The following is a 47,543-nucleotide window of genomic DNA, read 5'->3' as shown; positions in this document are numbered from 1 at the left end:
ATTAAGCGTTTAATGTACTTCGGTACCCGCTCTGTATGTACAGTTTGTCCAATACGTTCACAGTGTCTTCCTCCTAAAACACCTGCAAAACGTCTTTGGCGTTGGGAACATGAATCACTCATAGAGGCTCACCGTACAAAGATGCAGACACACAAAGCAAAAACTATGATTAAACAGCGTGCCGCTTTGGCAGAACACCCATTTGGTACAATCAAACAAAAGCTAGGATGGAGCCATTTTCTAGTACGTGGCAAAACAAAGGTTGCGGGAGAGAATGCTTTAATTATGCTCACCTATAATTTTAGACGATTGTTGAATCTAATTGGTATTACACTGTTTCAAAAGCTGGTAAAAGCCAGTAAAAGTGGCAATATTGAGGATATAAAACAAGAAATAGTAGAGTACATTGCAGTTCTACACTTTTTTAAAGCTTTATTTCGTCAAAAAATGTGTTTATACATCTGGATATTGAAAAAACTTTCTTAGTCTTGATTCTTTTACTTATATAAGGTTAGTTCTTTCACAGTCTCTCTTATATTTGGAGCAGTTTTTACTAATTGTAAGCTTGTTCCAAATAGAGTTGAATTGTTGAACATTCTCCAAAAAGTACAGGTTGTTGAACTTGTTATTTTTTACTTTACTAGTATCAATATTTATTTGACATTCTATTTAATATTTATAATGATTACTATTGTATACTCCCCTTTAAACAAGGACGTTCAGTATAAACCCCACTATCAATTTTTATTGGCTATGACAATTTTTGACCTCCATAGCTAGACCTTACTTAAGGGACATTATGTCTTTTTAATATTGATATTCACTACAAAAAGGACATTTTATCTTTAAGGATAATAGTATAAAAGTTAGTATTTTTCTTAATACATTATATTTTGTAATGAAAACCATTATAAAAGGTACACTTTTTATGTCTTTTAATAATGTATATAAATATTAATTAGGATAAAATGTTCCTTCAATAAATAGTTAGGTTTCAATAGAATAAAATATGAGGACCATGCATGAATGAACTAGAAGTCGAAAAATTAGAAAGAAAAGAATGGGATATTATTAGAAAGTATCTAGAATCATCAGATAATACTCAACAATTTTATTATGCATTGTGGTCCAACTATGATGATAATCAAAAGCCGTTAAAATGGTTAATTTCTAATCCAAATACAGAACTAGCCACCATTCTAGCCATTTATTACAATCTAGAGCCAAGCTACTACACAAAATATAGATCATTAGATGAAGTAACGAAAAGTGAATTAGGGCACTTTAACTTTCTTCGGAAAATAGAAGAAAACGTAGATAATAAGTTTTACAAAAACAGCACAATTTGTTTTTCCCCCTCTGAATGGGAAGAGAAGTTTGATGATGAAGCTCCTCGACCAATCCCCCTATTTATGAGAGAGGAAGTTAAAGGAAAAACTACCATTTCTTGCGATTACCCAGAAGGGTATGACGAAGGACTGCCTCTTGCAGTTTATAGTGAAATTTGGAATTTATATCAATAATAACCTAACAAGTCGCTCAAATCAGAGCGGGGAAAAGCGCTCCGCCCCTTTCGCTTAGGTGTTCAACAACCTCTTACATTTGGAACACGAAGCACTGATATTAGTTTTCCATGTTCCATAAAGTGTTCAAGAAGTAGAAAAGGTAAAGTTCCACAAACCTTAAGAAGATATGGAACAAAGATTACTGGCATATATTTTTATTTTTTAAAGAAGTAATTACACTAATTAGATGAGCTAACCTTCTTCCTCGTCTATCTAGTTTCCAAACAACTAAAGTATCTCCTTCTTTTAAAAATTCAATATTATACTTATTTACAAACACTAAATAGAGCGGTAAGATTTATTATATGTTCTTAATTTTAAATTGATCTTATCAATTTCCTCATTATTATTAGAAGTAAATTTTTCTGAAATAAAATAAGTTTCTTTTAATGCAATATCAAAAAAGCTAAATTTCTCATCTTTATTTTTTATCAAGTTAATGATTTTCTGTATATTATATTTATCTACATAGTCATTTAAAACTGATTCTGTAAAAATAGTAACATTCTCTTTTAATTTAAAATGTATTGATTCTGTAATAAGAAAAAAACAAATTGCAATAATGATTTTTTGTGCATCTTCTTTTTTAAATTTTAAAATATCATAAATTATCTTATTTAACAAGATTGTTAGAAAATCATCTGTTCTATGATATTGATAAGTATCTGATATACTTGTGTTATTTTTATCATCTCTTAAAATCATTGTAAAATTTTGTGTATTAGGATTAATAGTTCTAAAATAATTCTTTTCTAATATATGCAAAATGTTATAGAAATTTGTATGAAATGGGTCTTCTAACCAGAGGTTTTTAACAATGACAATATTATATAATGTAACCATTATTGAATCTGAATTATTACTATTTGTAGCTGGTTCTGAAAATATGAAATCACTTTTTGGGTTAAATAGAAGAAGTTTACTTAAATCAATTTGCAAATTATCTATTTTGTTTTCTTTTTGTTTAATTTCTAAATCTCGATAAGTTCCTGCACACAGTTGGTTATACATTACTGTAGAAAAATTGAGAGCACGTGATCTACTTGCATATCCTTCTACTGCATCCTTAATAACAGTTTTATTTGTTTCAAGTACTTCTTGATATTTGGAATAAATTACATAGATAATAATTAGAAGTGTAAAAATTATTGTAACTAAAATAAGAATAATATTCATAATTATAACACTCCATTTTTTTCAAGAATCTTTATTAAAGAATCAGGTGTGAATATAAACTCATTTTCGATTGTTGTTTTAAATGAATAACCTATTAAAGACATATTATAAAGTTTATAAATAGCACGCGCTTCAGATCTTGTAATATAAGTATTTTTAGTATCTTTAATATCTTTAATATCTTTTACTCTTAAACTTTTTGTGCTATTAAATTTTGCTGTATCTAAATATTTGTTTTGATTATTATCAAAATCAAACATATTTACTTCTTCAATAAAATGAACAGTATCAGATATTCTTGAAGTTAATATCACATCTTTTATTAAAATTAATAGATTTCTAATCTCTTTTTTCTTTGTACTTACATTATCTTCACTAATTTGAAGTAGAAAAACTTCTTTATCCAAGTTTAGTGCCACTATATGCATTTTTAAATCATTATCAAACATTATTACTTTATTATTTAACATTTTAGTTCTCCTCTGAATTTATATTTAGTTCTAAATCTTTCCAAATTTTATATATTGTTGAATATGAAACTTGAAGCTTATGATATTTCATCAAATAGTTTGATATCTCTCTAAAACTCATTCTTTCTTTCTCTTTCAACCTTTTTACAATTGACCAATATTGAATAACTCTTTCTCGTTTTTCTTTTTTAGTTAATTCTCTAGCTCGTATCTTTGATGTATTAAGACCTACAATATCAATCTCTTTTAAGATTGTATCAATTGCAAGAATTAAAGAAACAAAAGTTAAAACTTCTTTATCAATATCTTTGTATTTATTCCTTAAGGTATAAAATATAGATATTTGTTGTACAAGAATTTTCAATTTTGTATCTATATCAACTTTTGTAAATAGTCTCAGTTTCTGATTTTGCATTTTAATTGTCATTTTTGTCAATTTTTCACAATTAATTTGATTTTGTTTCAATTTATATATTTCTCCTTTCTTTTGATTAATTTACAACTTTTATAGTATTTACCAAATGCTCTGCGACCCCTTGAACAGGGAATAGATAACTAGCTCTTTTTCCATTTGAGCTTCTAATGTATGGCGGGATATTTAGTGATTGTAATATCCTTCTGTCAATGCTTTGTGTTGATATTTTCAGCACTTCAGATAATTCATTTTTTGTTAATGTAAAGCCGTATTTAAAGTAAAGTAAAACAATATATTTATCTAGAACGCTCTGTATTTCAGATAAAGGTTTAGTTAGTTCTAACTGTTCTTTATTAAGCTTTTTAATATCAAATTTAATATTCTCTCCTTTTGTATATTGATGTAATTAATCGATTAATTAATGAAATTGTAGAATATTATATATGCAGAATATTGCGTATATAATTTGCTATCAAGAATTATTATTATTTAATCTATATTTTTATCTACAGAAAAGAATTTTAAAAGATATGTTAAAGAATTATTTTAATTGTTTAAAAAGATTTGATTTAATGATATTATTCATTATAAAAAAGGAGTATTAAAAGATGAAATTAAATAACAAATATTTAAATCTAAAAAAAATATTAGAAATTTATAATGATAGATATGCAAGAAGAGAAGAACTAGAATATGAACTTGATCTTTCAAAAGATCAAGTTGGTAGAATAATTACTTTATTAAAAAATATGGAAATATTTGAAAAAGGTAATAATAAAATAAGCGAAAACTTATATAATAAAAGTATTTTTAATACAAAAGAATTTAATATTGCACTATTAGCATCTTTAGCATATGTAGAAGAAGATAAATCAAAAGAAATTATTAAATACTTTTTTAAAGATACAACAAAGAATTTAACTTTTGCAATAACAAATAACTATTCACGAAACTTTCAAGAGAATCTTATTAAACTTATAGACGAACGTAAATATAAATTTTTTGCAAGTATTATAAAAGATAATAATAATGCTTTAAAAACCTGTTGTAAGGTTTCATTTATTGAATCAGAAAGAAGTGAAAATATCATACCATTAGAATTTTTTATATTTGAAGATAGTTGGTTTATTTGTGCATATTTTGTAAAAAATAAAAAAATTGATATCATCGACACAAAAAATATAGAAGATGTTACTCTTGTAAAATATGATTTCTCTGATTATATTAATATATCTGATATTGAAAAATGTATTAAACGTTATATTTCTGAAAAAAATATAATGACTGAAGAACTAGTACTTTTACGATTAAATCCCATTACACTAAGTTTATTAGTTGAATTTGATTTAGTTTCAAGCTACGAAATATTTGAAGATAGAAATAATGATAAATTATTTTTATTAAATATAAATAGATTTAATGATGAATTATCGAAAATTAATATTGATAACTTAATATCAAATATTGATACTCCTGAAGATTTAGTTGAGAATAAAAGAATAGTTTTTTATGAAGAAGATACAAAAAATTATATTATTAAAACAAAATTAAGCAAATCAAAATTGAAGTTTATTTTAAATTCTTTTAATAATATTCAACAAATAAAGTAATTTATATGATTAAAAGAATAGTTACACTAGAAGAGCTTGAAAAATTTGAAAATAGTTTAGATGTTTCATATTGGAGAGAATTATATAAAAGTATAAGAGAAAATTTTGAAATATATAAAAAAATTATTAGAGAGCCTAAAAATATAAAATTGAGTTTAGGATATTCAAAAGATATAACAAATATTTATTATCAGAAAAACGAAATTAAAATTAATAAACATTTTATTACATATATTGTTTATTATTTATATGAAAACTCTAAAAGAAGAGATAGTTTAATTTTTAAAAGTGTTAATGAAAAACTGTATAATAACACACTAAATTTGATGATAGGTTTTATAATTGAATTTATAATTTTACATGAATTATTTCATGCTAAAGGAAATCATTTAATAATAAAAAATAAGTTCAGAGAAAAAAATATTGAATTTGAAGAAGCTAAAAAGGCAGTTGATTTATTGTTTAGAAATTCTTTTAAATTATGCAGTAAAAAACATTCTCTAATTGAAACAAATATTGAATTAGATGCTGATAAAAAGGCAATTGAACTTTTGTTAGAAAAATATCTAAGACTTAGTTACAAGAACGATACTCTTATTGAAAAGTATATTTATGCAATATTACATCTTACTAATATTTTTAAATATTTAGGAAATAATAATGATAATATTAAAGTTAGACAGGTATTCTTAATGGCTTCAATTGTTGATTTAAAAAGAAAGATTCCTTCTTGTACTAATATATCAATTGAAGAACTTGAAAATATTAAAGATATCTGTGTTATTAAATTTAATTATAAATATAAAGATCTTTACGATTTTAAATATAAAGATCTTGAATTGAATCATGAATCAGTTAAAGAATTTTTTGCCTTCAGAAGAGAATATCACGATGATTTGAATAATAATTCTTGTATATAATACTGAAATTAATAGATAAGAAATAGCTTCTTCAAAATTTATAATATGCTGATTAATTACATTTTGTAGTTTTTTAGAGACTATTATATGTTATTTGATATTTGTCATAAACTTTATACTCAATAATGAATAAGTTTATCAAGTCATATTATAAATTTTATAGATTTAATTTGTTTATGATCTAGTAAGATGGATGTTTTCAGTCCTATTATATTTATTTAATCATATGTTCTATATTCAATTGTATAATCCTAATACCATTTCTTTTCCACTGTCAGGTGCTAACTTTGCATATCTCAATGTCATTGTTATATCCTTATGATTCATTAATTTTTGAATAGTATAAATAGGAGTTCCTTTGATTGCTAAATGACTTGCAAAAGTATGTCTTAGTGTATGGGTAACCACTCTATTTTTTCTGTCATCCTTTTCGAGGCCTATATTAAAATGTTTATTGTATATTTTTGTAAGTCTTTGTTGTATACCTTGTTGTCCTTTTTCTATAATTTTATCATTAGCATGAATATTTTTAATTCGATTTGCTAATAAGTTTTTAAGATCATCATTATAAAAACCCAAATATGTTGAATTGTTCTTATGGTCTTTTAGTTGAACTGTATTTGTATCAAGTTGAACATCTTTTTTTTTAATAGACATAATAGTACCCATTCTTCCTCCTGTTTGTAATGCAAGTTGTGTAAAAAGATTTAGATGATCGATATTTTCTACTTCTTTTAAAAGTATTGTAATTTCATCTAATGTGAGATATTTTTCTCTTTTGTTATCAACATTAACTCTTTTAATACTTTTATCAACTGGATTATTATTTTTAAATAAGTCTTTTTGTATTGCTATATTATAAATGGCACCAATAATTTGTACTAGTGCATTTACTGTACGTTGTGCAAGGGATTCATTTTTTATCTTTTGAAGTTCTTTAATCTGATCTGAAGTTATGTCATCTACAGAATACTTACCTAAAAATGGTTGTATGTGTATTTGATAAGTTCTTTTTATTTTTTGAATGTCTTTGACCTCTAACTCTTTCTCCTTAAAATATATTTCTGCAAAATCATCAAGTATTATGGTCTTTTTCTTTTTCTTTTTTGCAATTACAGGAGGTTCTTCTCCTAATCTTAATTTCATAAGTATTTCATTTCTTATTTGTTTACAATAATTTATTCTTATTCCTTGTGAGTATTTTCCTATTGTTTTTAATTTATCTTTTTCATCATTTCTATATCTAATAAGATAAATTTTATCTATTTCTTTGCCATTATCGTTTATAATGCGTTTATAAAAAATACCTTCTTCATTTGTAGGGATTCTTTTTGATTGTATTTTATAATTTGTCATTGTTTTAGTCCTTGAATAGTCCTTATGATTTGAGAAATATTGCTAAATATTGATGATTGATTATACAATGTAAAATCATAAGAATCCCTTTAAAATCATGTGTTGATGGTTATTGTAGAATACTTATAAATAAATACTAAAGGTTAGCAATGGGATTAGGTGTAGGAATCGTAGGATTACCAAATATAGGAAAGTCGACAACGTTTAATGCGTTAACAAAAGCACAAAATGCAGAGGCACAAAATTATCCATTTTGTACTATTGAACCAAATAAAGCAGTTGTTCCAGTACCTGATAAAAGATTAGATGCATTAGCTAAGATTGTTAATCCAGATAAAATACAACATTCGACAATAGATTTTGTTGATATTGCAGGTTTAGTAAAAGGCGCATCAAAAGGTGAGGGCTTAGGAAATCAATTTTTATCTAATATTAGAGAAGTTGAAGTTATTTTACATATGGTAAGATGTTTTGAAGATGAAAATATTGTTCATGTTGAAGGAGATATTGATCCTTTAAGAGATATAGAAATTATAGAAACAGAATTAATCTATGCAGATATTTCACAAGTTGAAAAGAAATGTGAAAAACTTAAAAAAGAATCTAAATTTGATAAAATTGCAGCTGCTAAATTACCTATTGCACAAGCATTATTGGCGCATTTAGAAGATTTAAAGCCAGCTAGTTCATTTGAAGATAGAGATGATGAAAATTTTATTGACTTAGATAGAGAATTAAGATTATTATCAAATAAAAATATTATTTATGGAACAAATGTTGATGAAGATTCATTAGCTGATGGTGGAAATAAATATGTAGATTTAGTAAAAAAACATGCAAGTGCAATAAATGCTGATGTAATTGTATTATGTGCAAAAATTGAAGAAGAGTTAGTTGGGTTAGATGATGATGAGGCTCAAGAGTTTTTAACTGACCTTGGAGTAGAAGAATCAGGATTAGAACAAATTATTCATCATGCTTTTGATAAATTAGGTCTACAATCGTACTTTACAGCAGGTAAAGTTGAGGTAAGAGCTTGGACTATTAAAAAAGAGACAAAAGCACCACAAGCAGCAGCTGTAATTCATAATGATTTCGAAAAAGGTTTTATTAAAGCAGAAGTTATAGCATATGAAGATTTTGTTTCTCTAGGTGGAGAAGCTAAAGCAAAAGAAGCTGGTAAGTTAAGATTAGAAGGTAAAGATTATGTTGTTAGAGATGGTGATATTATGCACTTTAGATTTAATACATAAATTCTAGCTTTAACTTTAAATAATTTATTATCTATTGATAAATATTTAGTTATAATTAAAAAATAACAACAATTATAGGAGTCACATGTCTGCTAATATATTAGAGAAGATTGAGTCTTTACCTCCTTTACCTAAAACTATTATAGAAATTGAAGAGTTTAGGAAAAAGTTTGATAAAGAAACTTTTGAATTATTACAAATAATTGAAAAAGATGCATTAATTATTTCAACTTTACTTAAAATATCAAATTCAGCAATGTTTGGATTTAGATCAAAAGTTGAAACACCAAGTCGTGCTATTGGCTTGTTAGGAATTAATTTTACAATTTCTATTGCAATTGGTGGGACTGTTCAAAATCTTTTAAATACTAATCTAGAGCCATATAGTATTTCTAGTGATGATTTTATGAGAGCTTCAAATCTTTCTTCAACACTTGTAAGTTTATGGCTATCGCATGTTGATGTTGATTTAAAGAATGAACTCTTACTTCCTGTTTTATTACAAGAAACAGGAAAGTTTATTTTAGCAGATATAATTACTAGTGAAAAAAAGACTGAAGAATTTAAGACATTAATTTCTTCAGGTTCATCTTTTTGTGTTGCAGAAAAAGAAATAGTAGGTCTTACTACTTCTGAAATTACAGCAAAAATATTTAGACATTGGAAATTAAGTGAAAATTTAGTTGAGTTAATTGAATTTGTTGATGATATTTCAAAATGTTCTAATGATATTAAACAAAAAGCTCAAATTCTTGATGTAATTAAAACAGCCTGTGATATATCTAATCCATTAAGTGATGATAATACTGAAAAAGCTATTGTTAAAGCTACAAAATATGGTTTAGATGTAAAAGCTTTAGAAAAAGCGATTGAAAAATTACAAGATAGATTATTAGACGAATAATAAAGTCTAATAGTTTATTTTATAATCCTTGTAAAATTATATCCCACAAATACTCAACTTCTTCATCTGTTAAGTTTATTAACTTTTTCTCTTCAAATAACTCTTTAATCTTTTTTAATTCGAATACCTTAGAATAAGTACATTTAGCATGAACAGGTAAAAAACCTCTAACTAAAGATATATTTTCTAAGATTTTATTTTCACATATTAAGCATTCATAATTAGTGTGAAGTCTTCCTTCATATTCTAAAATTGATATGTATGATTCACATATAGCTCTTAGAGCATTTTGTTTAATCATAATATGAACTAAATTATCAAGATTATAGAAATAAAAAGCATCAATTTCTTCTAATTCTTTTAAGTGAGGATAAAACTGTTTTACAAATCTTTGCCAACAATACATCTTTTCATAGTCTAAAATCCATTGAAATCCAAGTTGTATTACATCTTTAAGCCGAGGTATGGTTGATCTAGTATCTTCTAATTCAAAATCTATTTTATAGCCTATATTTATATTTGAGTGCCTTGCACCATAGAACCTATAAGTAGTTAAAATAGATGTTTCTGTGAGTATTGATACTATTAGATCATCGTCTTTTACAGGTTTTATATCTATTATATAACCTTGCATAAAAAGTTTTAGTCCTCTTTTCTCATCTCATTTATTTCTTCCATAATTTCTTTAGCTTCTTCTTCATCTATTTCACCTGCATCTAGGTCTTTTAACATATCATTAAAATCTTCTCTCATTTCTTGCATTGAAGCTAGCTCTTCTTTTGTTCTTTCATCTTCTTTTTTTGAAGCAATAATTTCGAATAGTTCATCAATATAATCTTCTATTTCAATTAATACATCATTTTTTAGTAAAGAGGCTAATTCATCTTGAATAGTCATAAATATCCTTATTTAATTTTTAGCAATTATATCTAAAAAGAACTAGCCTTTTGCTTCAATAAAACCAAATAAATTTTATGATATAATTTATAAAATAATTATGTAAGGAAGTTATATGGCAGAATTTAATAATGTTTCTATCGCAAAAGCTGCAAGTGTTCTTTTTGAAGGGAATATTACAAGTAGAAGTATTGAATTTGATGATGGTTCTAGAAAAACATTAGGTATTATGTTACCAGGTGAATATGAATTAAATACAGTTCACAAAGAGATTATGGATATTCAAAGAGGTGAATTAGAAGTACTTTTACCTGCTCAAGAATGGGTTTTATATAAAGGACCTGCAACATTTGAAGTTCCTGCAAATTCTAAATTTAAATTAAGAGTTCATACTTTAGTTGACTATTGTTGTTCTTTTGTAAAAATTAGATAAATTAATTTAACTTTGTTATAAGACAATACGAATTACTTCGTATTGCTTTATTCTCTAATATAAAAGGTTTTCTTTTATATCTTCAAATTTTAATACTTTTTTCCCAAAATGACTTTTAGAAAAATCTTCTGCTTCTTTTTTTGTTCTAAATGGAATTAATTCTTCTCCCATTGGTCCATAGATATTTGAACCTAATACATAAAAAGCACTCTTTGCATCAATAGCATTTAAAGTATAATAATCAGTTACAAGCATCTTTGAAATATCCTCTACTTTATGATTATGTTTAAATTTTGATGGATTAAAATAAAACTTCATCATATCTTTTACCCCATCAAAGTAGTGTGAGTGTTTTTGTTCTACATCTATTTGTGCTACCCACTTTGGATATTTTGCTACAAACATTCCACATACTGGACATTTAGCATCTTTTGGTACTTTTATCATTTTATTTTTATTTGCTGCTAATATTGGATCATATAAATAAATAGCTACTGCTTGTTGCATATTGGGTTTTAATTTTTTACATAATTTATTGTCGATTATATATTGTTTACTTTCTCCAACGGAATTAAACTCAGGAAGTTTATCTTGTTTACATATTGAGGAATAGATTTTTTTACCCTTTTTTGCCATTGTAACTCTTTTTTTACTAACTGTTGCAGTATCCTTAGATAATGAATCCTTTGCAATTTTTAATGTTTCTTCAAAAGTATGTATTTCTCCACCAAAGTTTTTTTGAAAAGATAAAGCATCTTCTTTTTTATCAAATGCATATTTACTAACAGGACTCATTGTTCCTTTTTTAGAAGAGCCAAGTACATAAGTAGCCGTATTAGCAGAAATGAATTTTAAAGTATTTGTATCAACTACTTCAATTTTTTTAATCTTATTTTCATGATCATTATGTATTTGTGCTTGACAATGAATTGAACAATATTGTTCTTTATGTCCATTTTTAAATGTTGTTGCATGATTTGTTTTATAAAATTTTGTTAAGTGCATTCCACATACGTTACAAAACTGCTTACTTGAATCATTTTTAACTAATGTTGCCTCTGAAGGTTTTACTGATTGGAACATTTTATTTTCTTGAGCATTAAGTACAGATAGACTTAAAAGCATAAAAGTAAATAAAGTTAGAAATTTTTTTAACATGATATTTCCTTTTTTAATTGTATTAGTTGAAGTATATAAAAAAGTAGTTAATTATGTGTTAATATGAGAGATAAAAAAAGGGGCAAAGAAATTAATCTTTGCCCCTTTTTTATTAAAGATATGAAAAGCTTACGCTTCTACAGATACTTCAACAGGAGTTGACTCCCAGATACCGTGTTTAGTACAGTAACCATGAGCTACTAAGTTTAATTTTTTTCCAGTTGGAATAATTGTAAAAGTAGTAGTATTATGAGCTTTAACATTTCCTAATGTTCCTGGAACATAACTAGCACATGCTAATTTAGTTTCACCATTAAATAATGTAATTGATTCAATATAGTGATCAAAATCATCTGGATGAGTATATTCATTACCCATTTTAACAGTCACTTCAAATGGCTCACCTTGTTTTGCAGTTGCAGCACAGTGAATAAATGGTGAATGTCTATCAATTAAATCTTTTTTCGCTTCTCTTTCAACAGTATCAATATCAACGTATTTGTTAATTTTTGGCATATTTTCTCCTAAGTTTTAAAATAAGCCATATTATACAATAATTTTTCTAAAAGTAAATAGGATAAAATATATCCTATATCAAAAATTATCATTTGAGAATGAACATGTGTATATTTTGCTCATATTTGGTATAATTCCGAATGAATAAAGAAGAGTATTTTATAAAACAATTTTCAAATAGTAAATTTATAGGTGATGATGGTGCAGTTGTAGGCTCTCATGTGTATTCTATGGATGCATTTTTTGAAAACATCCACTTTAAAACGAAATGGTTTACTTTAAAACAAATAGCATATAAATCAATGATAGTTAATATTTCTGATGCAATAGCTATGAATGCAATTCCTAAGTATGCATTACTTAGTGTTGCAATTCCAGTGACTTACTCTAAAAAAGAGTTAAAAGAGTTATCAAGTGGCTTTAAAAAAGCTGCAAAAGAGTTTGGTATTGAAATAATTGGTGGAGATACGATATCAAATAATAAACTTGATATTTCAATTACAATTATTTCTAAGACCAAAAGTCCAATACTTCGTTCAACTGCAAAAAAAGATGATTTATTTTGTTACACAGGAACTCTTGGAACTTGTAAAAAAGATTTAGAAAAATTGTTTAAAGGTAAAAAGATAAGTAAAAATTCTAAGTTTATTAAACCAAAGTTAAATCCTGAGTTTTTTTATGAAAGTTCAAAATATGTAACTTCAGCACTTGATATCTCAGATGGACTTTTTTTTGAGTTAGAAAGAGTTTCAAAAGCAAGTAATATTGGTTTTGATTTTTTTAAACATATAAGTGAAGATATTGGAAGCTCAGGCGAAGAATATGAAATACTTTTTTCTTTTAACAAAAAGCATTTAAAAAAAATTGAAAAAATTGCTAAAAAACATAAAGTAAAATTAAATATATTTGCAAAAGCAGTAAAAGGCAAATACGAAGCAAAAGTTAAAAATCACCATTTTTAAAATATAAAAAATATAAAAAATCTAAGGAAATATATTGAAGCAATTACAAAGGTATTTAAACCACTCAAAAATAGATGTACTATTTAAACAAAACAAAGATGATTTTGTTGTAACTGAAGTACCATTATACGAATTCTCAGGTGAGGGTGAACATCTTATTTTAAAAATAAGAAAAAAAGATTTAGCAACTTGGGATGCTTTAGAAATAATAGCAAAATATGTAGGTTGTAAAAGCAGAGATATTGGATATGCAGGATTAAAAGATAAAAATGCAATGACAGTTCAAACTATATCTATTCATAAGCAATATGAAGAAAAGTTAAAAACATTTAATCATCCTAATATAAAAATTTTAGAAACTACCTATCATAATAATAAAATTAAAGTAGGACACTTAAAAGGGAATAAATTCTTTGTTAGATTAAAAAGAGTAAATGTTTTAGATTCAAGAAAAATTGAAGCAGCTTTAGGAAGTATTGTAACTTTAGGTATGCCCAATTATTTTGGATTCCAAAGATTTGGAATTGAAGGTGACAATTATAAAAAAGGTAAAGCTATAATAGAAGGTACTTTAAAGGAAAAAAGAAGAAATCTTAAGCAAATGTATATAAATGCTTATCAATCATATCTTTTTAATAATTGGCTTTCAAAAAGAATTGAAATCTCAAAATTAGTTGATGCTTTTGAACCAAAAGAAATATACGAAAAATTAAATTTACCTCTTGATGTTGTTAAAAGAATGAAAAAACAGAAACATCCATTAAAAATAATGACGGGTGATTTATTATCTCATTATCCTTTTGGTAAAATATTTACTATAGAAGATTTAGAAACAGAATCTGATAAATTCTATGATAGAGATAGAGTACCTACTGGTCTTTTATCAGGAAAGAGAGTTAAAAACTCTATTGACTTAGCTTATGAGATTGAAAAAGAGTATGAAGCACCTACAGGTGAAGATGGAGCAAGAAGATTTGCATGGATTTTTCCTGAAGATGTTGAAAGTAATTATAAAGAAGATAAAAACTGGATGGAACTAAAATTTACACTTCCAAAAGGTTGTTATGCTACTGAATTAATTGCAGAAATAATTCATTAAATAATTACTAATAATTTATAAAAATATCTTTTAGTTAAGTTTAAATAAGTTAAACTATAGAATATTTTACTTGTAAAAGGATATCTATGAAGTATGAAGAGTTAATAGTTGAATTATGTGATGTGATTAAAGAATCAGAAAATAATGCTTTATCTATATATAATAACTTGGAAATTATAAATGATAAAGTAAACTCTTTGTCAATTTTAGATCATGAAAAAGAGAAAATAAACTCTAAAGTTTCTGAATCTTTAGGTTTATTACAACATCAAGATTTATATAGACAAAAAATCGAAAGAGTTGTAAACTTTGTATGTGAGCATAATAACATTGATAAAACTCAATATGGATTTGCGCCTAGTGCTAAAAATATTGATTCTTCAGATGAGATTATAGATGAAGATGAACTAGAAGCTCTTATTAAACAAATGCAATCATAATTGTTTTATTTACAGAAAATAAAAGAAGTTAAAACCTCTTTTATTTACTTATTTCTTACACGCATCTTTTTTAACATCATTTAAATTTTCAAATATCTTAAGAGCATTTATTTCTACTTCTTTAGCTTTTTGATTTAAACTATTATTGCTTTCTTTATTTGCATTTGCATCAACTAATGATTGTAAGTTTTCATGAAACTGAGTATTTAATTTATCAATTGTATTCATAATTTCCATATCTATTTTTTTCCCAGAGTTGATATGCGAATCTGACCATATTTTTAAACTTGTATTTTCTTTTACTTTCCATGAATTATAAGTTCCAAGTTGTGCATAAACTTCATCTTTAGTATCTAAAATATCAACTTTTATTTGAGCTGTATCATAAACTAAATCTACATCACAAACTTTATCAAGAGTATCTTGAATAAATGAAGCTCTTGATGCTGCTGTTACAAGTGAATTTGACATGTCAGAAATATTACTTGCCATATTAGAAATTTCATTTGCTACTTGTGCATTTTTTTGTGTTGCTTGATCCAAAGTGTTAACTGCATCATTAATTTGAATAATTCCTCTTTCTTGCTCTTTAGATGCTGTAGCTACTTCTTCAATTATACTTATTGTATTAGTAATATTTTCATTTAACTCAGTATATCCATCAATCATCTCTCCTGAAATGACTTTACCTTGTTCTGCTTTTGATGATGCAGCTTCTACAATATTTTTAATCTCTTTAGCAGCTTCTGCTGATCTATTAGCAAGGTTTCGAACTTCAGCTGCAACAACTGCAAAACCTTTCCCTGCTTCACCTGCAGTTGCAGCTTCAACAGCCGCATTAAGTGAAAGAATATTTGTTTGGAATGCTATTTGATCAATTACTTCAATTGCTTCATTAATAGAAGATACTTGTACGTTTATTTCATCCATAGACTCAGCAGTTCTATTAGCAAGCTCTTGACCAGATTTTGCTGAACTTGTAACATTTTGAGCTAAGGTAGACATTTTAAAAGATGACTGTGTATTTGCAGAAATAATAGATGTAATTTCTTCTAAAGCAGCCGCTGTTTCTTCTAAAGATGCCGCTTGTTGATTTGATGAAACAGATAAATCATTTGATGCACTTGATAAAATAGCAGTATTTTTATTTAAAGAATCACCTGTATTCATAATCATTGCTAGAATTTCTGAAGTATTATTTCCAACAAGTTTTATTCCCGCTGTTAAAGAACCTAAATCTCCATAAATTCCATCATCATTGATTTTATAATCAAATTTTGATTCAGAATATTTTCTAAGTGTTTGATTAATATTATCTAAAGTTGTTTTTGTATTTTTAATCATTTCATTTAATTTATTTTTCAAATCTTCAACATGTGGATTTGATGCTGTTTGTTCTACTTGATAAACAAAGAAACCATTTCCCGTTTTTTCTAAAATATCACTAGCTTCTTCAATTACAATCTCATCTTTTTTAAGACCAGCTCTTACTTTATCCATATATGAATTAAATAGTTTTGATACTTCCCCAATCTCATCTTGAGATTCTACTTGCAAAGAAATAGAAGGGTCATTTGATTCTAAAAGGTTTTCAAAACCATTTTTTAATTTACCAATAGGATTAGTAGCTTTTTTCACAATAAAAAAGATTAATGTAATAGTTAACAATCCCAATACAGCAGAAATTATTGAAATATATACAACTAGTTCTGCTATTTGGCTATCGGCTTCATCTAATGAGAATGTTAAGTCCATTACTCCAATTACATCACCTTCTTTTTGATTCGCATGACACATTAAACAATCAGGAGTTGCAATCATTGGTTTAATCATTCGAAGACTATGTCCGGTTGAATCATTTGCTTCTAAAAGAGCAGACTCTTTATTGCTAAATGCTTTTAAAGTATTTGGATCTTCAGTAAAAGTAGAATTTGATGGATATAGTTCCATAAGTGCTTTACTTTTTGCAACATGTAAGCTTTTTACACCTTTAATACTTCTAGCATCATCTTCAGCTTTTTCAATTTGGTCTGGATCACCTGTGTTCATTGCATTTCTAAGACTTTGAAACATTGCTGCATTTAACATTTCAAGATTTTCTTTTGTTTTGTTTATTGAATCTTCTGAAACTTTAGAAGTAGTTAATATTACAATGGAAATACTACTAATAGTCATTAAAAAAAATAGCGCAAATATAATTTTGTTACTAATTTTTTTTGTTATTAACTCTAACATAATACAAGCCTTTTAGTTTAAGTTCAATTATTATATAATGATATATGTTTATAGTATATTAAATGTAATAATGAATTGAATAAAGAGTAGAATTAAATGATAGTAGGCCTTATAGGTAAAATAACAAAAAAAGAACCAACATTATTAAACTTAAATGTTAATGGAATTATTTACGAAATTTTTGTTTCTTTAAATTGTAGTTCAAAAATTATTAGTGATGATGTAACTTTAGAAATAACTCATATTATTAGAGAAGAATCCCAAACTTTATATGGCTTTTTAGATTCAAATGAAAAAAAGCTTTTTGACACAGTTATTAAAATAAATGGAGTAGGTCCAAAAGTTGCCCTTGCAATTTGTTCAACTTTCACACCTTCTTCTTTTGCTCAAATCGTAAATGAAAATGATGTATCAATGCTAAAAAGAGTTCCGGGAATTGGTCCTAAAGGTGCAAGTCGTATTCTAGTAGAGCTTTCAGGTTCAATTATAGATTTAAATGTCGAAGAAGAAGGTAGTTCAAATAACTCTTCTTTATTAGAAGCTTCTCTTGCTTTAGAATCTTTAGGATTTAAAAAAGATGTTTTAGCTAAAATACTAAAAACTTGTGTTTCTACAACTACAAGTGATTTAGTAAAAGAAGCGTTGAAAAAATTACAAAAATAGAATTAAGGGAAGTTAATGAAAATAGCTATAGTTTTTGGTGGAGTTAGTTTTGAACACGAGATTTCAATTGTAAGTGCAATTGCTATGAAAGATGTTTTAAGTGATGAGTTAGTTTATATATTTTTAGATGAAAACAGAGAGTTCTACCATATTCCAACAAATACAATTAAATCAAAATTATTTAGCTCAGGTGAGTATAAAAAATGTGATAAAGTTGATATTTGCAAAAATGGCTTTTCAAAAAAAGCTGGATTTTTAGGAAAAGACAAACCATTAGATTTTGATGTAGTTTTAAACCTTTCACATGGTGGAGATGGGGAAGATGGAATTTTATCTTCTGTATTAGAATTTTTTAATATTCCTTTTATCGCTCCAAGAACTGAAGCTTGCGTTGTAAGTTCTAATAAATTCCTTACAAAAGGTTATGCTTCTTCTGTTAATGTAAAAACACTTGATTACAAGTATTACACAAAAGGTGATACTGTTGTTGTAGATACTTTTCCTGTAATTGTAAAACCTGTTCGTCTTGGTTCTTCAATTGGAGTAGCAATTGTGAAAACACAAGAAGAACTAGAGTACTCACTTGATGTTGCATATGAATTTGATAATGCAATTATAATTGAGCCTTTTATATCTGGTGTTAAAGAATATAATTTAGCAGGAACAAAAGTAAATGGAGAGTTTAAATTTTCTATTATCGAAGAACCTCAAAAAGCAGAGTTTTTAGATTTTGATAAAAAGTATTTAGATTTTTCAAGAACTTCAACTGCGCTAGAAGTTGATTTAGGTGTAGAATTAAATGCAAAAGTTAAAGAATCTTTTGAGAGAATTTATAACAATTTATTTGAAGGTTCAATCATTAGATGTGATTTCTTTATTGTTGATAATGAAGTATATTTAAATGAAATAAATTCAATCCCAGGATCAATGGCAAACTATTTATTTGCAGATTTTAATACATTATTTAAAAGTGTTGCCACAACATTACCAAGGAAAAAACATATACCTGTTACTTATGAATATGTAAATAAAATTCATGCAAGTAAGGGAAAATAAATTTGGCCTCTAAAAGTTTAATAGTTGATAATAAAACATTTGATATTTCTTACGAAATAGTTAATGCATCAAGTAAAAAAGATATTATCTTTTTACATGGATGGGGTTCAAATAAAGACATTATGAAAAATGTCTTTTCTCCTTTTTTTAAAGACTTTAGACATATTTATATTGATTTACCAGGGTTTGGTAAAAGTGCAAATGAATATGAACTTAAAACTGAAGACTACGTAAAAATTACAGAAGAGTTTTTAATTCTTCTAAATTCATCAAAAGATATAATAGCAGGACATTCATACGGTGGAAAAGTTGCCACACTTTTAAATCCAAAAAACTTAGTTCTTTTAAGTTCTGCTGGAATACTAGAAGAAAAATCTTTTGATGTAAAATTTAAAATAACAATTGCAAAGTTTTTTAATGCTTTAGGTTTAAAAAAATTTACTAAAATATTTAGAAGTGCAGATGTTAACACTATGAATGAAGGTATGTATGCTACTTTTAAAAATGTTGTAAATGAAGACTTTACTAAGAACTTTAAAAACTATAAAAATAATGCTTTGATATTTTGGGGACAAAAAGATACTGCAACTTCTTTAGAATCAGGGAAAAAAATTGCATCTTTAATTAATTCATCAACTTTTATATCTTATGATGGAGATCATTTCTTCTTTGTAAAAAATGCAAAAGATATAGCTAAGAGAGTAGAAAATGGAATACTTTAATTTATTTACACAAATTTTATTAATAATGAGTTTAGGTTATTACCTAATTACAAACTTACAGTGGTATAACTATAGATTAGATAGAGTTGTATTAAAACATCATAAATGGCAATGGCATATTACATATTTTATTACGCCAATTGTTTTATTTTATTTAATACCTGATTTATATTATTCAATATATTTTTATGCTCTATTTATGACAAGTTTTATAATTTGGAATAAAAAACTAGACCGTCCAGTAGTTTTAACTTCAAGAGTTAAAAGGTTTTTAGCAATACTATTATTTGCAACTTTTGGAATTTCAGCTTTATGTTTAGCAAGTCCATCTTGTAATAATACTTTTGTTTTTATCCCACTAATTATTGCATATGCTGGATCTTTTGTTTTAGAAAAAATACTTTTTATATCTTATAAACACAAAGGTAAACAAAGAGTTCATAGTATTGCAGGTTTAAAAATTATTGCAATTACTGCTTCATATGGAAAAACATCTATAAAAAACTATTTACATCATGTTTTAAAGAAAAAGTATAAAACATATAAAACTCCAAGATCTGTTAATACAATAGGTGGAATAGTTTTAGATGTAAATAGAGATATTCCTTTAGATACTCAAATATATATTGCAGAAGCAGGGGCTAGAGAAAAAGGTGATATTGAAGAAATAGCATTGTTTTTAGAACCACAAATATGTGTAATAGGAAGTGTTGGAGAACAGCATATAGAATACTTTAAAACTTTAGACAATATTATTCATACTAAAATGGAATTATTAAAATCACCTAGAATGCAAAAAGGTTTTGTTCATGAGAGTGTTCCTATTAAGGATTATGAAACTATTACAAAATTTCCAAATAATTTGCATATTACAAAAAGTTCTTTAGATGGTATTTGGTTTGATGTTGAGATAAATGGAAATATAGAACATTTCCATGCTCCAATTCTTGGAAGTTTTAATGCTATAAACTTAACTGCTGTTATTTTAGTAGCACATGAATTAGGTATGAGTTTAGATGAAATAAAATTAGCTCTAAAAAGCTTACCTCAAGTTGAGCATAGATTACAACTTATAAAAGCTGGTGGAAAAGTTATTGTTGATGATTCTTTTAATGGAAACCTAGAAGGTATGCTAGAAGCACTAAATATCTGTTCAACGTATGAAGGTAGAAAAGTTATAATAACTCCTGGACTTGTTGAATCTACAGATGAAGCAAATATTTTACTAGCAAAAGAGATAAATGAAAAGTTTGATTATGTAATTTTAACTGGAAGTTTAAATACACAATTGTTAAGTGCACATATAGATTCTCAAAAAGTATTTATTTTGAAAGATAAATCTTTAATGGAAACAACATTAGCTGAGCAAACAAGAGTAGGTGACCTAATTCTTTTTGCAAATGATGCACCAAACTTTATATAGGATATAAAATGGAACATTTATATGCACCTTGGAGATATGAATATGTAAGTGAAGAAAAAATTGAAGGATGCATTTTTTGTCATATTTCTAAAAATTTAGATGAGGATAAGTTACAAGTTCTTTTTCATGATAAACACTGTTATGTGGTTATGAATAAATTTCCTTATTCTCCTGGCCATATGATGGTAATTCCACACTATCACACAGACAAAATAGAAGACTTACCTGATGAAGTTTGGATGCAGCTTAGTATTCGAGTAAGGCAAGGTGTAAAACTTCTAAAAGATGTAATGAATTGTGAAGGTGTAAATATTGGTATGAATCTTGGAAAAGCTGCAGGTGCAGGGATAGAACAGCATGTTCATTATCATATGCTTCCTAGATGGTTAGGTGACACAAACTTTATAAGTTCAATTGCAGGAACGAGAGTATATCCTGCAAACTTTGAGGATATTTATACAAAACTAAAGAATAAATCTTCAATATATTTTATTTAAGCATATAAAATATATGAAAAACTTAATTAAAAACTTTTATTCAAAAAACTTTGTGTATAAAGGAAAAGAGAAACTATCAAAGTTAACAATACTTTTTATTTTCTTTCTCAATGTATTTATTTTTATAACAATTGGATTAGGAATTGATTTTCAGATTAAAGTTTTAAATAATCCAGAAGTGACTTTTTCCTCTACATGTAGAGCTATAATAAACTCAAAAAATGTTGATGACTTTAATAGTTACTTTTATTTATCAAAAAATCATAATAATAAATATCAAAATATAAAAAATCAAGAACTTGATAAAAGATGTACTACTCTTATATATACAAAACTTAAAAATGTAAATATAGAACATAATATAAAAATTTTAAGAGAAAATCAAAAAAGAATAAATAATAATTTAAATAAAGTAAGTAATGAATTGTCCTATTTGAGAGAAAACTATAATACAGTTCTTTTTGAAAAAATAAGTTCTCAAGAATCTTCAAAATCAATAATTAAAGATAATATCTCTTCAGAGAACATAAAATCAAAATATAATCTTTATTTAAAAAATAATGAAAAACTAAAAAAAGAAAAAGAAGAGTTATTAAAACAATTTAAAAATTCAAATAGTGTTAACGAATTGCTCTCTTTTATAAAAGATAATAAGAAACAAATAAAAGAAGATTACAGAAATTTAAGTAAATCTTATGCGATCAAAAAAGAATTAATCACTCTTTTATTTTTATTTCCTTTATTAATATCATCCTTTTACATAATGAAAAGATATTTAATAAATGAAAAATATACATTATATATAATGTTTAAAAATATTATGATTGTAATATTTATTCCAAGTATTATTTCACTTTTAAGTTTAATTTATATTTTAATGCCAAAAATATTTATTGAGAGAGTACTAAGTTTTTTCTATGAATTAGAAGTGCCCTTTATTGTTTATTATCTTGTAATTACACTATTAATAGTAATCTTTGGATACTTAATAGTTAAAATTCAAAAAAGATATAGAGAGAGTCTTAAACAGTTAGAGAATAATAGTATCTCTAAAATTGAAAGTTTTAATAAAAGTATTTGTAATAAATGTTTTAATAAAGTAGATTATTTTAAGATGAACTTTTGTCCTAATTGTCAAAATGAATTAAAAATAAAATGTAATAACTGCCAAAATGAAACGATTAAAGGTTTGAATTTTTGTATAAATTGTTCAAATAGTACAAAAAGCTAAAATGACCTTCTAAACTTATTCCTTGCTTAAAAGCATGGCTAATATCTATTACTTGTCCTTTTAAAAAGGAAACAAAATGCCACTTTTTTAATAGCAAACCCCATAATACTTGACATCTAATCAAAAATAAGTTATAATCCGCGTCCATAAAAAGGGTTAGAGTGCGATTTATCGTATATCTAACGAGTTCTTTAAAGGAAAAAAATGGAAAAAATTAGATTAAAGTTAAAAGCTTACGATCACAGAGTTTTAGACAGAAGTGTTGCTTCAATAGTTGAAGCTGTTAAGAGAACTGGTGCTGAGTTGAGAGGTCCTATACCTTTACCAACAAAGATTAGAAGATATACAGTTCTAAAAGGTCCTCACGTTAATAAGGATTCTAGAGAGCAATTTGAAATCAGAGTTCATTCAAGAATGATTGATATTATAGCTGCAACTCCAGATACTGTAGATTCATTAATGAAACTTGACTTAGCTCCAGAAGTTGATGTTGAAGTTAGATCTATGGGTCAAGAATAAGAAAGGGTACTAAATGGAATTTATCGTAGAAAAAATTGGTATGAGTAGAACAGTTTCTGTTCCTGCTGTTCCTGTTACACTTTTAAGAGTTCTTGATACTAAGGTATGTGAAGTGACTGACGGTGTAGCATTTGTTTCTTATGCATCTGGAAAAAAGATGAATAAGACAATTGAAGGTCAACAAAAGAAATACGACTTATCTAAAGAGTTTAACAGATTTGCAACAATTACTGTAGCAAATACTGAAGCTGGTGATTTAGATGTAAGTGGTTTATCTGAAGCAAAAATATTAAAATCAACTTTTAATAGTAAAGGTAGAGGTTTCTCTGGTGTTGTTAAAAGATGGAATTTTGCGGGTGGTAGAGCATCACACGGTCACAGAATGGGAAAAAGAACTGGATCAATCGGTAATGCTGAATGGCCAGGTAGAGTTCAACCAGGTAAGAAAATGCCAGGTCAATACGGAAATACAACTGTTAGTGTTAAAAATGAAGTAGTTTCATTTGATGCAGAAACTGGAATTTTAGTAGTTAAAGGTTCAGTATCTGGAGCTAATGGTAGACTAGGTAAAGTAAAGGTTGCTAAATGAGTAATGCAATAGTATTAAATGACAAATTTGAAGCAAATGGTGATGTAGCATTACCAGCTAAGTTTGCTGAGATTAATTCTCACAACTTATACTTATATGCTAAATCATACTTAGCTGCTCAAAGAGCTAATACAGCTAGAGTTAAAAATAGATCAGAAGTTAGAGGTGGTGGTAAAAAACCTAAAGCTCAAAAAGGTTCTGGTGGTGCTAGATGGGGTTCTAAAAGATCTCCTTTATTCGTTGGTGGGGGTCAAGTTTTTGGTCCAACTAAAAGAAACTATGTACAAAAAGTAAATAAAAAACAAAAAGCTTTAGCATTAAGTTTTGCTATAAATGCTCAAGCTGATAACGGTTCTTTATTTGTAACTGATTCAATTTCAATTGAATCTGGAAAAACTAAAGATGCACTAGCAATTTTAGCTAAATTAAACCAAAGAGATACTCTAGTTGTAGTTGATACAATTGATGAGAAAACATACTTAGCGTTTAGAAATGTTAAAAATTGTTACATGATTGAAAAGCAAGAAGTTAACGCTTATTTAATTGCAGCATACCATTCAGTACTAATTGAAAAATCAGTATTTGAATCATTAACAAAAGAGGCTTAAGATGGCAGATATAACAGATATTAAAGCAATATTATATACAGAAAAAACGATTGAGCTTCAAGAAAATGGTGTAATCGTTGTTCAAACTAGTCCAAGAATGACTAAAAATGGTTTAAAAGAAGTATTCAAAGAATATTTCGGTGTTACTCCATCAAAAGTTAATTCTTTAAGACAAAACGGAAAAGTTAAAAGATTTAAAGGGAAATTAGGTTCAAGACCAGATTTCAAAAAATTCTATGTAACATTACCAGAGGGCGCTGAAATAGCGAACCTTTCAGCTTAAGGGGATATGAATGGCAATTAAAAAATTTAGACCAATAACTCCTGCTAGAAGATTCATGTCTGTAATGGATACTTCTGATATTACTTCTAAACCAACAGTTAGATCTTTACTTGTAAGAGTTAAAGCAGCAGCTGGTAGAAATAATAATGGTAGAATCACTTCAAGACATAAAGAAGCAGGTGCTAAGAAATTATATAGAATTATTGATTTCAAAAGAAATAAATTCGGTGTTCAAGGGACTGTTTCAACAATTGAATATGACCCATACAGAAACTGTAGAATTTGTTTAATTACTTATGCTGATGGTGATAAAAGATATATTTTACAACCTTCTGGTTTAAAAGTTGGAGATAAAGTACAAGCTGCTGAATCTGGACTTGATATTTTACCAGGTAACGTTATGAAATTAATCAATATTCCTATTGGTACAATGGTTCATAATATTGAAATGAAACCAGGTAAAGGTGGACAAATAGCTAGATCTGCTGGTGGATATGCTCAAATCATGGGTAGAGAAGACAAATATGTAATTATGAGACTTCCTTCAGGTGAAATGAGAAAAATTCTTTCTGTATGTCTTGCAACAATTGGTATTGTTGGAAACGAAGACTTCTCTAATATGGTTATTGGAAAAGCTGGTAGACAAAGACACTTAGGTAAGAGACCACAAACAAGAGGTTCTGCAATGAACCCAATTGATCACCCACATGGTGGTGGTGAAGGTAAGACTAACTCTGGAAGACATCCTGTTACTCCATGGGGTATGCCAACTAAAGGTTATAAAACTAGAAAGAAAAAAGCTAGTGATAAACTAATCATTTCAAGAAAAAAGAAGTAAGGGTTTAAAATGTCAAGATCAATAAAAAAAGGTCCATTTATAGACGCACACTTATTAAAAAAAGTTATGAAAGCTGTTGAAGCTAATGACAAAAAACCAATCAAAACTTGGTCTAGAAGATCTATGGTCTTACCAGATATGATCGGCTTAACTTTTAATGTGCACAATGGAAGAAACTTCGTTCCTGTAAATGTTACAGAGAATCATGTTGGATATAAATTAGGTGAATTTGCACCTACTAGAACGTTTAAGGGCCATAAAGGTTCTGTTCAAAGAAAGGCGTAATTGATGGCAAGAGCAATATTAAAATTTATTAGACTTTCACCTACTAAAGCTAGATTAATCGCTAGAGAAGTTCAAGGTATGAACGCTGAGTATGCAATTGCATCATTAGAATTCACACCTAACAAAGCTGCTGGTATTATTTCTAAAGTTATCGCATCTGCTGTAGCAAATGCAGGTTTAGAACCAGAAAATGCAGTTATTACATCTGCTAGAGTAGATAATGGTCCAGTACTTAAAAGATTTACTCCAAGAGCAAGAGGTTCTGCTTCACCAAAGCATAAACCAACTGCACACATTATGATTGAAGTTGCAGAAGCTACTAAAGGAGATAAGTAATGGGTCAAAAAGTTAATCCAATAGGTTTAAGATTAGGTATAAACAGAAACTGGGATTCTAGATGGTTCCCAAAATTTGCTACAATGCCTGCAAATGTAGCTGAAGATGATAAAATCAGAAAGTATGTTAAAAAAGAATTATACTATGCTGGTGTAGCTTCAACTATCGTTGAAAGAACTGCTAAGAAAATTAGAGTAACAATTGTTGCTGCAAGACCTGGTATCGTTATCGGTAAAAAAGGTGCAGACGTTGAGAAATTAAAAGCAAACTTAGCAAAATTAGTTGGAAAAGAAATTGCTGTTAATATTAAAGAAGAAAGAAAGCCACAATTATCTGGTCAACTTTCAGCTGAAAATGTTGCACAACAATTAGAAAGAAGAGTTGCATTTAGAAGAGCTATGAAAAGAGTTATGCAAAATGCACTTAAAGGTGGAGCTAAAGGTATTAAAGTTTCTGTTTCTGGTAGACTTGGTGGAGCTGAAATGGCTAGAACTGAGTGGTATTTAGAAGGTAGAGTTCCTTTACATACATTAAGAGCTAGAATCGATTATGGTTTTGCTGAAGCTCATACAACTTATGGTTGTATTGGTATTAAAGTTTGGATCTTCAAAGGTGAGGTACTTGCAAAAGGTATTCCTGCTGAACAAAAAGAAGAAGAAAAACCTAAAAGAAGACCACAAAAGAGAAGAGGTAAATAATTATGTTAATGCCTAAGAGAACTAAATACAGAAAAATGATGAAAGGTCGAAACAGAGGTAAAGCTGCAAGAGGTAACTCTTTAGCTTACGGTGAGATCGGTCTTAAAGCTGTAGAACATGGTAGAATCGATTCTAGACAAATTGAAGCTTCAAGAGTTGCAATGACTAGAAAAGTAAAGAGACAAGCTAAAGTTTGGATTATGGTATTCCCTGACAAACCTTTAACTGCTAAACCATTAGAAACAAGAATGGGTAAAGGTAAAGGTGCTGTAGATAAGTGGGTTATGAATATCAAGCCTGGTAGAATTTGTTTTGAGATGGCTGGTGTTGACGAAACTCTTGCAAGAGAAGCGTTAACTTTAGCAATGCACAAATTACCATTTAAAACAAAAATTGTAACAAAAGATAGCGAAAATGAACTATATTGATTTAAAAGATAAAAGCTTACAAGAGCTTTTAGTATTATTAAAAGAAAAAAAGGTGCTTCTTTTTGAATTAAAAGCTAAGCTAAAAACTATGCAGTTAACTAATACTTCTGAATTAAGAGTAGCGAAGAAAGATATCGCTAAAATTCAAACAGCTATTACTGCAGTAAAAGCTAACTAAGGATCTATAGAATGACACATAAAAGAGAGATTCAAGGTGTAGTGGTTAAAATTTCTGGAGACAAAACAGCTTCTGTTTTAGTTACTAGACAAGTTATTCACCCAAGATATCACAAAATGGTTAAAAGATTTAAAAAATATTTAGTTCATGACGAAAGAAATGAAATGAAACTTGGTGATAAAGTTATTGCTGTTGAATGTAGACCTTTATCTAAAACTAAATCTTTTAGATTAAAGACTATAGTAGCTACAGGAGCTAAGTAATGATTCAAAGTTTTACTAGATTAAACGTAGCTGACAACACTGGTGCTAAACAGATCATGTGTATCAAAGTTCTTGGTGGATCTAAGAGAAGATATGCAACTGTTGGTGACGTTATTGTTGCTTCAGTTAAGAAAGCTTTACCAACTGGTAAAGTTAAAAAAGGTCAAGTTGTTAAAGCAGTAGTTGTTAGAACACATAAAGAAGTTCAAAGAGAAAATGGTTCTTTAATCAGATTTGATGATAACGCAGCAGTTATCTTAGATGCTAAAAAAGATCCTATTGGAACAAGAATTTTCGGACCAGTTGCTAGAGAAGTTAGATATTCAGGTTTCATGAAAATCGTTTCACTTGCACCGGAGGTATTATAATATGGCAATTAAATTAAAAATCAAAAAAGGTGATACAGTTAAAATCTTAGCTGGTGATGACAAAGGTAAAACTGGAGAAGTTTTACAAGTATTACCTTCAAAAAACAAAGTAATCGTTAAAGATTGTAAAGTTGCTAAAAAAACTGTTAAACCTGATCAAGAGAAAAACCCAGATGGTGGTTTTGTAAACAAAGAAATGCCAATTGACATTTCAAATGTAGCAAAAGTAGAAGGTGAGTAAAATGGCAGCTAGATTATTAGAAAGATATAAAGCAGAGATTAAACCAGTTTTAGAAACAGAATTTCCAAAAAACAAAATGTTAACTGCAAAGTTAGACAAAGTTGTTATTTCTGTTGGTGCTGGTGAAGCAATGAAAGATAGTAAATTAATGCAAAACATTCAAGATACTATCTCTTTAATAGCTGGTCAACAAGCTGTTAAAGTTATTGCTAAAAAATCTGTTGCTGGATTTAAAGTAAGAGAAGGTTACCCTGTAGGAGTAAAAGTTACTTTAAGAGGTGAACAAATGTACACTTTCTTAGATAAACTTTGTTCAATCGCATTACCAAGAGTTAAGGATTTTAGAGGTCTTAATAAAAATGGTTTTGACGGTAGAGGAAACTTTAACTTTGGTTTAGACGAACAATTAATGTTCCCAGAAGTTGTATATGATAATATCATCACAACTCACGGTATGAATATTTCAGTTTCTACAACTGCTACTAATGATGCGGAAGCATTTAGATTATTAGAGTTAGTGGGAATTCCATTTACTAAAGGAAGAGCGTAATGGCAAAGAAATCTATGATTGCAAAACAACAGAGAACTCCTAAGTTCTCTTCAAGAGCATATACAAGATGTTCTGTTTGTGGTAGACCACACTCTGTTTACAGAGATTTTGGTTTATGTAGAATTTGTTTAAGAAAAATGGCTAGCGAAGGTTTATTACCTGGCGTTAGAAAAGCTAGTTGGTAGGAGAATTTAAGCTATGATGAATGATATAATCGCAGATGCTTTAACAAGAATTAGAAATGCAGCACTAAGAAAATTAGAAGTTGCAACATTATTACACTCAAGAACTATTGTAGGCGTTTTAAACGTTTTACAACAAAAAGAGTATATTACTGGATTCAAAGTTATTGACGGACAAAACAATAAGAAAACAATTCAAGTTGAATTGAAGTATGATGACAATGAAAAATCAGTAATTAATGAAATTACTAGAGTTTCTAAACCAGGAAGAAGAGTTTATAAAAACTTTTCTGATATTAAAACGTTTAAAAACGGGTACGGTACTATTATCGTTTCTACTAACAAGGGTGTTATTGCTAATGATGAAGCATATGCAGCTAAAGTTGGTGGCGAAGTATTATGTACAGTTTGGTAGGAGAGTATAATGTCTAGAATTGGTAAAAAACCTATCGCTATTCCTGCGGGAATAGAAGTATCAGTTAATGGTACTATTATTGATGTAAAAAAAGGGAACAAAACTTCTTCTGTTGAAACACACGGAAGAGTTTCTGTTGAAATTGCTGATAACAATGTTATCTTAGGAAAAGTTGGAGAAGAAAAAGAATCTGCAGCTTTCTGGGGAACATATAGAGCATTATTAAACAACGCTATTGATGGATTAAATACTGGTTTTCAAAAATCATTAGAAATCAACGGTGTTGGTTATAGAGCTGCTGTTAAAGGTAAAGTTTTAGAACTACAATTAGGTTATTCTCACCCAATTAATTTTGAAATCGCTGAAGGTTTAGAAATTACTGTTGAAAAAAACTTAATTCACGTTAAAGGTGCTGACAAACAACAAGTTGGTCAAGCTGCTGCAATAATTAGAGGCTACAGAAAACCAGAACCGTACAAAGGTAAAGGTGTGAAGTATACTGACGAGCATATCGTTAGAAAAGCCGGAAAAACAGCTAAGTAAGGTATGATACAATGAGTAGAGCAAAAGATTTAGCAAAAAAGAATTCATTAAGAATTAAAAGAAAAAAAAGAGTTAGAGGAAATATTTTTGGAACAGCAGAGTTACCAAGAGTTTCTTTCTTTAAGTCTAATAAGTATATTAGTGCGCAAGCAATTAATGATGTTGAAGGTAAAACTTTAGCAGCAGTTAATTCTCAAACAATGAATTTAAACGTGAATAAAGAAAATGCAGGAAAAGTAGCAGCAGTTTTTGCTGAAACTTTAAAAACTGCTGGAATTGATACAGTAGTATTTGATAGAAATGGTTACCTTTATCATGGTGTTGTTGCAGCTTTCGCTGACGCACTTAGAGATAACGGTATCAAATTATAAGGGTTAATGATGGCAGTTAATAGAGAAGACTTTGAAGAAGCAATCGTTAAAATTGGTAGAGTAACTAAAGTTGTAAAGGGTGGTAGAAGATTCAGATTTACTGCTTTAGTTGTTGTTGGTGACAAAAAAGGTACTATTGGTTTTGGAACTGGTAAAGCTAAAGAAGTTCCTGATGCTATTAAAAAAGCATTAGATGATGCATTTAAATCTTTAGTTAAAGTTAATATTCATGGTACAACTATTGCTCATGATATTGAACATAAATATAACGCAAGTAAAATCTTACTTAAACCTGCATCTGAAGGTACAGGACTGATTGCTGGTGGAGCTGCTAGACCAGTTCTTGAGCTTTCAGGAGTTACAGATATTATTGCGAAATCTTTAGGTTCAAATAATCCTAATAACTTAGTACAAGCTACTGTTGAAGCATTAGCTAGAATTAAAGGATAGAAGATGGCATTAAATAATTTACAACCAGCACCTGGTAGTACAAAAAATACTAAAAGAGTTGGTAGAGGTCAAGGTTCAGGAATGGGTAAGACTTCTACTAGAGGTCAGAAAGGTCAAAAATCTAGATCTGGATATAAAATCAAAAGACACTTTGAGGGTGGGCAAATGCCAATCCAAAAAAGAATGCCAAAAATTGGTTTCTTTTCAAGAGTTGTAAAACCTTATTCTATCAATGTTGATAAAATAAAACAAATTGCAACTTTAGAAGAAATTACAGTTGAGTCAATCAAGTCTGTATACAAATTATCTAAATCAGTTGTGAAAGTTAAATTAGTTGGATCAACTGCTAAAGATTTAGCATCAAAGATTAAAGACGAAAACGTTACAACTACTGGTAAATAACCATGAGTAAAGATCTAATAAATAAGATTCTTATTACATTAGGTTTTATATTTCTTTACAGGTTACTGGCATATGTGCCAGTTCCTGGGGTTAATATAGACGTAGTTAAAGAATTTTTTGATTCTAATGCAAACAATGCCTTAGGTCTTGTTAATATGTTTAGTGGTAATGCAGTTGAAAGACTGTCAATTATTTCACTTGGAATCATGCCTTATATTACTGCATCCATTATCATGGAATTACTTGCAGCAACTTTCCCCGCACTTGGTAAAATGAAAAAAGAACGTGATGGTATGCAGAAATATATGCAAATCATTAGATACGCAACTATTGTAATTACTTTAATTCAATCTATTGGTGTATCAATGGGTCTTAATTCTTTAACAGGTCAAAGTGGTCAAGGTGCAATTTCTATTGATATGGATACGTTTATAGCTGTTTCGTCAATTTCGATGTTAACAGGTACTATGCTTCTTATGTGGATTGGTGAACAAATCACACAAAAAGGTATAGGTAATGGTATTTCATTAATTATCTTCGCTGGTATTGTATCTGCAATTCCTAGTGCTATTGGTGGAACTATTGATTTAGTTAACAGTGGACAAATGAACTTCTTAACTGTAATTGCTATTGTTGTTATTATTATGGCAACTGTTGGTGCAATTATATATGTTGAGTTAGGTGAAAGACGAGTTCCTGTTTCGTATTCAAGAAAAGTAATGATGCAAAATCAAAAGAAAAGAGTTATGAATTACATTCCTATCAAGGTTAACCTTGCAGGTGTTATTCCAGCAATTTTCGCAAGTGCAATCCTTATGTTTCCTGCAACAATTTTACAAGGTTCTCAAAATGAGTATCTTTTAGTTATTGCTGATTACTTAAGTCCTGCTTCATATACATTTAATGTATTTATGTTTTTATTTGTTGTTTTCTTTGCATTCTTTTATGCATCGATTACATTTAATGCTAAAGATATTGCAGATAACTTAAAAAAACAAGGTGGATTTATACCTGGTGTTAGACCAGGTGCTAGTACAGCTGAATTTTTAAATGAAACTGCAAGTAGATTAACATTTTGGGGTGCTATATATCTAGGATTAATTTCAACTGCTCCATGGCTTATTGTTAAAGCAATGGGAGTTCCTTTCTACTTTGGAGGGGTTGCTGTACTAATTGTTGTACAAGTTGCTATTGATACTATGAGAAAAATTGAAGCACAACAGTATTCAAACAAATATGAAACGCTTAGTGCGGTAGGTTTATAATATTATGGCTATTCCATTAAGAAAACTAAATGAAATTGAGAAACTTCGTACTGCAAATATTGCAGTTGCGAAGACTCTAAATTATCTAAATGAAAACGTTAAAGCTGGTATGACTTTAAAAGAAGTTGATGCCTTAGGTGAAGAGTTTTTAAATAAATTAAATGCTCGTCCATCTTTTAAAGGTTTATACGGTTTCCCAAATGCTATATGTACTTCTTTAAATGAAGTAATTATTCATGGTATTCCATCAGATGTAGTTCTAAAAGAAGGAGATATTTTAGGTATCGACATTGGAACTGAAATTGATGGTTGGTATGGAGATGCTGCAATCACAATGCCTATTGGTAAGATATCAAAAGAAGATGAAGATTTAATTGCTTGTGCAAAAGATTCTTTATATCATGCTATTGATTCTATCCATGAAGGTATGAGATTTAAAGAACTTTCTAAATTAATCGAAGATTTTATTGTTAGTAGAGGTTATCAACCCCTAGTTAGATTTTGTGGACACGGAATAGGTAAAAAACCTCATGACGAGCCAGAAATTCCAAACTATATTGGTAATGGTAAAACTAACTCAGGTCCTAAAATTAAAAACGGAATGGTTTTTTGTTTAGAACCAATGATTTGTCAAAAGATGCGAGAACCAGTTATTTTAGATAATAAATGGGATGTTGTTTCTGAAGATGGATTAAGAGGTAGTCATTATGAGCATACAGTTGCCGTTATTAACGGTAAAGCAGTAATATTAAGTACAGTAGACTAGGGAGATTAAATTGGCAAAAGATGATGTAATTGTAATTGACGGTAAAGTAACAGATGCTTTACCTAATGCAATGTTTAAAGTAGAATTAGATAATGGTCATATGGTATTATGTCATATCTCAGGAAAAATGAGAATGCATTATATTAAAATTTTACCAAATGATAAAGTTAAAGTTGAGATTACACCTTATTCGTTAGACAAAGGTAGAATCACTCATCGATATAAATAATTTATATCTTTTAAATAAGGAATTTATTTTCCTTATTTATATTCTTTCATAATAATCATATCAATGATTAAAATCACAACATAAAATTTCAAATATCAATATACAAAACTATGAAGCCGCAATTTCAAATATTTCGCGTGCTTTAAAAAAGTCATACTAAAACTATGGCTCCATAGGTTTATATATTAAACTATTCTATTTTTTGTAATATCAATCTCTTCTTCAATTAATTCTTTTTGTTTGATCATTGACTCTAAATGCTTTTTTATTATCTCTCTATCTTTATATGATTCAATAATAAACTCATAAAGTTTCGGTCTATTTTTTTTCCAATTATGTAAAGTAGTTTTATTCACATTTAAATCAAGTTCTAACTTCCTTAAACTAGGTGCTGTCATTATTTATCCTGATTTTATTTGATTGTATTGTACAAAATAATGGAACAAAAGTCAAATTTTTATGATTATTTGTTCTTATTATTGGAACAAATAATCATAAAAGAAAGTTTTTTGTACAATTTAGTATGACAAAACTAGTAAAACAAAAACTTTTATACAATTTACACTTTTTAAAATCAATGGGTTATGATTATCATAAGTCTTTTGATTTATTACCTCGTGATATAAAAAACATGAAATTACCTGATAATATTTTTGCACTAAAATCAAATGTTGAGAATTGTTATTTATGTGAACTATCAAAGACCAGAAAAAATGTTTTATTTGGTATGGGAAATCCAAAAGCAGATGTGATGTTTATAAGTGATGAGCCTTCAAATAGTGAAGATGATTTAGGCTTTTTTTATGCAGGTAAATCTGGTGAACTCTTAGCTAAAATGATTGAAAATGTTTTAAATATAAAAAAAGAAGATGTTTATATCACTACCTTAGTTAAATGTAAAAGTTCAAATACTTTAAATAAAACACATGTTGAATCATGTAATGAATATTTATTAAAGCAAATAGAGCTTGTAAAACCAAAGTTGATTGTAACACTAGGTGAAAATACATACTCATACTTAATTAATGAGAAAGATAATTTTTCACAAATTAGAGGAAAAGAATCTATTTACAGAAATATCAAATTAGTACCAACTTTTTCTGCAAATTATTTACTTAGAAATCCATCGTCTAAAAAAGATGCATATTATGATATGCTAAGAATTAAAAATATACTGGAGTTATCAAATTGAAATATTTATTGTCCTTTTTATTAATTACATTTGTTTTTATTGGATGTACTACTAAACAAGAAGTAGAGATTAAACTTCCAAATAAAAATGATATTGGATCACCAATTCAAAAAAGTGGAAATCTAAATAAGCTTCCAATTGAAGATATTAATCCTGTCTTAGAAGATCAAATTATTGAAAATGATATACCATTTATTGATAATGGTGATGCAATGAAAGTTGCATTTATTTATCCTTCTAAAATTGTTGCTAAATATGCTAAATCTTCTATCAATACTGTTTTAGGATATTTTGATTATAAAAAGATTAAGTATCAAGTAAAAATATTTGATACTTTAACAGAAGACGAACAAAGTATTCAAACGGCATTTATTAATGCAAAAGAGGCTGGTTTTACTAATGTAATAGTATTATTTACACCAAGAATAATTGATTTTGTACATACTCTTGATACTAGTGATTTAAAAGTTTATTTGCCTTTAACAAATAAAGATGATTTATTTACACATAATAATAATTTTATTTATGGTGGAATTTCATATAAAGATCAAGTAAATAAGTTATTTGAGTATTCAAATACAAAGAATGCAATTTTTTACCAAAGTTCTTTTTTAAATGATAAAATAAAAACTATTTATGAATCAACTTTCTCTGATATAAAAGTTGCAAAAGAGATAAAAAAGAAAAGAAACTACTATAAAGGAATAGTGAAAGATTATAGAATTAAAAATTCAACACTATTTTTAAATACACCTATAGTTAAGTCTTCAATAATTTTATCACAATTAAGAGCTTATAGTATTTATCCAAAAGTTATTCTTTCTACTCAAATTAATTATAACCCAAAAGTTTTAACATTAACACAAGAAAAGGATAGAGCAAACTTTGTTCTAGCTAATTCTATTGATATAGTTGAAGATGAGTTAAGAGATAGTATTACTTCTTATGGTGGGGATATTATTTATAATTGGGTTGATTATTCTACTTTAGTTGGTGTAAATTATATGTATGATGAGAATTCTTCAGGTTTAATAAATACACAAATTGAAGAAAACCAAGTTATATATGAACCAAAATTATTAAAAACTACCTCTTATGGATTTTTAGAAATTAAGTAAGATTTAGATAAAATCGCGGATATTTATATTTATGGAGTTTGAATTGAGAACACATTATTGTACAGAAGTTACTGAAGAAAACATCGGTCAAGAAGTTACAGTTGCCGGTTGGGTTAATAGTAGAAGAGATCACGGTGGAATTATATTTATTGATTTAAGAGATAAGGGTGGTTTAGTTCAACTAGTTGCAGATCCAGCTATTCTTCCTCTTTCTGAAACAGTTAGAGATGAGTTTGTTCTAGTTGCAAAAGGAACTGTAAGAGCTAGAGGTGAAGGATTAGAAAATCCTAATTTAGTTACAGGAAAAATCGAGATTGTTTTAAGTGAATTAACTATAGAAAACAAATCTAAACCAATGCCTTTTGATTTAAATGATGATAAAGTTAATGATGAAATTAAATTAAGAAATAGATTCTTAGAATTAAGATCTAAAAAATCTTTTGAAATCTTTCAATTAAGATCTAAAGCTGCAATTCAAGTTAGAAATACTTTAGATGAATTAGGTTTCTTAGATGTTGAAACTCCAATCTTAACAAAATCTACACCAGAAGGTGCAAGAGATTATTTAGTACCTTCAAGAGTTCATGGTGGAGAGTTTTATGCGCTTCCACAATCTCCTCAATTATTTAAACAATTATTAATGGTATCTGGATTTGATAAATATTTCCAAATAGCTAAATGTTTTAGAGATGAAGATTTAAGAGCTGATAGACAACCTGAATTTACTCAAATAGATGTTGAAATGTCTTTTTGTGATCAAGAAGATGTAATAAAAGTAGCTGAAAAAGTAATTACTGATGTTTTTACAAAATGTGGTAAACCTGTACCTTCTACTTTCCCAAGAATGAGATATTGGGATGCAATGGAAAAATATGGTTCAGATAAACCTGATATCAGATTTGATATGCCATTAGTTGACGTTCTTGATATTTTTGCAAACTCTACAAATGAAATCTTTGCTGATATTGCAAAAGATAAAAAGAATAATAGAATCAAAGCTTTAAAATGTCCAAATGGAGATAATTTATTCTCGAAAAGACAAATGAAAGGTTTTGAAGATTACGTTAGAAAATTTGGAGCTAAAGGTTTAGGTTACTTCCAAATGAAAGAAGATGGTTTAAAAGGTCCTTTAACTAAATTCTTCTCTGAAGCTGATTTAGAAGCTATTGTTAAAATAACAGAACTTGAAGTTGGTGATGTTGTATTCTTTGGAGCAGGTGATAAGAAGACTGTATGGGATTATATGGGAAGATTTAGACTTTTCCTAGCAGAACAAACAAATGTTATACCTGAAGATGCTTATGAGTTCTTATGGGTTGTTGATTTCCCAATGTTTGAAACAGAAGATGGTAAAACAAAGGCACTTCACCATCCATTTACAATGCCTAAATCATTAGAAGATACTTCAGATTTAGAAGCTATTGAATCAATTGCATATGATATCGTTTTAAATGGTATGGAATTAGGTGGTGGATCTATTAGAATTCATAAAGAAGATATTCAGGCTAAAGTATTTGAACTTATGGGAATAGGAGAAGAAGAACAAAGAGAAAAATTTGGCTTCTTACTTGACGCACTTCAATATGGAGCTCCATCACATGGTGGTTTTGCAATGGGTCTAGATAGACTTGTAATGCTTCTTGTTGGAACAGATTCAATTAGAGATGTTATTGCCTTCCCTAAAACTCAAAAAGCTCAATGTCTATTAACAGGCGCTCCATCACCAGTTGATGCAGAACAATTAAAAGATTTAAGTTTAAGAATTAGAAAAACAGAACAATTATCATAGACATATTAGGGAGTAGTAGTGTATAAACTTTTATTATTACTACTTCCAATACTACTTTTTTCAAAGTTTCAAGTAACTACGAGTTTTCCTTTTGAAGCTCATATTATTAAAAAAATTGGTCAAAATCATATTCGAATAAAAACTATTTCAAATAATTTTTCCAATAAAATCCTAGATTTAACTCCTACAGAAATATCATCTCTTGCAAAAACAAAAGTATATTTTAATTTTTCACTAGAAATAGAAAAACAATATGAAAAACTATTTTTAGAAGCAAATGACAAATTTAATAGGGTTAATATGTCAAAAGATATCAAGAAATTAAAATACAATGGAAAAGATAATCCCTATATTTGGCTTGATCCTATATTATTAAGAGAAGTTGCAAGAAATATTTATGAAACTTTAGTTGAAATCGATTCTTTTAATAAAAAAGATTATCAAACAAATTATGAGAAGTTTTTACAAGAACTAGATGAATCTTTTTTAAAAACAAAAGAAAAATTATCTAATAGTGAAATATATAATATTTTTGTTTTTGATGAGTCTTTTGATTATTTTGCTAAAAGATTTAAGATCAATGTTTATAAAAAGGAAAAAAGAATTTTAAGTGCTTCAGAAATTAAACCTTTAATAGAAGAAGTTCAAAGAAATGAAATTAAGGCAGTTTTCACTCAAGATAGGCAAAATATATCTTATGCAAAATCTTTATCGGGTAACTCTCATATTTTAATTAAAACTTACAATCTTTATGAAGAACTTTTATTTTTTAATCTCTCCAAAATTTCACAAGAATTTTAAAGTAAGTAAATAAATAAGTATATTATTTAGGCATACTGGTTACTATTTATACAGAAATAAAAAAATTATTTATTCTTAAAATGTATAATTTCATATATATACTAGGAGATAATTATGCCAATGGAACTTGTAAACTATAAAGGGATAAATGTAAAAAAAGAGATTTATCCCATCATAAAGCATATTGAAGATGTTGAAAAATATCGTGAAGAACTGGGAAGATTAAGCTCTTCTTGGGATATGTTTGCTCTGCTTGGTCAATTAGGGGATATTAATATTGATATTGGTAAAACAAAAGACAATTTTTTAAATCTTACATCAACATTATTAAATCATTTAAGTGAGCAAACAATTAAAAAAGTTACACAAGAAATGAAATTTAAATCACAAGTAGCTACTGATATATTAAATAGAAATCTTTTTGAAAGAACAGCTGATATAGGATTTTTGGCGACAGATGATGATATTAGAGAATTTATTAATTCTTATGTATCAGATTATAATGAAGAAGGAATAGTTGCACGAAAACAGATACAAAATAGATTTAAAGAGTATGTAGCTAAGTATTCAGTTTATTTTGATATTGTCTTAGCAAATAAAAATGGAAGAGTTCTAGCTAGTTTAAATGATGATATTAAAGTTGATAAAATTGAGAATAGTTTTATTCAAAAAGTTTTAAATACAAGTGATGAATATGTTGAAACATATAAATATCATAATTTTATTCCTCAACATAAAAAGAGTTTAGTTTATTCATATAAAGTTACTCAAACAAATCAAGCAAATTCTGAAGATTTAGGAGTTTTATGTCTATGTTTTAAATTTACTGATGAAATGAATGGAATATTTGATAACTTAATTGAAATTAGAAATAAAGAGTCTTTAACAATTCTAGATGAAGATGGTATTGTAATTGCTTCAAGTGACAAAGAGTATATTCCTTTGGGATCTAAACTTCCTATTGTTTTAGATGAAGAATATAGAATGATAACATTTGCCGGACGAGATTATATAGCAAAGAGCTGTAAAACAAGTGGTTATCAAGGTTTTAATGGTCTTAAGTGGTATGGACATATTATGATACCTTTAGAATATGCATTTTTAAGTGATGAATTAAACTCTTTAGATATCGATGCTAATATAATTGAATCAATGATGCAAAATGAACAACATTTTTCTTCTGATTTAAGAGATGTTTTTACTAATAGTAAAACTATTCAAGATAATTTAAGCCGTGTTATTTGGAATGGAAATATTTCTCAAAGTAAATTAAATTCTTCAAATAGAGAGTTTTCAAAATCATTACTTAATGAAATTGGAAGTACAGGAGTAAAAGCAAACGCATCTTTATCAAATTTAAATCAAACAATTATAAGTTCTATTTTAAAAGATAGTGAGTTTTTATCTTCTCTTGCTATTGATATAATGGATAGGAACTTATATGAAAGAGCCAATGATTGTAGGTGGTGGGCACTTACATCATATTTTAGAGAAGCCTTTGATGATTTAGGTTCAATACATCATAAAAATGGAAAAATATCTTCAATATTAAAGTATATAAATGATTTATATACTGTTTATACTAATATTTTAGTTTTTGATAAAAATGGAAAAGTTATTGCACTTTCGAACCCTAAAGATGATTATTTATTAGGAAAAGTTTTAACACAAGACTGGATAGAAAAAACGCTTACATTATCTAATACTTCAAAATATTGTGTTTCAAAATTTGAAGATTCAAATCTTTACAATAATGAATCTACATATGTTTACAGTAGTGCCATTAGATCTTTAAAAAATGACAAACAAATAAACGGTGGTATTGCAATCGTTTTTGACTCTAAACCTCAATTTTATTCAATGTTAGAAGAAACACTTCCAAGAGATAATAATCAGAAAAAAATTGAAGGGGTTTTTGCTTTTTTCACGAATAGATCTAAGGAAATAATTTCTTCTACGGATGAAGATTTTAGAATAGGGGATTTTTTAAATCTTGAAGATAAATTTTTTGATATTAAAAATGGACATAAATATAGCCAAATAATAGAGTTTAGAGATTGCTATTATGCAGTAGGTGTTAGATGTTCTCAAGGGTATAGAGAATATAAAAGTAGAATAGACGATTATAAAAATGATATTTTATCTTTTGTATTTATTAAAATAGGAGATATCGATATATCTAATAAGTTAATTCCTAAAAGAGAATATAAATTTACTAGTCAAAATACTAGCGTTGTATTTGATGAAGACTGTGTAGAATTAGCTACTTTTTATATAGGAAATAAGTTTTTAGCTGTTGATGCAAAGAATGTTATTGAATCTCTCATAATTGATGAACTAGAAGAATCAATTGATATGAATGTTAATAATCCTTTTAAAGGTATGGTCTTATATAAAAATAAATTAATTTCAGTTTTAGATATTAGAAGTTTTGTAAATGAACCAGTTTCGGATAATGAGTTAAGTAATATTATACTTTTTGAATATGATAAAGACAATATTGAACATTGTATTGGTATTTTAGTTTCATCTTTAGAGAGTATTTCTATTGCCAAAAAAGACTCAATTCAACATATTGAAAATCATTTCCTAGGAGCAGGTACATTGATTCAAAGTTTAGTAGATATTAAAGATGGTATAGATTCAAAAGTTGCAATGATATTAGATATTAAAAAAATAGATGATAATTTAACTGAAAAAGTAGTGTAAATTAAACTTTATTGTGTAATATTAAAAGGTATTGTGGCACAATACAAAGATAAATACTATCTAAATATAAAGAAATTATAATGAGCAAAATAAATAAACCAAATAAATTCTTACCAACAACTCTTGAAGAAATGCATGAAAGAGGTTGGTATGAACTAGATGTTGTACTAATAACAGGAGATGCCTATATTGACTCTCCTTTTATGGGTATAGCTGTTGTAGGAAGAATCCTTGAAGATATAGGCCTTCGTGTAGGAATCATAGGTCAACCAGATGTTAATTCTGATATTGATATTAAAAGAATGGGTGAACCAAAACTTTTTTGGGGTGTAAGTGGTGGAAGTATTGATTCAATGGTTTCAAACTATACTTCAACTAAGAAGTTCAGAAATTCTGATGATTATACTCCCGGTGGAAAAAATGAAAGAAGACCAGATAGAGCTACTATGGTTTATACAAATATGATTAGAAGGTATTTTAAAAATACTGTTCCTATTGTATTAGGTGGAATCGAAGCCTCTTTACGAAGACTTACACATTATGATTATTGGTCTAATAAACTAAGAAAACCTATTTTATTTGATACTAAAGCTGATTATATGATTTACGGTATGGGTGAACAAGCTATTATTGATTTAGGGAATACTTTAAGAAATGGTGGAGATCCAAGAAATATTAATGGACTTTGTTATATCTCAAAAGAACCAGTTGAAGAGTATATTCAAATACCTACTCATCAAGAGTGTTTAGATGAAAAAGAGAAGTATATAGATCTTTTCAAAACTTTCTATGACAATAATGACCCTGTATATTCAAAAGGATTATGTCAAGGCGTTGATTCTAGATATTTAATCCAAAATCCACCAAGTGACCATATGAAAGAGGAGGATATGGATAAGATTGCTTCATATCCTTATCAAAGAGATGTTCATCCTTTTGATGGGAAACATGGAAAAGTTAAGTGTTTAGAAACAATTAAATTTTCCATTATGACACATCATGGATGTTGGGGTGAATGTAACTTCTGTGCTATTGCTGCTCACCAAGGTAGAACAATAAGAACAAGAAGTGAAGAAAATATTTTAAAAGAAGCTAAGCATTTTACAACATTAAAAGATTTTAAAGGAATCATTTCTGATGTTGGAGGGCCAACTGCTAATATGTATGGTTATGAGTGTAAGAAAAAAGAAAAACTTGGAACTTGTGTAGAAAATAAAAGATGTGTAGATGCTCATAGACTTTGTAGGACTATGAAAGTTGACCATAGTAGAAATATACAATTATTAAAAGATATTAGAGAAATTCCAGGAATTAAAAAAGCCTTTGTTGCTTCTGGTGTTAGGTATGATTTAATTACTGCTGATAAGAAACATGGTTATGATTATTTAAAAGAGATGGTTGATCATCATATTTCTGGACAAATGAAAGTTGCACCTGAACATACAAATGATGAAGTTTTACATCATATGGGGAAACCTGGGAAACAAACTTTAATTGATTTTAAAAAGATGTATGACCAGTTAAATAAAGAATCAGGGAAAAAACAGTTTTTAACGTATTATTTAATTGCAGCACATCCTGGCTGTGAAGATAAACATATGCATGATTTAAAACAGTTCACTACTCATGAATTAAAAATGAATCCTGAACAAGCACAAGTATTTATCCCAACGCCAGGAACTTATTCAGCTGTTATGTATTATACAGAAATGGATCCTTTTACAAAGAAAAAAATCTTTGTTGAAAAAGATCCAAGAAGAAAAGAAAAGCAAAAAGAAATTGTTGTTCCTCGTACAAATCATAATGTTGCAAGAGCTAAAAGAATGAGTACTGCAGGAATGCAAGGCTAAAAATTAAATAAATAAAATTGAATATATATTAAGGGAAAATAAATGAAAAAACTATTTTTAATAATTGGAGCACCAGGTTCAGGTAAAACAACTGATGCCGAGTTAATAGCAACTAGACATGCTTCAATCACACATTATTCAACTGGTGATATGTTTAGAGCTGAAATAGCAAGTGGTAGCCAACGTGGGGCATTAATTGACTCTTTTGTTTCTAAAGGGAACTTAGTACCAATTGAAATTGCAATTGAAACAATTGTTACAGCTATTAAAAATGCTCCAAGTGATGTTGTTATTATTGATGGATATCCAAGATCTGCTGAACAAATGAATGCTTTAGATACATATTTAAAAGAAGAACCTGAAGTTTCTTTAGTAAATGTTATTGAAGTTACAGTTTCAAAAGAAGTTGCATGTCAAAGAGTACTAGGACGTGCTGCTGATGCTGATGTTGCTAGAGATGATGATAATGTAGAAATATTTAATAATAGAATGAAATTATACACAGATCCATTATCTATAATTCAAGATTTTTATTCGAGCAAAAATTTATTAACTCAAGTTAATGGTGAAAGAACTATTGAAATTATTGTTAATGAAATGGATGAATTTATTCAATCAAAAGTCTAGATTTTTGATTTTAAAGTGGGGAAAATAATGATAGAAAAAAAAATCAACTTTTATAGTGTTATTATTGGAACCGAACTTTTAAATGGGCGTAGAAAAGATGCTCATTTCTCTTTTTTAAATAATGAACTTCTAAAACGAGGATGGGAGCATAAAGCCTCTTTTGTAATAGAAGATGATCCAAGTTTAATGGATAGTATTTTTAATCTTATAAAAGCTGATAAAAATTCTGTAATGTTTTGTTTTGGTGGAATTGGTTCTACTCCTGATGATTATACAAGAGTAGCTGCAGCAAAAGCTTTTACAAACTATAAAATGGAATTTCATGATGAGGCGAAAGAGTTAATATTAAATCAATTTAAAGAAGAAGCTTACCCTCACAGAATACATATGTCATATCTTCCTATTAATGCAAAACTTTTAAAAAATGTAGTAAATAATGTACCTGGATTTTATTTAGAAAATAGATTTTTCTTTACTCCTGGATTTCCTTCTATGAGTCAGTCAATGGTTTTAGAAGCATTAAATAAATATTACCCAATTACAAGACCAAAATATAGAGTAGTTTTAACTGCATCATGTAGTGAAAATGATTTAATTGATATTATGTTAAAAGTATCAAAAGATTTAGATTTATCTGTCTTACCTAGATTTAAAGATAATAAAAGAAAAGCAGTTATTTCTTTGAGTGGATTTGACAAGAATCTTGTTGATAAGAATTTTGAGTTATTTACAAACTATCTTATCATAAATGAAATTGAATATATACTAAAAGATATTAGTCTATAAAACAATAATTATATTTTAAATAAAAGAAGGATAACTATGAATTTTATTAACAATTTAGCCATTAAGAAAAAGTTACTATTACTTGTTTCTTTGCCATTAGTAGGACTATTGTTCTTTGCTATTTCTCAAAATGTTTCAATATATAAAGAAATAAGTAAAATAGAAAAAATAGAAATAGCAGTCAATTTTGCCAAATCTATTTCTGAGCTCTTGCATGAAACACAAAAAGAAAGAGGTATGACTGCTGGGTTTATTGGAAGTGAAGGTGAAATATTTGGAAAAGAATTACTGGAACAAAGAAAACTGACAAATGAAAAATTTACCTTATTTTTAAAAGCTAAAGAAGATATGAATAATTCTTTTAATTCTAAATTACTTGAAAAAGAGATTAGTGTTTCAATAAAAAGAATAAAAAGTATAAATGAAATAAGAAATAAAGTAGATAAACAATCAATAAGTGTTGGAAAAGCAATTTCTTATTATACAGATACAAATTCGTTACTATTAGATTCTGTTGTTATTCTTTCAAAACTTACTGATAATGCGGGATTATCTCAACAAATGAATGCTTTTGCAAGTTTTTTATTATCAAAAGAGAGAGCTGGGATAGAACGAGCTGTTGGAACTAATACTTTAAGTAGAGATTCATTTGCTCCTGGAATGAGAGAAAAATTAAATAAACTTGTATCAGAACAAAACTCATATATTGATACTTTTAAACATTATGCGACAAAAGATTCTATAGAATTCTTTAATAATACTATAAAAGGTAAATCAATAGATGAAGTAAATAGAATTAGAAACACATTAATTAATTCAACTGATAAACATAAGTTAATTGCATCTATTGGAGAGTATATTGGTTATGGTGGTATTATTCATAATTTTAAGAACTTTGTAATTAGAGGTGATAAAAAATATCGAGATAATGTAGATGTACAGTATGCAGAATTAATAAAGCTAATAAATAAATATAGAGAATTCCCAAATCTTAAACCAAAAGAGTTAGAACTACTTGATATTGTAGAAAATACTTTTGCTAAATATAATAATGGTTTAGAAAAAATTGCTGAAGCTGCAGTAAATAATATTGATGTTCGTGAGTTAGATAAAATTGTAAAAGTTAGTAATAACCCTGCAATGGTTGCTTTATACAGATTAAGTATAAATTTATTTAGTGATGAACCATCATATTGGTTTAAAGAAATTACAAAAAAAATCAATTTATTAAAAAAAGTTGATGATCATTTATCTTTAGAAATGTTAGATGATGTAACAGAATTAAAAAACTCACTTTATACAACTTTTATAACGACACTTATTCTTACAGTAATGGCATTATTAATAGTATTTTTAATGGCAGCATATATTACAAAAAATATTGTAAATTCATTAGAGATATTTAAAATAGGTTTATCTGATTTCTTTAAATATACACTAAGAGAAAAAGAGACTTTTACTTCTATGAAAATTAAAAGTGATGATGAGTTTGGACAAATGTCAAATGAGATAAATAGTCAAATCGAAAAATCATCTAATGTAATAGAACAAGATAGGATGGTTGTTGCTCAAATTGATGATGTAATGAAGAAGGTTAAAAATGGTTTCTTCTGTTATACTATTAAATCACATGGTGCTACAGATGAGGTTGAAGCTTTAAGAACTAATATTAATGAAATGCTTATGGATACTAAAGTTAAATTTGATTTTATTAATAAACTTCTTGATGCATATGCAAGTGGTGATTACGAATATAGTATTTCAGAGAAAGACTTAACTGAAATGGGTGGAGATATGGGTTCTTTAGTTACTTCAACAATTTTACTAGGTACTAACATATCTCAGTTAGTTGCAATGATTACTAATTCTGGAACTGAGCTATCAAACTCGACAAATATTTTGTCAGATGGTGCACAAAAATTAGCTAACTTATCTACAAAACAAGCGGCTTCATTAGAAGAAACAGCAGCATCAATCGATGAAATCACTTCTACAATTCAATCAAATAATGAGAACATTGTTTTAATGGCTTCTTTATCTGATGAATTAAATGTATCTTCAACAACAGGAAAAGAATTAGCTTCTTTAACTTCTTCATCAATGGAAGAGATTAATGATAAAGTAACTGCTATTAATGATGCTATTGAAGTAATTGATCAAATTGCATTCCAAACAAATATTCTTTCTTTAAATGCAGCAGTAGAAGCTGCAACTGCAGGCGAAGCAGGAAAAGGCTTTGCAGTTGTTGCTGCTGAAGTACGAAATCTTGCAGGAAGATCTGCTGAAGCTGCAAAAGATATTAAAACTTTAGTTGAAGATGCAAGTTTAAAATCTAAAAATGGTAAAGAAATATCATCTAAGATGATTGAAGGTTATATTGAACTTAATGAAAAAATCATACAAACAAAAAATATTATTGATGAGGTATCAAATTCAAGTAAAGAACAAGAAAGTGGAATGGTTCAAATTAATTCTGCAATTAATGAATTAGATAAAGTTACACAAGAGAATTCTCAAACTGCAAGTTCTATAGATACTTTATCTGTAGAAGTAACTGATTTATCAAGAAGACTTTTAGAAATCACAAAAAGTACTAAAATTAATGATGAAACATTAAAGCAAGTTTGTGATGTTGAGCTTATAGCCGATATTGCTAAATATAAAAATGATCATATTAACTTTAAAGATAACAACTTTAAAAAATTAGATACCTTTGAATCTTGGACAGTAGTAGATTGTCATTCGTGTAATTTAGGTAAATGGATTGATTCTTGTGAAAATAATTCAAAAGTATTTGCAAGTGGTACTGTTTGGAATCAACTAAAAATTGCACATGAAAATGTTCATCAAGGTGTTCAAAATT

60 protein-coding genes (1 of these 60 cut by a window edge) are annotated in these 47,543 nt (G+C 27.7%); 48 read left to right on the top strand and 12 right to left on the bottom strand.

The window, feature by feature from the left end; genetic code table 11:
• The coding region (locus KO488_RS04590) for a transposase (protein WP_216057611.1) at window positions 1-486 on the top strand (486 nt) is incomplete at its 5' end.
• 536 nt (window positions 487-1,022) lie between these two features.
• A complete protein-coding gene (locus KO488_RS04585; protein WP_216057610.1) occupies window positions 1,023-1,523 on the top strand; it encodes a DUF4274 domain-containing protein in 501 nt (166 codons plus the stop codon).
• Between the two features lie 62 nt (window positions 1,524-1,585).
• On the opposite strand, the gene KO488_RS15315 is transcribed toward KO488_RS04585, so the two are convergent.
• Genes KO488_RS15315 through KO488_RS04565 form a run of 5 tightly spaced genes read right to left on the bottom strand, consistent with a single transcriptional unit; the run spans window position 1,586 to window position 3,677 of the window.
• Entirely contained in the window at window positions 1,586-1,714 is a 129-nt protein-coding gene (locus KO488_RS15315; RefSeq protein ID WP_266099289.1) for a hypothetical protein, read from the bottom strand.
• Window positions 1,705-1,845, bottom strand: a complete 141-nt coding sequence (locus KO488_RS15430; protein WP_303571994.1) for a recombinase family protein — start codon at window positions 1,843-1,845, stop codon at window positions 1,705-1,707. Before KO488_RS15430 ends, KO488_RS15315 begins: the two co-directional genes overlap by 10 nt.
• Entirely contained in the window at window positions 1,845-2,741 is an 897-nt protein-coding gene (locus KO488_RS04575; protein WP_216057609.1) for a hypothetical protein, read from the bottom strand. The genes KO488_RS15430 and KO488_RS04575 overlap by 1 nt, the downstream gene beginning before the upstream one ends.
• Window positions 2,742-2,743: 2 nt before the next feature.
• Complete coding sequence (locus KO488_RS04570) at window positions 2,744-3,211, bottom strand: hypothetical protein (protein WP_216057608.1); 468 nt, start codon at window positions 3,209-3,211, stop codon at window positions 2,744-2,746.
• A gap of 1 nt (window position 3,212) precedes the next feature.
• Entirely contained in the window at window positions 3,213-3,677 is a 465-nt protein-coding gene (locus KO488_RS04565) for a helix-turn-helix domain-containing protein (protein WP_216057607.1), read from the bottom strand.
• A 557-nt stretch (window positions 3,678-4,234) separates the two neighbouring features.
• Between KO488_RS04565 and KO488_RS04560 the strand changes: the two genes are divergently transcribed.
• On the top strand, window positions 4,235-5,236 hold the full coding sequence (locus KO488_RS04560) for a hypothetical protein (RefSeq protein WP_216057606.1): 1,002 nt from the start codon (window positions 4,235-4,237) through the stop codon (window positions 5,234-5,236).
• Between the two features lie 5 nt (window positions 5,237-5,241).
• On the top strand, window positions 5,242-6,156 hold the full coding sequence (locus KO488_RS04555) for a hypothetical protein (protein WP_216057605.1): 915 nt from the start codon (window positions 5,242-5,244) through the stop codon (window positions 6,154-6,156).
• Between the two features lie 237 nt (window positions 6,157-6,393).
• On the opposite strand, the gene KO488_RS04550 is transcribed toward KO488_RS04555, so the two are convergent.
• Window positions 6,394-7,512 (bottom strand): tyrosine-type recombinase/integrase, encoded by a 1,119-nt coding sequence (locus KO488_RS04550; RefSeq protein WP_216057604.1) that lies wholly within the window; start codon window positions 7,510-7,512, stop codon window positions 6,394-6,396.
• 149 nt (window positions 7,513-7,661) lie between these two features.
• Here KO488_RS04550 and ychF point away from each other — a divergent pair, with 149 nt between their 5' ends.
• Together ychF and KO488_RS04540 are read left to right on the top strand one after the other, a co-directional pair.
• Window positions 7,662-8,765: a redox-regulated ATPase YchF gene (gene ychF, locus KO488_RS04545; protein WP_216057603.1), complete on the top strand. Its 1,104-nt coding sequence runs from the start codon at window positions 7,662-7,664 to the stop codon at window positions 8,763-8,765.
• Window positions 8,766-8,850: 85 nt separating this feature from the next.
• Window positions 8,851-9,669, top strand: a complete 819-nt coding sequence (locus tag KO488_RS04540; protein ID WP_216057602.1) for an HDOD domain-containing protein — start codon at window positions 8,851-8,853, stop codon at window positions 9,667-9,669.
• 19 nt (window positions 9,670-9,688) lie between these two features.
• Here the strand turns inward: KO488_RS04540 and recO are convergent, their stop codons facing one another.
• Together recO and KO488_RS04530 are read right to left on the bottom strand one after the other, a co-directional pair.
• Window positions 9,689-10,303 (bottom strand): recombination protein RecO, encoded by a 615-nt coding sequence (gene recO / locus KO488_RS04535; protein WP_216057601.1) that lies wholly within the window; start codon window positions 10,301-10,303, stop codon window positions 9,689-9,691.
• An 8-nt stretch (window positions 10,304-10,311) separates the two neighbouring features.
• Window positions 10,312-10,566 carry a hypothetical protein gene (locus KO488_RS04530; protein WP_216057600.1) on the bottom strand — a complete coding sequence of 85 codons (255 nt, stop codon included), beginning with the start codon at window positions 10,564-10,566 and terminating at the stop codon, window positions 10,312-10,314.
• Window positions 10,567-10,681: 115 nt separating this feature from the next.
• Here KO488_RS04530 and KO488_RS04525 point away from each other — a divergent pair, with 115 nt between their 5' ends.
• Window positions 10,682-10,999: a pyrimidine/purine nucleoside phosphorylase gene (locus KO488_RS04525; RefSeq protein WP_216057599.1), complete on the top strand. Its 318-nt coding sequence runs from the start codon at window positions 10,682-10,684 to the stop codon at window positions 10,997-10,999.
• 54 nt (window positions 11,000-11,053) lie between these two features.
• Here KO488_RS04525 and KO488_RS04520 read toward each other — a convergent pair whose 3' ends face one another.
• Together KO488_RS04520 and KO488_RS04515 are read right to left on the bottom strand one after the other, a co-directional pair.
• On the bottom strand, window positions 11,054-12,157 hold the full coding sequence (locus KO488_RS04520) for a nitrous oxide reductase accessory protein NosL (protein WP_216057598.1): 1,104 nt from the start codon (window positions 12,155-12,157) through the stop codon (window positions 11,054-11,056).
• 129 nt (window positions 12,158-12,286) lie between these two features.
• Window positions 12,287-12,673, bottom strand: coding sequence for a class II SORL domain-containing protein (locus KO488_RS04515; protein ID WP_216057597.1), 387 nt, complete (start codon window positions 12,671-12,673; stop codon window positions 12,287-12,289).
• Between the two features lie 140 nt (window positions 12,674-12,813).
• Here KO488_RS04515 and KO488_RS04510 point away from each other — a divergent pair, with 140 nt between their 5' ends.
• The 3 genes from KO488_RS04510 to KO488_RS04500 all read left to right on the top strand — a co-directional run bounded on the left by KO488_RS04510 (window position 12,814) and on the right by KO488_RS04500 (window position 15,174).
• Entirely contained in the window at window positions 12,814-13,635 is an 822-nt protein-coding gene (locus tag KO488_RS04510; protein WP_216057596.1) for a thiamine-phosphate kinase, read from the top strand.
• A gap of 34 nt (window positions 13,636-13,669) precedes the next feature.
• Entirely contained in the window at window positions 13,670-14,734 is a 1,065-nt protein-coding gene (gene truD, locus KO488_RS04505; protein ID WP_216057595.1) for a tRNA pseudouridine(13) synthase TruD, read from the top strand.
• 86 nt (window positions 14,735-14,820) lie between these two features.
• Window positions 14,821-15,174 carry a hypothetical protein gene (locus KO488_RS04500; protein ID WP_216057594.1) on the top strand — a complete coding sequence of 118 codons (354 nt, stop codon included), beginning with the start codon at window positions 14,821-14,823 and terminating at the stop codon, window positions 15,172-15,174.
• A 48-nt stretch (window positions 15,175-15,222) separates the two neighbouring features.
• Here the strand turns inward: KO488_RS04500 and KO488_RS04495 are convergent, their stop codons facing one another.
• On the bottom strand, window positions 15,223-17,409 hold the full coding sequence (locus KO488_RS04495; protein ID WP_216057593.1) for a methyl-accepting chemotaxis protein: 2,187 nt from the start codon (window positions 17,407-17,409) through the stop codon (window positions 15,223-15,225).
• A 96-nt stretch (window positions 17,410-17,505) separates the two neighbouring features.
• Here KO488_RS04495 and ruvA point away from each other — a divergent pair, with 96 nt between their 5' ends.
• From ruvA to infA, 29 genes are all read left to right on the top strand, one after another.
• Window positions 17,506-18,072 carry a Holliday junction branch migration protein RuvA gene (gene ruvA / locus KO488_RS04490; protein ID WP_216057592.1) on the top strand — a complete coding sequence of 189 codons (567 nt, stop codon included), beginning with the start codon at window positions 17,506-17,508 and terminating at the stop codon, window positions 18,070-18,072.
• A gap of 15 nt (window positions 18,073-18,087) precedes the next feature.
• The gene (locus KO488_RS04485) at window positions 18,088-19,128 is read left to right on the top strand and encodes a D-alanine--D-alanine ligase (RefSeq protein ID WP_216057591.1); all 1,041 of its coding nucleotides are present in this window, start codon (window positions 18,088-18,090) and stop codon (window positions 19,126-19,128) included.
• Window positions 19,129-19,130: 2 nt separating this feature from the next.
• Entirely contained in the window at window positions 19,131-19,850 is a 720-nt protein-coding gene (locus KO488_RS04480) for an alpha/beta fold hydrolase (protein WP_216057590.1), read from the top strand.
• A complete protein-coding gene (locus KO488_RS04475; RefSeq protein ID WP_216057589.1) occupies window positions 19,837-21,273 on the top strand; it encodes a Mur ligase family protein in 1,437 nt (478 codons plus the stop codon). Before KO488_RS04480 ends, KO488_RS04475 begins: the two co-directional genes overlap by 14 nt.
• Window positions 21,274-21,281: 8 nt before the next feature.
• The gene (locus tag KO488_RS04470) at window positions 21,282-21,770 is read left to right on the top strand and encodes an HIT family protein (protein WP_216057588.1); all 489 of its coding nucleotides are present in this window, start codon (window positions 21,282-21,284) and stop codon (window positions 21,768-21,770) included.
• Window positions 21,771-21,783: 13 nt separating this feature from the next.
• A complete protein-coding gene (locus KO488_RS04465; RefSeq protein WP_216057587.1) occupies window positions 21,784-23,001 on the top strand; it encodes a zinc ribbon domain-containing protein in 1,218 nt (405 codons plus the stop codon).
• Between the two features lie 204 nt (window positions 23,002-23,205).
• Window positions 23,206-23,520 carry a 30S ribosomal protein S10 gene (gene rpsJ / locus KO488_RS04460; RefSeq protein WP_071627220.1) on the top strand — a complete coding sequence of 105 codons (315 nt, stop codon included), beginning with the start codon at window positions 23,206-23,208 and terminating at the stop codon, window positions 23,518-23,520.
• Window positions 23,521-23,533: 13 nt separating this feature from the next.
• Entirely contained in the window at window positions 23,534-24,109 is a 576-nt protein-coding gene (gene rplC, locus KO488_RS04455) for a 50S ribosomal protein L3 (RefSeq protein ID WP_216057586.1), read from the top strand.
• Window positions 24,106-24,717 carry a 50S ribosomal protein L4 gene (gene rplD, locus KO488_RS04450; protein WP_216057585.1) on the top strand — a complete coding sequence of 204 codons (612 nt, stop codon included), beginning with the start codon at window positions 24,106-24,108 and terminating at the stop codon, window positions 24,715-24,717. The genes rplC and rplD overlap by 4 nt, the downstream gene beginning before the upstream one ends.
• A gap of 1 nt (window position 24,718) precedes the next feature.
• Window positions 24,719-25,000 (top strand): 50S ribosomal protein L23, encoded by a 282-nt coding sequence (locus KO488_RS04445; RefSeq protein WP_216057584.1) that lies wholly within the window; start codon window positions 24,719-24,721, stop codon window positions 24,998-25,000.
• Between the two features lie 10 nt (window positions 25,001-25,010).
• A complete protein-coding gene (gene rplB, locus KO488_RS04440) occupies window positions 25,011-25,838 on the top strand; it encodes a 50S ribosomal protein L2 (protein WP_152189800.1) in 828 nt (275 codons plus the stop codon).
• A gap of 9 nt (window positions 25,839-25,847) precedes the next feature.
• Window positions 25,848-26,123, top strand: coding sequence for a 30S ribosomal protein S19 (gene rpsS, locus KO488_RS04435; protein ID WP_152189798.1), 276 nt, complete (start codon window positions 25,848-25,850; stop codon window positions 26,121-26,123).
• 3 nt (window positions 26,124-26,126) lie between these two features.
• A complete protein-coding gene (gene rplV, locus KO488_RS04430; RefSeq protein ID WP_152189796.1) occupies window positions 26,127-26,459 on the top strand; it encodes a 50S ribosomal protein L22 in 333 nt (110 codons plus the stop codon).
• Complete coding sequence (rpsC, locus tag KO488_RS04425) at window positions 26,459-27,157, top strand: 30S ribosomal protein S3 (RefSeq protein WP_216057583.1); 699 nt, start codon at window positions 26,459-26,461, stop codon at window positions 27,155-27,157. The genes rplV and rpsC overlap by 1 nt, the downstream gene beginning before the upstream one ends.
• A 2-nt stretch (window positions 27,158-27,159) precedes the next feature.
• Window positions 27,160-27,585 (top strand): 50S ribosomal protein L16, encoded by a 426-nt coding sequence (gene rplP / locus KO488_RS04420; protein WP_216057582.1) that lies wholly within the window; start codon window positions 27,160-27,162, stop codon window positions 27,583-27,585.
• Window positions 27,572-27,763 carry a 50S ribosomal protein L29 gene (rpmC, locus tag KO488_RS04415; protein WP_216057581.1) on the top strand — a complete coding sequence of 64 codons (192 nt, stop codon included), beginning with the start codon at window positions 27,572-27,574 and terminating at the stop codon, window positions 27,761-27,763. Before rplP ends, rpmC begins: the two co-directional genes overlap by 14 nt.
• A gap of 11 nt (window positions 27,764-27,774) precedes the next feature.
• The gene (rpsQ, locus tag KO488_RS04410) at window positions 27,775-28,026 is read left to right on the top strand and encodes a 30S ribosomal protein S17 (RefSeq protein WP_216057580.1); all 252 of its coding nucleotides are present in this window, start codon (window positions 27,775-27,777) and stop codon (window positions 28,024-28,026) included.
• Window positions 28,026-28,394 (top strand): 50S ribosomal protein L14, encoded by a 369-nt coding sequence (gene rplN, locus KO488_RS04405; RefSeq protein ID WP_076084974.1) that lies wholly within the window; start codon window positions 28,026-28,028, stop codon window positions 28,392-28,394. Before rpsQ ends, rplN begins: the two co-directional genes overlap by 1 nt.
• A 1-nt stretch (window position 28,395) precedes the next feature.
• Window positions 28,396-28,635, top strand: coding sequence for a 50S ribosomal protein L24 (rplX, locus tag KO488_RS04400; protein ID WP_152189787.1), 240 nt, complete (start codon window positions 28,396-28,398; stop codon window positions 28,633-28,635).
• A 1-nt stretch (window position 28,636) separates the two neighbouring features.
• A complete protein-coding gene (gene rplE, locus KO488_RS04395; RefSeq protein WP_152189786.1) occupies window positions 28,637-29,185 on the top strand; it encodes a 50S ribosomal protein L5 in 549 nt (182 codons plus the stop codon).
• Window positions 29,185-29,370, top strand: a complete 186-nt coding sequence (locus KO488_RS04390; RefSeq protein ID WP_216057579.1) for a type Z 30S ribosomal protein S14 — start codon at window positions 29,185-29,187, stop codon at window positions 29,368-29,370. The genes rplE and KO488_RS04390 overlap by 1 nt, the downstream gene beginning before the upstream one ends.
• A 13-nt stretch (window positions 29,371-29,383) precedes the next feature.
• Window positions 29,384-29,782: a 30S ribosomal protein S8 gene (gene rpsH, locus KO488_RS04385; protein WP_216057578.1), complete on the top strand. Its 399-nt coding sequence runs from the start codon at window positions 29,384-29,386 to the stop codon at window positions 29,780-29,782.
• A 9-nt stretch (window positions 29,783-29,791) separates the two neighbouring features.
• Window positions 29,792-30,325 (top strand): 50S ribosomal protein L6, encoded by a 534-nt coding sequence (gene rplF, locus KO488_RS04380; RefSeq protein ID WP_216057577.1) that lies wholly within the window; start codon window positions 29,792-29,794, stop codon window positions 30,323-30,325.
• 11 nt (window positions 30,326-30,336) lie between these two features.
• Entirely contained in the window at window positions 30,337-30,696 is a 360-nt protein-coding gene (gene rplR / locus KO488_RS04375; protein WP_216057576.1) for a 50S ribosomal protein L18, read from the top strand.
• 9 nt (window positions 30,697-30,705) lie between these two features.
• The gene (gene rpsE, locus KO488_RS04370) at window positions 30,706-31,146 is read left to right on the top strand and encodes a 30S ribosomal protein S5 (protein WP_152189778.1); all 441 of its coding nucleotides are present in this window, start codon (window positions 30,706-30,708) and stop codon (window positions 31,144-31,146) included.
• Window positions 31,147-31,149: 3 nt separating this feature from the next.
• Window positions 31,150-31,548 carry a 50S ribosomal protein L15 gene (gene rplO, locus KO488_RS04365; protein ID WP_216057575.1) on the top strand — a complete coding sequence of 133 codons (399 nt, stop codon included), beginning with the start codon at window positions 31,150-31,152 and terminating at the stop codon, window positions 31,546-31,548.
• A 2-nt stretch (window positions 31,549-31,550) separates the two neighbouring features.
• Window positions 31,551-32,813 carry a preprotein translocase subunit SecY gene (secY, locus tag KO488_RS04360; protein ID WP_216057574.1) on the top strand — a complete coding sequence of 421 codons (1,263 nt, stop codon included), beginning with the start codon at window positions 31,551-31,553 and terminating at the stop codon, window positions 32,811-32,813.
• 4 nt (window positions 32,814-32,817) lie between these two features.
• Entirely contained in the window at window positions 32,818-33,579 is a 762-nt protein-coding gene (gene map, locus KO488_RS04355) for a type I methionyl aminopeptidase (protein WP_216057573.1), read from the top strand.
• Window positions 33,580-33,589: 10 nt separating this feature from the next.
• Window positions 33,590-33,808: a translation initiation factor IF-1 gene (infA, locus tag KO488_RS04350; RefSeq protein ID WP_216057572.1), complete on the top strand. Its 219-nt coding sequence runs from the start codon at window positions 33,590-33,592 to the stop codon at window positions 33,806-33,808.
• Between the two features lie 185 nt (window positions 33,809-33,993).
• On the opposite strand, the gene KO488_RS04345 is transcribed toward infA, so the two are convergent.
• Window positions 33,994-34,206 carry a hypothetical protein gene (locus KO488_RS04345; protein ID WP_216057571.1) on the bottom strand — a complete coding sequence of 71 codons (213 nt, stop codon included), beginning with the start codon at window positions 34,204-34,206 and terminating at the stop codon, window positions 33,994-33,996.
• Between the two features lie 125 nt (window positions 34,207-34,331).
• Between KO488_RS04345 and KO488_RS04340 the strand changes: the two genes are divergently transcribed.
• The 9 genes from KO488_RS04340 to KO488_RS04300 form a co-directional block, all read left to right on the top strand.
• The gene (locus KO488_RS04340; protein ID WP_216057570.1) at window positions 34,332-35,000 is read left to right on the top strand and encodes a uracil-DNA glycosylase; all 669 of its coding nucleotides are present in this window, start codon (window positions 34,332-34,334) and stop codon (window positions 34,998-35,000) included.
• Window positions 34,997-36,118, top strand: a complete 1,122-nt coding sequence (locus tag KO488_RS04335; protein WP_216057569.1) for a hypothetical protein — start codon at window positions 34,997-34,999, stop codon at window positions 36,116-36,118. Before KO488_RS04340 ends, KO488_RS04335 begins: the two co-directional genes overlap by 4 nt.
• 43 nt (window positions 36,119-36,161) lie before the next feature.
• Complete coding sequence (gene aspS, locus KO488_RS04330) at window positions 36,162-37,907, top strand: aspartate--tRNA ligase (RefSeq protein ID WP_216057568.1); 1,746 nt, start codon at window positions 36,162-36,164, stop codon at window positions 37,905-37,907.
• Between the two features lie 18 nt (window positions 37,908-37,925).
• A complete protein-coding gene (locus tag KO488_RS04325; protein ID WP_216057567.1) occupies window positions 37,926-38,708 on the top strand; it encodes a metal ABC transporter substrate-binding protein in 783 nt (260 codons plus the stop codon).
• Between the two features lie 114 nt (window positions 38,709-38,822).
• Window positions 38,823-41,417, top strand: coding sequence for a cache domain-containing protein (locus KO488_RS04320; protein WP_216057566.1), 2,595 nt, complete (start codon window positions 38,823-38,825; stop codon window positions 41,415-41,417).
• An 80-nt stretch (window positions 41,418-41,497) separates the two neighbouring features.
• Window positions 41,498-43,267, top strand: coding sequence for a YgiQ family radical SAM protein (locus tag KO488_RS04315; protein ID WP_228319007.1), 1,770 nt, complete (start codon window positions 41,498-41,500; stop codon window positions 43,265-43,267).
• 42 nt (window positions 43,268-43,309) lie between these two features.
• The gene (locus tag KO488_RS04310; RefSeq protein ID WP_216057565.1) at window positions 43,310-43,894 is read left to right on the top strand and encodes an adenylate kinase; all 585 of its coding nucleotides are present in this window, start codon (window positions 43,310-43,312) and stop codon (window positions 43,892-43,894) included.
• A 27-nt stretch (window positions 43,895-43,921) separates the two neighbouring features.
• Window positions 43,922-44,680: a competence/damage-inducible protein A gene (locus tag KO488_RS04305; RefSeq protein ID WP_216057564.1), complete on the top strand. Its 759-nt coding sequence runs from the start codon at window positions 43,922-43,924 to the stop codon at window positions 44,678-44,680.
• 36 nt (window positions 44,681-44,716) lie between these two features.
• Window positions 44,717-47,543, top strand: the 5' portion of a protein-coding gene (locus KO488_RS04300) for a nitrate- and nitrite sensing domain-containing protein (RefSeq protein WP_216057563.1). 140 nt of this gene lie beyond the right edge of the window; 2,827 of the gene's 2,967 nt are visible here — the first part of the coding sequence; its start codon is at window positions 44,717-44,719; its stop codon lies beyond the right edge, outside the window.

Origin of the sequence: Poseidonibacter lekithochrous, assembly GCF_018861145.1 — a bacterium.
GTDB lineage: Bacteria > Campylobacterota > Campylobacteria > Campylobacterales > Arcobacteraceae > Poseidonibacter > Poseidonibacter lekithochrous_A.
Note: the sequence above shows the minus strand (reverse complement) of the source record. Positions and strands in the feature narration are given on the sequence as shown.

What these genes read in the sequence shown, in the direction of transcription:
- KO488_RS04485 (WP_216057591.1), top strand. Translation starts at nt 18,088, where the DNA reads ATGAAAATAGCTATAGTTTTTGGTGGAGTTAGTTTTGAACACGAGATT.
- KO488_RS04555 (WP_216057605.1), top strand. Translation starts at nt 5,242, where the DNA reads ATGATTAAAAGAATAGTTACACTAGAAGAGCTTGAAAAATTTGAAAAT.
- ychF (WP_216057603.1), top strand. Translation starts at nt 7,662, where the DNA reads ATGGGATTAGGTGTAGGAATCGTAGGATTACCAAATATAGGAAAGTCG.
- rplE (WP_152189786.1), top strand. Translation starts at nt 28,637, where the DNA reads ATGGCAGCTAGATTATTAGAAAGATATAAAGCAGAGATTAAACCAGTT.
- KO488_RS04500 (WP_216057594.1), top strand. Translation starts at nt 14,821, where the DNA reads ATGAAGTATGAAGAGTTAATAGTTGAATTATGTGATGTGATTAAAGAA.
- KO488_RS04520 (WP_216057598.1), bottom strand. Translation starts at nt 12,157, where the DNA reads ATGTTAAAAAAATTTCTAACTTTATTTACTTTTATGCTTTTAAGTCTA.
- KO488_RS04570 (WP_216057608.1), bottom strand. Translation starts at nt 3,211, where the DNA reads ATGTTAAATAATAAAGTAATAATGTTTGATAATGATTTAAAAATGCAT.
- KO488_RS04305 (WP_216057564.1), top strand. Translation starts at nt 43,922, where the DNA reads ATGATAGAAAAAAAAATCAACTTTTATAGTGTTATTATTGGAACCGAA.
- KO488_RS04510 (WP_216057596.1), top strand. Translation starts at nt 12,814, where the DNA reads ATGAATAAAGAAGAGTATTTTATAAAACAATTTTCAAATAGTAAATTT.
- rpsJ (WP_071627220.1), top strand. Translation starts at nt 23,206, where the DNA reads ATGGAAAAAATTAGATTAAAGTTAAAAGCTTACGATCACAGAGTTTTA.
- rplR (WP_216057576.1), top strand. Translation starts at nt 30,337, where the DNA reads ATGAGTAGAGCAAAAGATTTAGCAAAAAAGAATTCATTAAGAATTAAA.
- KO488_RS04525 (WP_216057599.1), top strand. Translation starts at nt 10,682, where the DNA reads ATGGCAGAATTTAATAATGTTTCTATCGCAAAAGCTGCAAGTGTTCTT.
- KO488_RS15315 (WP_266099289.1), bottom strand. Translation starts at nt 1,714, where the DNA reads ATGCCAGTAATCTTTGTTCCATATCTTCTTAAGGTTTGTGGAACTTTA.
- KO488_RS04585 (WP_216057610.1), top strand. Translation starts at nt 1,023, where the DNA reads ATGAATGAACTAGAAGTCGAAAAATTAGAAAGAAAAGAATGGGATATT.
- KO488_RS04515 (WP_216057597.1), bottom strand. Translation starts at nt 12,673, where the DNA reads ATGCCAAAAATTAACAAATACGTTGATATTGATACTGTTGAAAGAGAA.
- rplB (WP_152189800.1), top strand. Translation starts at nt 25,011, where the DNA reads ATGGCAATTAAAAAATTTAGACCAATAACTCCTGCTAGAAGATTCATG.
- recO (WP_216057601.1), bottom strand. Translation starts at nt 10,303, where the DNA reads ATGCAAGGTTATATAATAGATATAAAACCTGTAAAAGACGATGATCTA.
- rplP (WP_216057582.1), top strand. Translation starts at nt 27,160, where the DNA reads ATGTTAATGCCTAAGAGAACTAAATACAGAAAAATGATGAAAGGTCGA.
- KO488_RS04495 (WP_216057593.1), bottom strand. Translation starts at nt 17,409, where the DNA reads ATGTTAGAGTTAATAACAAAAAAAATTAGTAACAAAATTATATTTGCG.
- KO488_RS04575 (WP_216057609.1), bottom strand. Translation starts at nt 2,741, where the DNA reads ATGAATATTATTCTTATTTTAGTTACAATAATTTTTACACTTCTAATT.
- rpsE (WP_152189778.1), top strand. Translation starts at nt 30,706, where the DNA reads ATGGCAGTTAATAGAGAAGACTTTGAAGAAGCAATCGTTAAAATTGGT.
- rplV (WP_152189796.1), top strand. Translation starts at nt 26,127, where the DNA reads ATGGCAAGAGCAATATTAAAATTTATTAGACTTTCACCTACTAAAGCT.
- KO488_RS04530 (WP_216057600.1), bottom strand. Translation starts at nt 10,566, where the DNA reads ATGACTATTCAAGATGAATTAGCCTCTTTACTAAAAAATGATGTATTA.
- KO488_RS04320 (WP_216057566.1), top strand. Translation starts at nt 38,823, where the DNA reads ATGCCAATGGAACTTGTAAACTATAAAGGGATAAATGTAAAAAAAGAG.
- KO488_RS04345 (WP_216057571.1), bottom strand. Translation starts at nt 34,206, where the DNA reads ATGACAGCACCTAGTTTAAGGAAGTTAGAACTTGATTTAAATGTGAAT.
- KO488_RS04390 (WP_216057579.1), top strand. Translation starts at nt 29,185, where the DNA reads ATGGCAAAGAAATCTATGATTGCAAAACAACAGAGAACTCCTAAGTTC.
- KO488_RS04445 (WP_216057584.1), top strand. Translation starts at nt 24,719, where the DNA reads ATGGCAGATATAACAGATATTAAAGCAATATTATATACAGAAAAAACG.
- KO488_RS04315 (WP_228319007.1), top strand. Translation starts at nt 41,498, where the DNA reads ATGAGCAAAATAAATAAACCAAATAAATTCTTACCAACAACTCTTGAA.
- rpsH (WP_216057578.1), top strand. Translation starts at nt 29,384, where the DNA reads ATGATGAATGATATAATCGCAGATGCTTTAACAAGAATTAGAAATGCA.
- KO488_RS04540 (WP_216057602.1), top strand. Translation starts at nt 8,851, where the DNA reads ATGTCTGCTAATATATTAGAGAAGATTGAGTCTTTACCTCCTTTACCT.
- rplC (WP_216057586.1), top strand. Translation starts at nt 23,534, where the DNA reads ATGGAATTTATCGTAGAAAAAATTGGTATGAGTAGAACAGTTTCTGTT.
- rpsS (WP_152189798.1), top strand. Translation starts at nt 25,848, where the DNA reads ATGTCAAGATCAATAAAAAAAGGTCCATTTATAGACGCACACTTATTA.
- rplF (WP_216057577.1), top strand. Translation starts at nt 29,792, where the DNA reads ATGTCTAGAATTGGTAAAAAACCTATCGCTATTCCTGCGGGAATAGAA.
- KO488_RS04550 (WP_216057604.1), bottom strand. Translation starts at nt 7,512, where the DNA reads ATGACAAATTATAAAATACAATCAAAAAGAATCCCTACAAATGAAGAA.
- KO488_RS04560 (WP_216057606.1), top strand. Translation starts at nt 4,235, where the DNA reads ATGAAATTAAATAACAAATATTTAAATCTAAAAAAAATATTAGAAATT.
- rpsQ (WP_216057580.1), top strand. Translation starts at nt 27,775, where the DNA reads ATGACACATAAAAGAGAGATTCAAGGTGTAGTGGTTAAAATTTCTGGA.
- rplX (WP_152189787.1), top strand. Translation starts at nt 28,396, where the DNA reads ATGGCAATTAAATTAAAAATCAAAAAAGGTGATACAGTTAAAATCTTA.
- rplO (WP_216057575.1), top strand. Translation starts at nt 31,150, where the DNA reads ATGGCATTAAATAATTTACAACCAGCACCTGGTAGTACAAAAAATACT.
- rplN (WP_076084974.1), top strand. Translation starts at nt 28,026, where the DNA reads ATGATTCAAAGTTTTACTAGATTAAACGTAGCTGACAACACTGGTGCT.
- map (WP_216057573.1), top strand. Translation starts at nt 32,818, where the DNA reads ATGGCTATTCCATTAAGAAAACTAAATGAAATTGAGAAACTTCGTACT.
- KO488_RS04465 (WP_216057587.1), top strand. Translation starts at nt 21,784, where the DNA reads ATGAAAAACTTAATTAAAAACTTTTATTCAAAAAACTTTGTGTATAAA.
- secY (WP_216057574.1), top strand. Translation starts at nt 31,551, where the DNA reads ATGAGTAAAGATCTAATAAATAAGATTCTTATTACATTAGGTTTTATA.
- rplD (WP_216057585.1), top strand. Translation starts at nt 24,106, where the DNA reads ATGAGTAATGCAATAGTATTAAATGACAAATTTGAAGCAAATGGTGAT.
- rpmC (WP_216057581.1), top strand. Translation starts at nt 27,572, where the DNA reads ATGAACTATATTGATTTAAAAGATAAAAGCTTACAAGAGCTTTTAGTA.
- KO488_RS04310 (WP_216057565.1), top strand. Translation starts at nt 43,310, where the DNA reads ATGAAAAAACTATTTTTAATAATTGGAGCACCAGGTTCAGGTAAAACA.
- rpsC (WP_216057583.1), top strand. Translation starts at nt 26,459, where the DNA reads ATGGGTCAAAAAGTTAATCCAATAGGTTTAAGATTAGGTATAAACAGA.
- KO488_RS04340 (WP_216057570.1), top strand. Translation starts at nt 34,332, where the DNA reads ATGACAAAACTAGTAAAACAAAAACTTTTATACAATTTACACTTTTTA.
- ruvA (WP_216057592.1), top strand. Translation starts at nt 17,506, where the DNA reads ATGATAGTAGGCCTTATAGGTAAAATAACAAAAAAAGAACCAACATTA.
- KO488_RS04470 (WP_216057588.1), top strand. Translation starts at nt 21,282, where the DNA reads ATGGAACATTTATATGCACCTTGGAGATATGAATATGTAAGTGAAGAA.
- KO488_RS04475 (WP_216057589.1), top strand. Translation starts at nt 19,837, where the DNA reads ATGGAATACTTTAATTTATTTACACAAATTTTATTAATAATGAGTTTA.